At 61.6% G+C, this 41,861-nt stretch carries 36 protein-coding genes and 1 pseudogene; 19 read left to right on the top strand and 18 right to left on the bottom strand.

From position 1 onward, the window contains the following. Positions 1 to 35: 35 nt before the first annotated feature. Positions 36 to 614, top strand: a complete 579-nt coding sequence (locus F7R20_RS25040; RefSeq protein ID WP_028237472.1) for a DUF2780 domain-containing protein — start codon at positions 36 to 38, stop codon at positions 612 to 614. Positions 615 to 654: 40 nt separating this feature from the next. Here F7R20_RS25040 and F7R20_RS25045 read toward each other — a convergent pair whose 3' ends face one another. After that, on the bottom strand, positions 655 to 996 hold the full coding sequence (locus tag F7R20_RS25045; protein WP_003206286.1) for a hypothetical protein: 342 nt from the start codon (positions 994 to 996) through the stop codon (positions 655 to 657). 170 nt (positions 997 to 1,166) lie between these two features. Beyond that, positions 1,167 to 2,060, bottom strand: a complete 894-nt coding sequence (locus tag F7R20_RS25050) for an acyltransferase (protein ID WP_003206284.1) — start codon at positions 2,058 to 2,060, stop codon at positions 1,167 to 1,169. A gap of 179 nt (positions 2,061 to 2,239) precedes the next feature. On the opposite strand from F7R20_RS25050, the gene rloA2 reads away from it, so the two are divergent. From rloA2 to creD, 5 genes are all read left to right on the top strand, one after another. Beyond that, on the top strand, positions 2,240 to 2,746 hold the full coding sequence (gene rloA2, locus F7R20_RS25055; protein WP_003206282.1) for a retropepsin-like aspartic peptidase RloA2: 507 nt from the start codon (positions 2,240 to 2,242) through the stop codon (positions 2,744 to 2,746). Positions 2,747 to 2,815: 69 nt separating this feature from the next. Next, on the top strand, positions 2,816 to 3,496 hold the full coding sequence (gene creB, locus F7R20_RS25060; protein ID WP_003206280.1) for a two-component system response regulator CreB: 681 nt from the start codon (positions 2,816 to 2,818) through the stop codon (positions 3,494 to 3,496). After that, on the top strand, positions 3,496 to 4,914 hold the full coding sequence (gene creC, locus F7R20_RS25065; protein ID WP_003206278.1) for a two-component system sensor histidine kinase CreC: 1,419 nt from the start codon (positions 3,496 to 3,498) through the stop codon (positions 4,912 to 4,914). The genes creB and creC overlap by 1 nt, the downstream gene beginning before the upstream one ends. Before the next feature lie 171 nt (positions 4,915 to 5,085). Then, positions 5,086 to 6,060, top strand: a complete 975-nt coding sequence (locus F7R20_RS25070) for an alpha/beta hydrolase (protein ID WP_170291499.1) — start codon at positions 5,086 to 5,088, stop codon at positions 6,058 to 6,060. 54 nt (positions 6,061 to 6,114) lie between these two features. Beyond that, positions 6,115 to 7,488, top strand: coding sequence for a cell envelope integrity protein CreD (creD, locus tag F7R20_RS25075; protein ID WP_003206274.1), 1,374 nt, complete (start codon positions 6,115 to 6,117; stop codon positions 7,486 to 7,488). A gap of 222 nt (positions 7,489 to 7,710) precedes the next feature. On the opposite strand, the gene F7R20_RS25085 is transcribed toward creD, so the two are convergent. From F7R20_RS25085 to F7R20_RS25125, 9 genes are all read right to left on the bottom strand, one after another. Next, on the bottom strand, positions 7,711 to 8,340 hold the full coding sequence (locus F7R20_RS25085; RefSeq protein ID WP_003206272.1) for a glutathione S-transferase: 630 nt from the start codon (positions 8,338 to 8,340) through the stop codon (positions 7,711 to 7,713). Between the two features lie 83 nt (positions 8,341 to 8,423). Beyond that, the gene (locus F7R20_RS25090) at positions 8,424 to 9,722 is read right to left on the bottom strand and encodes an MFS transporter (RefSeq protein WP_003206270.1); all 1,299 of its coding nucleotides are present in this window, start codon (positions 9,720 to 9,722) and stop codon (positions 8,424 to 8,426) included. Between the two features lie 204 nt (positions 9,723 to 9,926). Further along, positions 9,927 to 10,106 carry a hypothetical protein gene (locus F7R20_RS25095; protein WP_003206269.1) on the bottom strand — a complete coding sequence of 60 codons (180 nt, stop codon included), beginning with the start codon at positions 10,104 to 10,106 and terminating at the stop codon, positions 9,927 to 9,929. After that, positions 10,103 to 11,233, bottom strand: a complete 1,131-nt coding sequence (locus F7R20_RS25100; protein ID WP_003206268.1) for a PepSY-associated TM helix domain-containing protein — start codon at positions 11,231 to 11,233, stop codon at positions 10,103 to 10,105. Before F7R20_RS25100 ends, F7R20_RS25095 begins: the two co-directional genes overlap by 4 nt. A gap of 167 nt (positions 11,234 to 11,400) precedes the next feature. Then, positions 11,401 to 13,839, bottom strand: a complete 2,439-nt coding sequence (locus tag F7R20_RS25105) for a TonB-dependent siderophore receptor (protein WP_003206267.1) — start codon at positions 13,837 to 13,839, stop codon at positions 11,401 to 11,403. Positions 13,840 to 14,070: 231 nt separating this feature from the next. After that, the gene (locus F7R20_RS25110; RefSeq protein ID WP_003206265.1) at positions 14,071 to 15,045 is read right to left on the bottom strand and encodes a FecR domain-containing protein; all 975 of its coding nucleotides are present in this window, start codon (positions 15,043 to 15,045) and stop codon (positions 14,071 to 14,073) included. Continuing rightward, the gene (locus tag F7R20_RS25115) at positions 15,042 to 15,560 is read right to left on the bottom strand and encodes an RNA polymerase sigma factor (protein WP_003206261.1); all 519 of its coding nucleotides are present in this window, start codon (positions 15,558 to 15,560) and stop codon (positions 15,042 to 15,044) included. The genes F7R20_RS25110 and F7R20_RS25115 overlap by 4 nt, the downstream gene beginning before the upstream one ends. A gap of 226 nt (positions 15,561 to 15,786) precedes the next feature. After that, positions 15,787 to 16,494, bottom strand: a complete 708-nt coding sequence (locus F7R20_RS25120; protein ID WP_003206260.1) for a 3'-5' exonuclease — start codon at positions 16,492 to 16,494, stop codon at positions 15,787 to 15,789. After that, entirely contained in the window at positions 16,491 to 18,425 is a 1,935-nt protein-coding gene (locus F7R20_RS25125) for a putative nucleotidyltransferase substrate binding domain-containing protein (protein WP_003206258.1), read from the bottom strand. The genes F7R20_RS25120 and F7R20_RS25125 overlap by 4 nt, the downstream gene beginning before the upstream one ends. A 258-nt stretch (positions 18,426 to 18,683) precedes the next feature. Here F7R20_RS25125 and F7R20_RS25130 point away from each other — a divergent pair, with 258 nt between their 5' ends. Then, positions 18,684 to 19,130, top strand: a complete 447-nt coding sequence (locus F7R20_RS25130) for a response regulator (protein WP_003206256.1) — start codon at positions 18,684 to 18,686, stop codon at positions 19,128 to 19,130. A 206-nt stretch (positions 19,131 to 19,336) separates the two neighbouring features. Here the strand turns inward: F7R20_RS25130 and F7R20_RS25135 are convergent, their stop codons facing one another. Continuing rightward, entirely contained in the window at positions 19,337 to 21,514 is a 2,178-nt protein-coding gene (locus tag F7R20_RS25135) for a malate synthase G (RefSeq protein ID WP_003206253.1), read from the bottom strand. A 451-nt stretch (positions 21,515 to 21,965) separates the two neighbouring features. On the opposite strand from F7R20_RS25135, the gene F7R20_RS25140 reads away from it, so the two are divergent. Further along, positions 21,966 to 22,484: a glycine cleavage system protein R gene (locus tag F7R20_RS25140; protein ID WP_003206251.1), complete on the top strand. Its 519-nt coding sequence runs from the start codon at positions 21,966 to 21,968 to the stop codon at positions 22,482 to 22,484. Positions 22,485 to 22,701: 217 nt separating this feature from the next. Here F7R20_RS25140 and rarD read toward each other — a convergent pair whose 3' ends face one another. The 5 genes from rarD to F7R20_RS25165 form a co-directional block, all read right to left on the bottom strand. Continuing rightward, positions 22,702 to 23,589 carry an EamA family transporter RarD gene (gene rarD, locus F7R20_RS25145; RefSeq protein ID WP_003206249.1) on the bottom strand — a complete coding sequence of 296 codons (888 nt, stop codon included), beginning with the start codon at positions 23,587 to 23,589 and terminating at the stop codon, positions 22,702 to 22,704. Between the two features lie 203 nt (positions 23,590 to 23,792). After that, complete coding sequence (locus tag F7R20_RS25150; protein ID WP_003206247.1) at positions 23,793 to 24,767, bottom strand: serine/threonine protein kinase; 975 nt, start codon at positions 24,765 to 24,767, stop codon at positions 23,793 to 23,795. A gap of 196 nt (positions 24,768 to 24,963) precedes the next feature. Continuing rightward, positions 24,964 to 26,865, bottom strand: coding sequence for a PhoX family protein (locus F7R20_RS25155; protein ID WP_003206246.1), 1,902 nt, complete (start codon positions 26,863 to 26,865; stop codon positions 24,964 to 24,966). 66 nt (positions 26,866 to 26,931) lie between these two features. Continuing rightward, positions 26,932 to 27,696: a TOBE domain-containing protein gene (locus F7R20_RS25160; protein ID WP_003206245.1), complete on the bottom strand. Its 765-nt coding sequence runs from the start codon at positions 27,694 to 27,696 to the stop codon at positions 26,932 to 26,934. Positions 27,697 to 27,754: 58 nt separating this feature from the next. Continuing rightward, positions 27,755 to 28,495, bottom strand: coding sequence for a ComF family protein (locus tag F7R20_RS25165; protein ID WP_003206243.1), 741 nt, complete (start codon positions 28,493 to 28,495; stop codon positions 27,755 to 27,757). A gap of 90 nt (positions 28,496 to 28,585) precedes the next feature. On the opposite strand from F7R20_RS25165, the gene bioB reads away from it, so the two are divergent. The 11 genes from bioB to F7R20_RS25220 all read left to right on the top strand — a co-directional run bounded on the left by bioB (position 28,586) and on the right by F7R20_RS25220 (position 41,714). Then, positions 28,586 to 29,641: a biotin synthase BioB gene (gene bioB / locus F7R20_RS25170; RefSeq protein ID WP_003206240.1), complete on the top strand. Its 1,056-nt coding sequence runs from the start codon at positions 28,586 to 28,588 to the stop codon at positions 29,639 to 29,641. Between the two features lie 162 nt (positions 29,642 to 29,803). Continuing rightward, the gene (bioF, locus tag F7R20_RS25175; protein WP_003206238.1) at positions 29,804 to 30,982 is read left to right on the top strand and encodes an 8-amino-7-oxononanoate synthase; all 1,179 of its coding nucleotides are present in this window, start codon (positions 29,804 to 29,806) and stop codon (positions 30,980 to 30,982) included. Continuing rightward, positions 30,975 to 31,706 carry an alpha/beta fold hydrolase gene (locus tag F7R20_RS25180; RefSeq protein ID WP_003206236.1) on the top strand — a complete coding sequence of 244 codons (732 nt, stop codon included), beginning with the start codon at positions 30,975 to 30,977 and terminating at the stop codon, positions 31,704 to 31,706. The genes bioF and F7R20_RS25180 overlap by 8 nt, the downstream gene beginning before the upstream one ends. Beyond that, complete coding sequence (gene bioC / locus F7R20_RS25185) at positions 31,699 to 32,511, top strand: malonyl-ACP O-methyltransferase BioC (RefSeq protein WP_003206235.1); 813 nt, start codon at positions 31,699 to 31,701, stop codon at positions 32,509 to 32,511. The genes F7R20_RS25180 and bioC overlap by 8 nt, the downstream gene beginning before the upstream one ends. Next, positions 32,508 to 33,188, top strand: a complete 681-nt coding sequence (gene bioD / locus F7R20_RS25190; RefSeq protein WP_003206233.1) for a dethiobiotin synthase — start codon at positions 32,508 to 32,510, stop codon at positions 33,186 to 33,188. The genes bioC and bioD overlap by 4 nt, the downstream gene beginning before the upstream one ends. Before the next feature lie 121 nt (positions 33,189 to 33,309). Then, positions 33,310 to 33,606 (top strand): hypothetical protein, encoded by a 297-nt coding sequence (locus tag F7R20_RS25195; RefSeq protein ID WP_003206231.1) that lies wholly within the window; start codon positions 33,310 to 33,312, stop codon positions 33,604 to 33,606. A 276-nt stretch (positions 33,607 to 33,882) separates the two neighbouring features. After that, positions 33,883 to 35,688, top strand: a complete 1,806-nt coding sequence (locus F7R20_RS25200) for a phenylacyl-CoA dehydrogenase (protein WP_003206230.1) — start codon at positions 33,883 to 33,885, stop codon at positions 35,686 to 35,688. A gap of 346 nt (positions 35,689 to 36,034) precedes the next feature. Continuing rightward, the gene (locus F7R20_RS25205) at positions 36,035 to 37,324 is read left to right on the top strand and encodes a GGDEF domain-containing protein (protein WP_003206228.1); all 1,290 of its coding nucleotides are present in this window, start codon (positions 36,035 to 36,037) and stop codon (positions 37,322 to 37,324) included. Positions 37,325 to 37,415: 91 nt separating this feature from the next. Then, on the top strand, positions 37,416 to 39,212 hold the full coding sequence (locus F7R20_RS25210) for an acyl-CoA dehydrogenase C-terminal domain-containing protein (protein WP_081352590.1): 1,797 nt from the start codon (positions 37,416 to 37,418) through the stop codon (positions 39,210 to 39,212). A 220-nt stretch (positions 39,213 to 39,432) separates the two neighbouring features. Continuing rightward, positions 39,433 to 41,211 carry an acyl-CoA dehydrogenase C-terminal domain-containing protein gene (locus F7R20_RS25215; RefSeq protein WP_003206225.1) on the top strand — a complete coding sequence of 593 codons (1,779 nt, stop codon included), beginning with the start codon at positions 39,433 to 39,435 and terminating at the stop codon, positions 41,209 to 41,211. A gap of 344 nt (positions 41,212 to 41,555) precedes the next feature. Further along, on the top strand, positions 41,556 to 41,714 hold the full coding sequence (locus F7R20_RS25220; protein ID WP_003177654.1) for a YqaE/Pmp3 family membrane protein: 159 nt from the start codon (positions 41,556 to 41,558) through the stop codon (positions 41,712 to 41,714). A 31-nt stretch (positions 41,715 to 41,745) separates the two neighbouring features. Here F7R20_RS25220 and F7R20_RS31995 read toward each other — a convergent pair. Next, positions 41,746 to 41,861 (bottom strand): annotated as a pseudogene (locus F7R20_RS31995) (IS110 family transposase); the annotation flags it as partial.

Genomic DNA, 41,861 nt, shown 5'->3' on the forward strand with positions numbered 1-41,861 from the left:
TGGGCGGCTTTTTAATGGTCGAGAGGAAGTTCCTGATGAAGGTCTCACGCGGTTTTGCTCTGTCTTGCCTGTTGGCGCTGGTTGCCAGCCCGGCCTTCGCGCAGTTCAGCCTCAGTGACGCAGCCAATGTGGTGTCGGCGATGCAGGGCAACCAAGGCGAGCAGGGGGAGGGCGTCGTGGCCGCCGCGCCGAAAGCCGCCGGGCTGCTCAATACCCTGGGATCGGAACTCAAGATCACGCCGGAACAGGCCATCGGCGGTGCCGGTGCGATGCTGGGGCTGGCGAAGAATCGGCTCAGCGAGCCGCAGTTTTCCGAGTTGAGCAACAGTGTGCCGGGCCTGGATCAGATTGCTGGGAACAGCGCCATCGGTGGGCTCAATGGCCTGGGCGGTTTGCTCGGCGGCGGGTCGGACAAAAATGCCTTGCTCGATGGCCTGCTGGGTAACGTCAAGGACACCGGCGACCTGAACAATGCCTTCAGTGCGCTGGGCATGGACAGCGGCATGATCGGCCAGTTTGCTCCGATCATTCTGCAGTATCTCGGCCAACAGGGTGTTGCCGGTTCGCTGCTGCAGAACCTGGGTGGTATTTGGGGAGCGGGTGCAGGTGTCTGATAGATAAAGGTGGCGACATCGAAAATCCGCCACGAAGCCCTTAAAAGCTCAAGCTGAAGCAGTCGGGTGTTGGCGCTTGGGCCTGAAGGTAATGCAGCGTGAGATGGATGCCACCCACATTGCAGGTGAGGGTCACCCTGCTTAATGCTTGTTCCTCTTCGTCGGATTCATGGATCGCGAACTCGGCCTCGTTGAATTGCTCCACCGCTGGGTTGGCGGCCTGTATGAGGCGCGGTTGCTGCCATTCGCGATCATCCTGAATCTCTACCGTTTCATTATTTCCATGGCTGGGTGCCGCACTCGGGTGAGTGACTTCTTCGGCGTGGACATGACCGATTATCAGCAAGAGTATTCCAGAGCCGCCTGTCATGAAGATTCCCATTGGCCTGCCTCCATATTCTGTGTCGGCGACATGTTTGCGGCTGTGCCTGGCCAGGGCTACTGTCAGGGTTGACAGTTTTTTATGTCGATTTGGAATTAAAAGAGGGCAGGTCCAAAAAAGCAGACCTCCCGCTTTAAGGTATTCATCCGCGGCGTTGCCTGTCAGAACGGTCAGGCAGTACTTCCCTCGCTGCGCAGGGCCGCGATGCGCCGGTCCTTTTCAGTCCATAGCTGGTTGACCCAGTCCTGCACGTGCTGGCGAAACACCGGGTCGTTTTCGTAGTCGCCTTGCCATAGCGTCGGGTCCAGTTCGCGGGTCTGGATGTCGATGATGACCCTGGGCACCGCGCCGCTGATCAAGTCCCAGAACCCGGGAATGCGCTCTTGCGGATAGACCACGGTCACGTCCAGCACCGCGTCCAGTTGCTCACCCATGGCTGCCAGCACGAACGCCACGCCCCCGGCCTTGGGCTTGAGCAGGTGGGTGAAAGGCGATTGCTGTTGTTGGCTTTTGGCGGCGGTGAAGCGGGTGCCTTCGAGGTAGTTGACCACGGTGACCGGCTGGCGCTTGAACAGTTCGCAGGCGGCCCTGGTGATTTCCAGGTCCTTGCCGGCCAGTTCCGGGTTCTTTGCCAGGAAAGCCTTGGTGTAGCGCTTCATGAAGGGGTAGTCCAGCGCCCACCAGGCCAACCCCAGGAACGGCACCCAGATCAGCTCTTTCTTGAGGAAGAACTTGAAGAACGGCGTACGCCGGTTGAGGGTCTGGACGAGGGCGGGGATGTCTACCCAGGATTGGTGATTGCTGATCACCAGGTAAGACGTATCGCCTCGCAGGTCCGCGCCGCCGCGGATGTCCCAGCGGGTGGGGATGCACAGGGCGAAGATCAGCTTGTCGATCTCGGCCCAGGTCTCGGCGATCCACATCACCGACCACGAGGCATAGTCGCGAAAGCGCCCGGGCAGGACCAGTTTGAGCACGGCGAACACCATCAACGGCCCGAACAGCACCAGGGTGTTGAGCAATAACAGCAGCGTGACGAAACAGCCGGTGAGCAGGCGGCGCATAGATGACTCTTGCAAACAGGTGGGCGGGCCATGATAAGCAAGCTTCGGGCGGCAGGCCAAATCGGTGTGGACGAAAGTTTCACCTTGGCCGGGGTAGGCTGGGCCACAGGTGCATGACCAACCGAACGAATCCGTCGGTCACGGTCTAAAAAAACCACCCACACAGGAAGCCTTATTGCATGAAGTCCTTTCTCGCCCTGCTTTCCCTGGTGGCCCTTCCAGTGCTGGCCGCCGAGCCAACCCTGTACGGGCGCTACGAATACATCGCGCTGCCGGAAATTGGCGGCGAAGTGCTCAAGGCCAAGATGGACACCGGCGCCCTGACCGCCTCGCTGTCGGCCAAGGACATCGAGACCTTCACCCGCGACGGCGATGACTGGGTGCGGTTCCGCCTGGCGACCAAGGGTGCGAGCAACAAGGTCTACGAGCACAAGATCGCGCGCATCAGCAAGATCAAGACCCGTTCCGAGGAAGATGAAGAAGACGATGAAAAGATCGCGCCCACCAAGCGCCCGGTGGTCGATCTGGAGTTGTGCCTGGGTAACGTCAAGCGCACGGTCGAGGTCAACCTGACGGACCGCAGCAGTTTCAATTACCCGTTGCTGATTGGCGCCAAGGCGTTGCGTGAGTTCGGGGCGGCGGTGAACCCGGCGCGGCGGTTTACGGCGGATAAGCCTGACTGCTGATTTCCCTGATTGACGTACCCCAAGGCTTGCGGCACCGTTCCGGCAACTTTACTGCCGGGCTCGCAAGCCATGCCTCATATCCTGATTGTCGAAGACGAAGCCGCCATCGCCGATACGCTGGTGTTTGCCCTGCAAGGGGAGGGGTTCGACACCACGTGGCTGAGCCTTGGTGCCGCGGCCCTTGAGCACCAGAAAAGCGCTCCGGCGGACCTGATCATTCTCGATGTGGGGCTGCCGGATATCAGCGGATTCGAGACTTGTAAAAATCTCAGACGTTTCAGCGACGTTCCGGTCATCTTTCTTACAGCCCGGGATGGCGAGATCGACCGGGTGGTGGGCCTGGAGATCGGTGCCGACGATTACGTGGTCAAACCCTTCAGCCCCCGCGAGGTGGCGGCCAGGGTCCGGGCGATCCTCAAGCGCGTGGCGCCGCGTCCGGCGGCGGAGTCGAGCACGGCGCTGTTTCAGGTCGATGCCGACCGTGTGCAGATCAACTATCGCGGCAAACCGCTGAATCTCACCCGTCACGAGTTCCGCCTGCTCAATTGTCTGCTGGAGCAACCTGAGCGGGTTTTCAGCCGCGAACAATTGCTCGATGCCCTGGGCGTGGCCAGCGATGCCGGCTACGAGCGCAGCATCGACAGCCACATCAAGAGCGTGCGCGCCAAGCTGCGCCTGGTCCGGGCCGAGGCCGAGCCGATCCAGACGCATCGGGGCCTGGGCTACAGCTACAGTCCGGGGCACAGCTGATGTCGCTGGGGATCCGGATTTTCCTGGTGTATGTGCTGTTTATCGCCTTGACCGGTTATTTCGTGCTCAACACGGTCATGGAGGAAATCCGTCCCGGCGTGCGCCAGTCCACCGAAGAAACCCTGGTGGACACGGCCAACCTGATGGCCGAGATCCTGCGGGACGATTTCAAGGCCGGCACCCTCAACCAGAATCGCTGGCCGCAGTTGCTCAAGGCCTACGGCGAGCGCCAGCCGGCGGCGACGATCTGGGGCTTGCCGAAAAACCAGGTCAGCCATCGCATCTATGTCACCGATGCCAAGGGCATCGTGGTGCTCGACTCCAGTGGCGTGGCGGTGGGCCAGGATTATTCGCGCTGGAACGATGTCTACCTGACCCTGCGCGGCCACTACGGCGCTCGCTCGAGCCGCAGCGTTCCGGATGACCCGACGTCTTCGGTGATGCACGTCGGCGCGCCGATCCGCGACAACGGCCGCATCATCGGGGTCGTCACCGTCGCCAAGCCCAACAGTTCATTGCAGCCTTATGTCGATCGCACCGAGCGGCGACTGCTGGCCTATGGCGCCGGGTTGGTGGCCCTGGGCCTGTTGCTGGGCGGCTTGCTGTCCTGGTGGCTCAGCGCGGCACTGCGACGTTTGACGGCCTATGCCCAGGCGGTCAGCCAGGGGCGGCGGGTGGAGGTACCGCATTATCGCGGTGGCGAGTTCGAGCAACTGGCGGGCGCTGTGGAACACATGCGCACGCAACTGGAAGGCAAGGCTTACGTCGAGCGTTACGTGCATACGCTGACCCACGAACTCAAGAGCCCGCTGGCGGCGATTCGCGGTGCCGCCGAACTGCTGCAAAGCGACATGCCCGCCGCCCAGCACCAGCGCTTCGTCAATAACATCGACAACGAAAGTGTGCGCATGCAGCAGTTGATCGAACGGTTGCTCAACCTGGCCCAGATCGAGCAGCGCCAGGGGTTGGAAGAAGAAGTCGCGGTGCCGCTGGCGACGTTGATGGACGAGCTGCTGGAAGCGCGTGGCGGCTGGATTGAAAGTCGCCTGTTGACAGTTGAACAGCACATCGCTGCCGACCTGACGCTGACCGGTGAGCCGTTCCTGTTGCGCCAGGCCTTGGGCAATCTGCTGGAAAACGCCCTGGACTTCACCCCCGTCAACGGCCGGCTACGTATCAGTGCCGAGCGCAGCGGGGATCGCGTCGAGATCCGCCTGTTCAACCAGGCCGCGCCGATTCCCGACTACGCGCTGCCACGCCTGAGCGAGCGCTTCTACTCCCTGCCGCGTCCAGACAGCGGCCGCAAGAGCACCGGCCTGGGGCTCAACTTCGTGGAGGAAGTGGTGCAGTTGCATGGGGGACAATTTAGTATCGGCAATGTCGAGGGTGGGGTTGAGGTGGTGCTGAGGTTGCCGTGAGGGAATTTGGTTAATCTTGTTATTGATTAATTTACATAACCATTTTTTAGGTTTAATTTCCTCTCAGCACCGGCGAACGATTCAATAAACCTGTCAGCAAGCCATGCCTTACGGCGAGATGACTTTCGGTCGGCTGGTCCTATTCGTGGATACACAACCGGGAGCATGAGCATGGTGAGCCTCTGGCAAAAACTGCAGGCCAAGTTGTTGCGCGCCTTCGCCAAGAGAATGAAGGCGAAGTTTACCTACGACGCAGCGTTGTTTGCGCTGCGCACAGTTGTCGAGCAAACCATCCCGACCCCTTGGGGGCCTGCGCGGGCGCTGTTTTACTGGCCCCATTCGCAGTCCTCGGCGAAGCTGCCGGTGTACCTGAATTTCCATGGCGGTGGCTTTGTCGCCGGGACGCCCGAACACGACGACAGCTATTGCCGTCGACTGGCCCATAACCTGAACTGCCTGGTGGTCAATCTGGACTATGTGCTGGCGCCAGAGCACGCCTTCCCCGCAGGCCCGCGGCAGTGCTTCGCGGTGCTCGAATGGCTGGCCAGCGAAGCCGAAACGCTGGGCATCGATCCTCAGCGTTTCGCAGTTGGCGGCCATAGCGCCGGCGGCAATCTGGCCGCCGCCGTGGCGGGGCTGGCGCGAGGGCATCAAGCGTTGAAGGTGGTGCATCAGTTGATCGACTATGCGGCGTTGGATCTGCACCAGGACCCTGCCTTGAAGACGTCCACCAGTGCCCGGCCGCTGCTCAATGCCGGTCTGATGCGCTTCTTCAACAGCTGCTACCTGAGCGATCCGGCACAAGCTCGCGATCCGTTGGCCTCACCCCTGTTGGCGCCGGTCGAGGCGCTGGCGGGGATGCCGGCTGCCACGGTGATCACGGCGCAATACGATATCCTGCGTGCCGAAGGCGAGGCCTACGCCGAGAAGTTGCGCCAGGCCGGCGTGCCGGTGCGCCAGCGAATGTTTGAAGGCTGCGACCATATGTTCACCCACCTGGGGCCGGACGAATCGGCCGAGGAGGCCTGGCAGATGATGGAGGACTCTCTGCGCGAGGCTTTCCAGACCGTGGACATGGCGGACGCCGACGTTCGTGCTCGACACGACTATGGCAGTCTCCACACAATCTCCACAATCGCTCCATAAGCCCAACACACAGCCATCCCAGACTCTCCCTCATTCGAACAGGGAGAGCCCCACATGAACCGCAGTCTCGCCATAAAACTGGGCATGATCGCCCTATTGATTCTCTTGTTGATGATCCCGTTGTTGATGATCAACGGGCTCATCGATGAGCGCCAGGAACTGCGTGACGGTGTGCTGCAGGACATCGCCCGCAGCTCCAGCTACAGCCAGCAATTGATCGGGCCGATGATCGTGGTGCCGTTTCGCAAGAGCGTGAAGGTCTGGAATACCAACGAGAAGACCGGCGTGCGTTTCCTGGAAACCGTCGAGCGAGCGGGCGAGTTGTATTTTCTACCGGAGCAGTTTGAGCTCGACGGCCAGGTCCGCACCGAAACCCGGGCCCGGGGCATCTACGAAGCGCGCTTGTTCCATGCCGATAACCGGATCGATGGTCGCTTCAAGGTGCCTGAGCGCTACGGTGTAGCCGCCAAGGATTTCGCCGATTACCGCTTCGACGAGCCGTACATGAGTGTCGGCATCAGCGATATTCGCGGCATCGAGAATGCGCTGACCTTGACGCTGAACCAACAGACCGTCGACTTCCTGCCCGGCTCGCGACTCGGCTGGCTGGGGCAGGGTGTGCATGTGCCGCTGCCGATGATCACCGCCCAGGGCGGCCCTGAGCTGACCTTCGGTTTTGACCTGCGTCTGCAAGGCACTGGCGAGTTCCAGATTCTGCCAGTGGGTAAATCCACCAAGGTGCACCTGTCGGCCGACTGGCCGCATCCGAGCTTCATCGGCAACTACCTGCCCACCAATCGTGAGATCAATGAGCAGGGTTTCAGTGCCGACTGGCAGACGTCGTTTTTCTCCACCAACCTTCTGGAAACCCTGCAAGCCTGCGAACCGAGCGATAGTTGTGAAGCGTTCCGCAGTCGGGCCTTCGGGGTGAGCTTCATCGACCCGGTGGACCAGTACCTCAAGAGCGACCGGGCGATCAAATATGCGCTGCTGTTTGTCGCCCTGACCTTCGCCGGCTTCTTCCTCTTCGAGGTACTCAAGAGCCTGGCGGTGCACCCGGTCCAATACGCCTTGGTGGGCGTGGCGCTGGCATTCTTTTACCTGCTGCTGTTGTCGCTGTCGGAGCACATCGGCTTCACCCTGGCGTACCTGGTGTCGGCCAGCGCCTGTGTATTGCTGATCGGGTTCTATGTCTGCCATGTGCTGCGCAGCGTGAGCCACGGCCTGGGATTCTCGGCAGGGCTGGCGGGCTTGTACGGTTTGCTCTACGGCCTGTTGAGCGCCGAGGACTACGCGTTGTTGATGGGCTCGCTGTTGCTGTTCGGCCTGCTGGGCGTGTTCATGGTGCTGACCCGCAAGCTGGACTGGTACGGGGTCGGGGCGAAGCCGGCGGCGGCGATGAACTTCGATTTGGGAGAGGTGAAATGAGCCGGTCGCTGGGGTTGCGTGAGGACCAGCAGGTGCGGGAGGTGCTGGTGATGCAGATTGCTGGGTTGTTTCCTTTGGATCCGGTGCGCTGCCATCGCGGGCAAGCCTTGCTCCCACAGGTTGAGCGGGTCTATGTGGGAGCTAACCTGCTCCCACAGGTTGAGCGAGGTCTATGTGGGAGCAAGGCTTGCCCGCGATGAGGCCGGCACAGCCAACGCAAAGCTAAACCCTGGGCACCGTCTCAATCATCGAAGGCCGCAGACTGACCTCGGCAAACCACGCCGCCAGTTGCGGATTGGCCTTGCGCCATTCCAGATCGGGATGGCGCAGGTCCAGGTAGCCCAAGGCGCAGGCCACGCTGATGGAGGCCACGTCGAAGTGGCAGGCCAGTTCGGCAATCGCTTCGGCTTCGAGCATGCCCAGGGCCCGGCGAATCTTGTCCCGTTGCGCATCGAGCCATTCGTCCCAGTGTTTTTCCACAGGGCGTAGCGCGGTTTCGTAGCGAATCATTACCGCCGCATCCATGATCCCATCGGCCAGGGAGGCCAGGGTCAGGCGCCGCCAGCGGGCCGCGCCGTCCCGGGGGATCAGCGGGTTGCCGACGTGCTGGTGATCGAGGTAATCGAGGATGACGCGGCTGTCGTGGATCACCGTTCCGTTGGCCAGGCGCAGGGCCGGGATCTTGCTCAACGGGTTGTCATCGATCAGCGCCCGGTCCGGCTTGACCGGCGAGAGCTGGCTGAGCTGCAACGCCACGCGGTCCTGCTGGCCGGTTTCGTGCAGCAGCACCAGGACCTTGCGAACGAAGGGCGAAGCGGGATTGTGGAACAGCGTCATGCTGGGGGTGGACATGGCAACGTCTCGATCAGTGGGGCTTGCTGCGCAGCATAGCGCGTTCGTGCGACCGAGCCGAAGGGGCCCGGCCGCAAGGTGCCTCAGACGGCCGGTTGCAGTGCTTGCGGCTCGGACGACGGCGTTGCCGGTTGGTGCTTGAGTTCCCGGGCGACAGTCCAGACGATGAATGCGGCGATGACATCGAAGATTGCCAGCAGCACGAACAGTGGGCTGTAGCCGATCTTGGTCACCATGACGCCGAACAGCAGCGTGAAGGCGGCGGCGCCCAGGTAACCGAACATCCCGCCCATGCCGGTGGCGGTGGCGACTTCATTCTTGCCGAACGAATCGGACGTGATGGCGTACAGCGCGCCGGACAGGGTCTGGTGGGCAAAGCCGCCGACGCACAGCAGGGCGATGGCGGTGTAAGGACTGGCGACCAGGCCGATGCAGGCTGGGCCGATCATGCAGGACGCACCGAACAGCAGGACCATTTTGCGCGAAGTAAACAGCGACACCTTGCAGTATTTATGGAAGAACGGGCTCAGGTAACCGCCCAGCACGCAACCCAGGTCGGCGGCCAGGAACGGCAGCCAGGCGAACATTGCGATCTCCTTGATGTTCATGTGCCGCTCGGTCATCAGGTACAGCGGGATCCAGGCGTTGAACGTTTGCCAGGCCGGCTCGGAGAGGATCCGGGCACTGGCGATGGCGTAGAAGTTGCGGCTGGCGATGATGCGTTTCCAGCTGCCTTTCTTCGGTGTAGGGTCTTGGAAGTGAGCTTCCTGGCCGCTGAGGATGTAATCACGCTCGGTGTCGCCCAGGAGCTTCTGGTCGCGCGGATGTTTGTAAAGGATCATCCAGAGGAACGTCCAGGCCACGCCCAGACCGCCAACGATCAGGAACGCCAGCTCCCAGCCACTGTTCAGGATCGCCCAGACCACGAGCGGCGGAGCCAGCACGGCGCCGATTGAGGAACCGATGTTGAACCAGCCGATGGCCACCGAGCGTTCCTTGGCCGGGAACCATTCGGTAGAGGTCTTTACCGCAGCCGGCAGCCCGGCGGCTTCGGTCAGGCCCAGCAAACCCCGGAAAAACGCCAGGCCCTGCCAGCCCGATGCCATGGCCGCTGCGGCACAGGCGATGGACCAGGCGAACGCGAAAATGGCGAAACCCATCTTGGTGCCGATGGCGTCGATGATGTAGCCGGCCACCGGTTGCATCAACGCGTAGCAGATCTGCCAGGCCACGACGATGTGGGAATACTGCTCGGTGGAGATGTTCATTTCGCTCATCAGGGTGGGAGCGGCCACCGAGAGGGTATTGCGAGCCAGGTAGTTGACCATCAGGCCGGCCGTGACCAGGCCAACCATCCACCAGCGGATGCCTTTGATTTTCATTACTTCACCATCAATTATTTTTGGATTTGGCGTCGCATGTTGTGTTGTAGGTTGTCGTACAACAGGCGCACTTATAGAGGGTCAAGAATTAATTTGTCAATAAATATGTCAAAGACTGTGCGGTTTGAAACAACCTGGCGTACTGCGGTTGTCGTATGAGGAGGAGAGAGGGTGCTCACTCTGGCGAGTGAGCGCCCGGATGACTCAGCGGCGTGGGACCAATCCCCACACCGCCAACACGGAGGGTATGCCCAACCCCAGCCAACTGACGGCGTCCCACAGACCGTCACCCAGCAATGCGCTGAACAACCCCGCCGCGCTGAGCGCACCGATCATCAGGGGAATACCAAACACTTTCCAGAAACTCGACTGCCGAGGCCTCACGAGGCGACCTCCGTGCCGACGGTTGCCCGCTTGGCCGTTTTACGCCGCACCAGCCACAGGTAAACGCCGCTGCCGAGGACGATGATGGTCAGCACATCGAGGGTTGCCCAGAAGATCTGCATCGGCCGGCCACCGTAGTCACCGAAGTGCAGCGGCAGGGATAGGCTCATGACGTCCATGTACCACGGCCGTTCGGCGACGGCGGTGACGTCCAAAGTGGTGGCATCGATCAGCACGGGCGTGAGCAGGTGCGAGGTCAGGTGGGTGTCGCCTTTCATGAAGACGCTGTAGTGGTGCTCGCTGGAGAACAGCGTGCCGGGGAAGGCAATGAAACTCGGCTCCATGCCCGGCGCGACGTCCTTGGCGATGTCCAGCAGTCGGGTGGCCGGTGCCAGTTGGGTCAGTGGTGGGGCGTTGCGGTAGGGTTCGACCATGGCGCTGAGGCTGTCGTTGCGCCAGGCGGCGATGATCAGGTCGGCGCACGCGGCGATCACGCCGGTGACGCCCACGGTCAGCGCCCAGACCAGCGTGACCACGCCGATCAGGTTGTGCAGGTCGAGCCAGCGCAGGCGCGTGGATTTGTCCTGACGCACCGTGGCGAACTTCAAGCGGCGCATGAACGGCAGGTACAGGACCACCCCGGAGACGATGGCGATCACGAACAGCAGGCCCATGAACGCCAGCAGCAACTTGCCCGGCAGCCCGGCGAACAGGTCCACGTGCAGGCGCAGCATGACCATCATGAAACCGCCATTGGCCGAGGGCATTTCCAGGGCCTCGCCGGTACGCCCGTCGAGCATGAAGGTGTGGGACGAGTTGGGTTCGGTGCCCGGTGTCGGCGCCATGATGGTGATGACGCCGTTGGGGTCGTCATCGTCCCAGCCAAAATACTGGACCACTTCACCTGGGCGATGGGCCTTGGCTTTTTCCACCAGTTGTTGCAGGTCCAGCGGCGGTGTGTCGGCCGGCATTTCCCGAAGCTGCGGAGCGTCACCCAGCAGGTGTTCGATTTCATGGTGGAAGATCAACGGCAGCCCGGTGATCGCCAGCATCAGCAGGAACACCGTGCAGATCAGGCTGGTCCAGGTGTGGACGAAGGACCAGCGGCGGATGGTTTTGCTTTTCATGAGCGATCCGGATGTAAAAGGGCACCTTGTGGCGAGGGATATCTGTGGGAGCAAGGCTTGCCCGCGAAACAGGCGATACGGTCCTTCCGAAACCGAGTCGCCTCCATCGCGGGCAAGCCTTGCTCCCACATAGTGCCCGCTAAAGTGGGTATGCAAATGCTAACCGTTTACCATTTGTAATTCACGCTGGCGACGACGTTGCGCTGGTCGCCGTAGTAGCAGTAGAAGCCGTCGCAGGTGGACAGGTAGTCCTTGTTGAAGAGGTTCTTTGCGTCCACCGCCACCGTGACCCCCTTGAGGGTCTTGTTCAGACGGCCCAGGTCGTAATGGGCCGAGGCGTCGTACACGGTGTAGGACCCGACATGTCCCCAGTCGGTGTTGGTGGTGTTGCCGTAGGTGTCGCCGACATAACGCACACCGGCGCCGACGCCAAAGCCATCCAGCGGGCCGTTATGCCAGGTGTAGTCCGCCCAGGCGGTGGCCTGGTTGCGCGGCACCTGGGCCATGCGCTTACCTTTTTCCGCCGCCGTGCCCTTGGTGATTTCACTGTCGTTGTAGGTGTAGGAACCGATCAGTTTCAGGTTGTCGGTCACGTCGCCCGAGGCTTCCAGTTCCAGGCCACGCACCTGGACTTCGCCCACCTGGCGGGTGACGTTGTTTTCGGTGACGGAGTTGTTTTTCTGGGTCAGGTCGAACACCGCAGCGGTCAGCAGGGTCTTGGTGCCGGGTGGCTGGTACTTGATACCCGCTTCGTATTGTTCGCCTTCGGTGGGTTTGAACGCTTCGGTGCTGTTGACGGTTGAACCTGCCGCTGCCTGGAACGACTGGGCGAAGGAAATGTAGGGCGTCACACCGTTATCGAAGACATAGCTCAACGCCGCGTTGCCGCTGAATTTCTTGTCGCGCTGGGTGTTGGTGACGTTGTTCTGGTTGTGGAATTCGGTACCGGTGTGAATCCAGTCCTCACGACCACCGAGGGTCAGGCGCCAGTTGTCCAGGGCGATCTGGTCCTGGACGTATAGGCCGGTCTGGTTGGTTTTCTGGTTGTAGTCGTACATGGTGAAGTACTGGACATTGGAGAAATCCTGTCCGTAGATCGGGTTGTTGATGTTGCTGGTTGGCACGCCGGTCGAGCCCCACAACCAGCGCGAATTGCTGTTGGAGCGCTGGTGGTCCAGGCCCAGCAGCAGGGTGTGGCTGAGGGCGCCGGTCTGGAAGTCGGCCTGGAAGTTGTTGTCCACGGCGAATTGGCTGATGTCTTCGTCGACGACACTGGCACTGCGTTTGACGGTGCCATCGGCGCTCACTGCTTCCTCAGGCCCCGCCGGCCAGAATTGCCCGCCAGCGGAAATGCCTTGGGTCTCCAGGTCGCTCTTGGTGTAGCGCAGGTTCTGGCGGAACTGCCAGGTGTCGTTCAGGCGATGTTCAAAGGCATAACCGAGGGCGTAGTAGGTACGGTCGTAGAATTCCCAGTCCGGGTCGCCGAGGTTCTTGTGGTGGGAAATTTTGCCCGCTGGCGAAGAGAGCTTGGTGCCTTGCAGTGGCAAGAATTGCCCGGTGATGCCGGTGTCGTCGCGGGTGTATTGGGACAGGAAGGTCAGGCGGGTGTCGTCGTTGATGTTCCAGGTCAGGCTCGGCGCGAGGTTGTAGCGCTTGTCCGGGATGTGATCGACCTGGGAGTTGCTGTCGCGCACGGTACCGCTGACTCGATAGAGGAACTGGCCTTCGTCATCGACCTTGCCGGTGCTGTCGAAGTTGATCTGCTTGTGTTCGTAGCTGCCGGCCTGCAGCTCGACTTCATTGCTGCTTTCGGCTTGTGGACGACGGCTGACCATGTCCAGCATGCCGCCAGGGGGTGTCTGGCCGTAGACCGAAGAGGCCGGGCCACGCAGCACGGCAATGCGCTCCAGATTCCAGGGCTCGATTTTCGGCGTGATGTAGTTGCCCTTGGGCAGCGGCAGGCCATCGAGGAACTGGGTCGGTATGAAACCGCGGACCAACAGCCAGTCGTTGCGCGAGTCCGAGCCGTAGCCGCTGCTCTGCACACCGGCGGTGTAGCGCAGGGCGTCATTGAGGTTGAGGACCGAACGGTCTTCCATCTGTTGGCGCGTGACCACGGAGACTGAACGCGGCAGTTCGACAATCGGCGTATCGGTCTTGGTCCCGGCGGCGGTGCGGGTGGCGACGTAGCCCTCGGTCGGGCCCCACGCGGTTTCACTGAGGCCGGCCCCGATCACACTGGTTTCCGGCAAGGCCATGACGCCTTCAGGCACAGCCATCAGGCTGTAGGTGCCGGCGCTGCTTTGTTCCAGTTGCAGGCCGGTACCGCGCAAGGCTTCGCGCAATGCGCCCGTGGCATCGAACTGGCCCTGGACCGGGGCCGAGGTCTTGCCCGAGGCCAGGGACGGATTCAGGCTCAGGGCGAGACCGGCCTGGCCGGCGATCTGGTTCAAGGTGCTGGCCAGTGGCGCGGCGGGCAGGTTGTAGGTGCGCACGCTCGAGGTCTGTTCGGCAGCCAATAGCGGGCCGCTGGCGAAGGGAGTGGCGAAGGCAATGGCGATGGCCAACAGGCTGGGGCGCAACAGGGTGTCTAGCGGGCGGGACATACGGCGGCTCCTGAATGGAAATATTTCTCAATTGCCTGGGTGCCGGATGAAAATTGAAAAGTGATAGGGTTGGATGAAAATAATTTAGATTCGCTTTGCTGGTGGTGGCTTTGTGGTGGGGCGAATGGCCTCATCGCGAGCTGGCTCGCTCCCACAGGATGACTCGTGGGCAACCCGATCAATGTGGGGGCGAGCTTGCTCGCGATGAGGCCATCACTGACACAAAGTCCTTCAGGGCTTGGCTTCAGCCCTCGGCCCCACCACCACCCACCACCGCGTGTGATGCTCGACCTGCACCGGCAAGGTCGGCAGCAGGGCGGTCAAGGCCAGGTCGGTGTCGTGCAGCGGGAAGCTGCCGGTGATGCGCAGGTCCGCCACTTGTGGCGCGACACCCAAGTAGCCATGCCGGTAACGCCCCAGTTCGTGGACCAGATCTTCTAGGCGCGCGTTGTCCACCACCAGCATGCCGCGGGTCCAGGCATCGGCGCCGGGGTTCAAGGCAAGGGTCGGCCCAAGGCCGTCGCGGCGCATCAGCACTTGTTGGCCTTCGCGCAGGATCTGTTCCTTGTCCGTGGCCTGCGGATACGCGGCCACAGCGGATTTCAACACGCTCAGGCGCGTACCTTCGTCTTCACGCTTGACCAGGAACCGTGTGCCCAAGGCGCGCAGGCTGCCTTCGCGGGTTTCGACGATGAACGGCCGCGGGTCGTCGTGGCCGGTTTCCACCAGGATCTCGCCTTCCTGCAGGACGATGCGGCGCTGCTTGTCATCGAAACGCACGTCCAGGGCACTGTGGGTGTTGAGGTTGATCAGCGTGCCATCGGCCAGGCGCAGAGTGCGCTGTTCGCCTGTCGCGGTGCGCTGATCGGCCAGCCAGTAATCCAGCGGCAGGTAACGATCGCCGGCAAACAACGCCAGGCCGATGACCGCGATAACGCTGGCCAGGCCGCTGCCAACCTTGCGTATCCGTCGGCGAATGCTCACCCGCGATTGCAGCAACGCGGCGCGCGCCGGTCCGGTGGCCACACTGAAGCGCTGGTCAAGCATGCCCAGCTGTCGCCAGGCCCGGGCGTGTTCTTCGTCGGCGGCATGCCATTGGGCGAAGGCTTCACGCTGCTGTGCGCTGCTCGAGTCCAGGGACAACTGCCAGGCAATGGCGGCATCCAGCACGTTGGCCGAGACCGGTTTGGCATGGGCCTGGCTCATGTCGGCTCACCATAGAGTGCGATGTAGCACTGTCGGATGCCTTGGGCCAGGTACTGCCGTACGCGCGGCACCGAAACCCCCAGGCGCTCGGCGATTTCGGCGTGGCCGAGGCCGTCGAGGCGGTTATAGAGGAAGGCTGCGCGGGCCTTGCTCGACAGTTTGCCAAGTAGGCGGTCGATGGCCTTGAGGTCTTCGAGGATGATTTGCTGTTCTTCCACCGAGGGCTGTTCGGCCTCGGGGATCAGCATCAGTTCGGTGAGGTAGGCCTGCTCCAATGCCGCTCGACGGAAATAGTCGAACAACAGGCCCTTGGCGATGGCTACCAGAAACGCCCGGGGCTCGCGGGGCGCCTTCAGTTCCTCGCGACCCAGCAAGCGCACAAAAGTGTCCTGGCTCAGGTCTTCGGCCCGTTGCGAACACGCCACGTTGCGTCGCAGCCAGGCCAATAGCCAAGCGCGATGGTCGCGGTACAACGCACCAACCAAATCACTATGAGGACTGGGGACTGACGACACGGAACATCACCGACGTTTTAAGTAACGAGAATTGTTCGCGATTGTGGCAGAGGCGGAGGCGGGAAAGCAATTGGCGCTGATCGGGACTCGATCTGTGGGTCTGAATGAATCTGTGGGAGCAAGGCTTGCCCGCGATGCAGGCGACTCGGTCAGCCTGTCAATCCCAGGCGATGCCCTCGCGGGCAAGCCTTGCTCCCACAGGTGAACCACCCTCGGAGCAGAGGGTTTAGAGCGAAGGCGCCTGCTGCCGTCGTTTCCAGTGGCTCAGGCGTTGTTGCAGGTCAAGCGGGCTCAGGATCTGTTGCTGGCGGGCGCGGCTGAACAGGATCAGCGCCAGTTCCGCCGTGGCCAGGGCGTCGGCACTGGCGTTGTGGCGGTCGAAGACTTGCAGCTTGAACCAGTCGATCCACTCATCCAGGCCTGACTTGCGCAGGTTGGCTTGGGGGCAAAGCATCGGTGCCAGATCCGCCACGTCGAGGAACGAATGCTGCAGGCGATAGCCCAGGTAGTCTTTCAAGGCGCGCCCGAGCATGTGGGAATCGAACGGCGCATGAAAGGCCAGCAGCGGACTGTCGCCAACGAACTCCATGAACGCCAGCAGCGCTTCGGCCGGGTCGCTGCCGGCGGCAATGGCGCTGGGCGCCAGGCCATGGATCAGCACACTCGGCCCGAGTTTCTGCTTATCGCATTGCAGGGTGCGTTCGAACTGCTGGCTGAAGTCGATGGCGCCGTCTTCGATGACCACCGCGCCGATGGACAGCACCTGGTCCTTGTTCAGGTTCAACCCGGTGGTTTCCAGGTCCAGCACGACCCAGCGTTGTTCCCGCAGGTCGCATTCACTCAAGGCTGAAGCCGTCGGCAGGCATTCCAGGCGCCTTTGCATTTCTTCGGACAACATTGGCTGGGCTGGGCGCAACCAGGAAAAAATGCTCACAACTGATACCTCAAGCTCAGGCTGCTTTGCAGGCGTTGGGCCTGGCGCAGGGATTCGCGCAGGATGCGTCGGTCCAGATGGTTGAGGCTGTCGGGGTCGACGCGGTTGGAATAGGGCAGGTTCTCGCGGGTTTGCAATTGATGTTGCTGCATGCGGGTCTGCTGGATGAAGTGATAGGCCTCTTCGTAGGCTGCGCCATCGAGCGGTTCGATCACTTGCTTGTCGACCAATTGCCGCAAGCGCTCCAGGGTATTGTTGGCTTCGATGCCATTGGCCAGCGCCAGCAGACGGGCGCCGTCGACGAAGGGCGTCAGGCCTTGCACTTTCAGGTCGAGGGTGGCTTTTTCGCCGTTCTTGCGACTCAGTACGAAATCCCTGAAGCGGCCCACGGGCGGGCGGTGGCGCAGAGCGTTTTCGGCCATCATGCGCTGGAACAAACGGTTATCGGCCACTTGATCGAGGATCTGCCGGCGCAGTTGCTCGCAGCCTTGCTCATCGCCCCAGACCACCCGCAGGTCGAAATAGATGCTCGAGCCCAGCAGGTTTTCCGGGGTTGCTTCGCGAATGAATGCCGAAAAGCGCCGGGCCCACTCAGCACGGGACAGGCACAGCTCGGGGTTGCCGGCCATGATGTTGCCCTTGCACAAGGTGAAGCCGCACAAGGCCAGGCTCTGGTTGATCTGCTGGGCAATGGGCAGCAGCAGACCGCGGATCTGCGCGGCATGGGCGGCGTCCCGGGCCTCGAACAAAATGCCGTTGTCCTGGTCTGTGTGCAGGGTTTGTTCGCGCCGGCCTTCACTGCCGAAGCACAGCCAACTGAACGGCACGCCTGGGTCACCCTTGTCGATCAGGGTCAGCTCGATGACCCGGCACACGGTGTGGTCGTTGAGCAGGGTGATGATGTGGGTGATCTGGGTTGACGACGCGCCGTGGGCCAGCATGCGCTCCACCAGTTGGCCGATTTCGCCGCGCAGGGCCACGAGGTTTTCCACCCTGGGCGCGTTGCGGATGGTCCGGGCCAGGTGCACCAGGTCGACGCGCTGCAAGGAAAACAGATCGCGCTCCGACACCACGCCACACAGGCGTTGGTCCTTGACCAGGCAGACGTGGGCGATGTGCCGTTCGGTCATGGCGATGGCGGCGTCGAAGGCGCTGTGGTCCGGCGAGAGGAAAAACGGTGCCTGAGTCATGTGTCCTACGATGGCCTGGGAAAAATCCCCGGACCCATCGGCCACCACCTGCCGCAGGTCGCGCAAGGTGAAAATCCCCACCGGGGCTTTCTGTTCGTTCACCACCACGATGCTGCCGACCTGCTGGTCGTGCATCAGCTTCACGGCTTCGCGCAGCGGCGTGTCCGGGCTGCAACTGACCGGATGGCGCATCGCCAATTCGCCCAGCCGCGTGTTGAGGGAGTACTGGGTGCCCAGGGTTTGTGCGGACTTTTGCTGGACCTGTTGGTTGACCTGGTCGAGCAGGCTGCTGACCCCACGCAGGGCGAAGTCGCGAAACGGGCCGGACAGGGCGAAGAGCTTGATGAAGGCCAGTTTGTTCAACTGCAGGCAGAACGTGTCTTCGCCGGCCCGGTGCTCGGTGCGCGTGGCCCGTTCGCCCAGCAGCGCGGCGAGGGGGAAACATTCGCCGGTGGTTATTTCGAAGGTGGTCTCGGTGCCACCCTTGGCCGTATGCGGACGTTCACCCACCACCCGGCCTTGCTTGACGATGTAGAAGTGCTCCACCGGGCCGTCGGCTGGTTTGATGATGGTTTCGCCCGGCGCATAAAAACGCAGCAGGCATTGCTCCACCAGATAGGCCAGGTGGGCGTTTTCCATCTGGTTGAACGGTGGGAAACGCTGGAGAAACTGCAGTGTCCCCTGGATGTTTTGCAACACCGCGGTTTTCCCTGCCTGGGTGAAGGCGTCCGCTTTTTTCATAACCATTACGCAGTCTTTTTTGAATTGTTGTGGTCGATCTGTTCTCCCATGGTCGGCCCCTCAGCGCGGGGTGCCCATTGGACGTAAGTCTAGGTCGCAGCCTAGGGCTAGGCTTACGGAAAAATCCTACGCCAAGCGTCAGAAAAATCTTCATTAAATGTTCTTGGAAAAAAATCCGACGAAGTGCACATTGAAGCGCCGCAGAACGATGTCTGACCACTGTGCCAGGGGATCGATTTAAAGAACGTAGAGAGCACCATGTCCGACCACGATATTTTGAGTGACGCCGAGCGCGAGGCGCTGAGTGCCGTCATGCTGGAACCTGACCTGCCGCCGCAGCGCGTCTTGATCGTCGATGACGACAAGGACGCTCGTGAGCTGCTGTCGGAGATCCTGGCGTTGGACGGGATTCACTGCATGACCGCCGCCAGTGGTGAAACGGCACTCAAGATGCTGGAAACCAAGCCATCGATCGGCCTGTTGATTACCGACCTGCGGATGGGCAATGTCGATGGCCTGGAACTGATTCGCCTGGTGCGCGAGTCGCCGCGGGCGGCGCTGCCGATCATCATCGTGTCGGGCGATGCCGACGTGAAAGACGCCATCGAAGCCATGCACCTGAGCGTGGTGGACTTTCTGCTCAAGCCGATTGATACCGACAAGCTGCTGGGGTTGGTCAAGCATGAGTTGGGGATGGATCTTTAAAATCGTCTGTGGGAGCAAGGCTTGCCCGCGATGCAGGCGCCTCGGTTCACCAAGGACCGCGCTGTCTTCATCGCGGGCAAGCCTTGCTCCCACAGATAAATCCCCTTGCCGCAATGACTCAAGCATCAGCCAGGGCCTGGTGATTTTGCAATGAAAAAGCCCTGATCTTTCGATCAGGGCTTTTTTGTGCCGCGTCTACCGCTCAATCACAACCCATTGGCTGCCTTGAACTCGCGACGACGACGGTGTAGCACCGGCTCGGTGTAGCCGTTGGGCTGCTTCGTGCCTTCGATCACCAGCTCGACCGCCGCCTGGAAGGCGATGTTGCGGTCGAAGTCTGGTGCCAGCGGACGGTACAGCGGGTCGCTGGCGTTCTGGCGGTCGACCACCGGCGCCATGCGCTTGAGGCTTTCCATCACCTGGTCTTGGGTGACGATGCCGTGGCGCAGCCAGTTGGCGATGTGCTGGCTGGAGATACGCAGCGTCGCACGGTCTTCCATCAGGCCGATGTCGTTGATGTCCGGCACCTTGGAACAACCCACGCCCTGGTCGATCCAGCGCACCACGTAGCCAAGGATGCCCTGGGCATTGTTGTCCAGTTCGTTCTTGATCTGCTCCGGTGTCCAGTTCGGATTGACGGCCAGCGGGATGGTCAGGATGTCGTCCACCGATGCACGCGTGCGCTTGGCCAGTTCGGCCTGGCGGGCGAACACGTCGACCTTGTGGTAATGCAGCGCGTGCAGGGCAGCGGCGGTCGGCGAGGGAACCCAGGCGGTGTTGGCGCCGGCCATTGGATGGGCGATTTTCTGTTCGAGCATCGCCGCCATCAGGTCCGGCATCGCCCACATGCCCTTGCCGATTTGTGCGCGACCTTGCAGGCCAGTGCTCAAGCCGATGTCGACGTTCCAGTTTTCATAGGCGCCGATCCACTTCTCGGCTTTCATGTCGGCCTTGCGCACCATCGGGCCGGCTTCCATGGAGGTGTGGATTTCATCGCCCGTACGGTCGAGGAAGCCGGTGTTGATGAACACCACGCGCTCGCTGGCGGCCTTGATGCAGGCCTTGAGGTTGACCGTGGTACGGCGCTCCTCGTCCATGATCCCGACCTTGAGGGTGTTGCGCGGCAGGTTCAGCACGTCCTCGACGCGACCGAACAGCTCGTTGGTGAACGCGGCTTCTTCCGGGCCGTGCATCTTCGGCTTGACGATGTACACCGAGCCGGTGCGGCTGTTGCGACGGCTGGTGTTGCCGTTGAGGCTGTGGATCGCTGCCAGGCTGGTGATCAGGCCGTCGAGAATGCCTTCCGGCACTTCGTTGCCATGCTTGTCCAGGATCGCATCGATGGTCATCAGGTGGCCGACGTTACGCACGAACAACAGCGAGCGGCCGTGCAGGGTCACGCTCGAACCGTCGACGGCGGTGTAGACACGGTCGGGGTTCATGGTGCGGGTGAACGTCTGGCCACCTTTGGCGACTTCTTCAGCCAGGTCGCCTTTCATCAGGCCGAGCCAGTTGCGGTAGATCACCACTTTGTCATCGGCATCGACGGCGGCGACCGAGTCTTCGCAGTCCATGATGGTGGTCAGCGCGGCTTCCATCAGGATGTCTTTAACGCCAGCGGCGTCAGTCTGTCCGACCGGGGTGCTGGCATCGATCTGGATTTCGAAGTGCAGGCCGTTGTGTTTCAACAGCACGGTGGTCGGTGCCGAGGCATCACCCTGGAAGCCGATCAACTGGGCATCGTCACGCAGGCCGCTGTTGCTGCCGCCCTTGAGGGTGACCACCAGTTTGCCGTCGACGATTTTGTAAGCGGTGGAATCGACATGGGAGCCGGCCGCCAGGGGCGCGGCTTCGTCGAGGAAGGCACGGGCGAAGGCGATGACCTTGTCGCCGCGGACCTTGTTGTAGCCTTTGCCTTTTTCCGCGCCATCGGCTTCGCTGATGGCGTCGGTGCCGTACAGCGCGTCATACAGCGAACCCCAGCGGGCGTTTGATGCGTTGAGGGCGAAGCGGGCGTTCATCACCGGCACCACCAGCTGCGGGCCGGCCATGCGGGCGATTTCGTCATCGACGTTTTGGGTCGTAGCCTGGAAATCCGCCGCTTCTGGCAGCAGGTATCCAATGTCTTGCAGGAAGGCTTTGTAAGCCACGGCGTCGTGGGCCTGGCCGGCACGGGCCTGGTGCCAGGCATCGATCCGCGCCTGGAAATCATCGCGTTTGGCGAGTAGGGCTTTGTTCTTCGGGGCCAGGTCGTGGATGACCTTGTCGGCACCGGCCCAGAACGCGTCGGCGGTGAGGCCGGTTCCGGGAATGGCTTCGTTATTCACGAAGTCGAACAGGACTTTGGCGACCTGCAGGCCACCGACTTGAACGTGTTCAGTCATTGCTTGCCTCACTCTGCTCAGCTATTTCGCTTTTCAGCTCTTCGATTTTGACAATGAAGCCTCGGGACATTTAAAGCACAAACCCCGGAACCAGTACATGCCATCGCTGGCGGCTGGGTGGTAAGCCTTGCTGACGGGGCTTTTCAGGGATGCGACTGCGCCTTAAGCAGACATCGGTACAACGTTATGTAGTGCTCGCTGCGGAATACTACATGATCAATTGCGGTTGTGAAAATTAGACTAATTGCGTCGTTCCGCGACCGACTAAAGCAGTACAGTCACGACGAGGCACGGGATGTTCTCAAAAAACAGATGGATTGTTCCAGATAAATCTTGATGTTTGTACACGATGTTTCTGATCTCATTCTGTGGGAGGTATAAATCCCGAGGCCCGCGGTCTGCTTGCGATCACCTGCCTATACTGTCCCTTCCACAACAAGAGGACTGCGCCATGGACCACCTCGTCATCACTGTTTTCGCCCCGGACAAGCCCGGGCAGGTCGAGCGCATTGCCGATTGCATCGCCGAACACGGCGGTAACTGGCTGGAAAGCCGCATGTCGCGCCTGGCCGGGCAGTTTGCCGGGATCCTGCGAATCGGCGCCCCCGCCGAGGCCCATGAAGAACTGATCGAAGCCTTGCAGGGGCTATCGACTCACGACATCCGCGTGTTGATCGCTGAAAGCGCCCTTGAGGAGTCCTGCACCTGGAAACCCATCACCATGGAGCTGGTGGGCAACGATCGTCCCGGCATCGTGCGGGACATCACCCGGCTGTTGAGCGAGCAGGGCGTCAATGTCGAGCGTCTGGTGACCTACGTTCGGCCGGCACCGATGAGCAGCGAGCTGCTGTTCCACGCCGAAGCGATCCTGGGGGTGCCCTTGACCCTGTCGCTGGATACGTTGCAGGAGCGCCTGGAGACGCTGGCCGATGAGTTGATGGTGGAGCTCAAGCTCAGCGACGAAGCGTGACGAAGGTTATCCAAGGAAAAACTGCGCCTGCCTGTGGATAACCTGTAGAGACCCGGCTCCAGCCCAGACCCACCGGGGCTCAGCGGGGAATGGTCAAAAAATCATCACTTTTCAAGGGCTTGTGCACAAAGGGCGGGGATCACGCTGTGGATAACCTTGGGAAGGATAAGCGCAGGCCACGCCAGACGTGGCCTGTAGAGGTTTGTGTGTTTTTTGATCAGCTGCGTCGGCGCATGCTGATCACGGCATCGACGCTGTACACCGCCAGCCCGGCCCAGATAAACAGGAATGCTACCAGTGTGCTGGACGACAGGTGCTCACCGAACAGCGTGACGGCGAGCAGCAGCACCAGCGTCGGCGCGATGTACTGGAGAAAACCGATGGTGGTGTAGGGCAAATGCCGTGTTGCGGCGTTGAAACACACCAACGGCACCAGCGTCACGGGGCCGGCCGCCACCAGCCACCAGGCTTCGGAGGTGGTCCAGAAAGCGGCCTGGGCGCTGGTGGCCGTGGGATTGAACAGCAACCAGGCGATGGCGATCGGCACCAGCATCCAGGTTTCCACCACCAGCCCCGGCAATGCCTTGACCGGCGCCTGCTTGCGGATCAACCCATAGAAACCGAAGGTCAGCGCCAGCACCAGCGACACCCACGGCAGGCTGCCCACTTGCCAGACCTGCTGCGCCACGCCGACCGCCGCCAACCCCACCGCCAGCCATTGCATGCGGCGCAGGCGCTCGCCCAGCAGCAACATGCCCAGCAATACGTTCACCAGCGGGTTGATGTAGTAACCCAGGCTGGCTTCGAGCATACGCTCGTTGTTCACTGCCCAGACGTAGGTCAGCCAGTTGGCTGCGATCAGTGTCCCACTCAGGGCGAGGATCGCCAGGCGCTGTGGGTTGTCCCGTAGTTCGCGCCACCAGCCCGGGTGTTTCCAGACCATCAGCAACACAGCGCCGAACAGGGCCGACCACAGTACCCGGTGGATGATGATCTCCACCGACGGCACGCTGGCGATGGCTTTGAAATAGATCGGGAACAGACCCCAGATGATGTAGGCACTCAGGCCCAGGATGTACCCGCGACGCGGGTTGGCGGCTTGCATGCAGAATCCTTGCTTAGGCAGCTAACAAAGGAGTGATTGTAAGGAGATTTGTCTGGTTGCGCTGTGAGTATTGTGCACAATCACCGTAGATCCCCTGTGGGAGCGGGCTTGCTCGCGATAGCGGTGTGTCAGTCGACAAAGGTGTCGAATGTTCGATCGCCATCGCGAGCAAGCTCGTTCCCACGGGGGGACCAGCAGTAGGGTCAGAATAGTTTCAACGGCTCTTCATTGAGCGCCGCCAGTTGCTCGCGCAACGCCAACACCTGGTCGCCCCAATAACGTTCGCTGCCGAACCACGGGAAGCTGCGCGGGAACGCCGGGTCGTCCCAGCGTCGCGCCAGCCAGGCGCTGTAGTGCATCAGGCGCAGTGCCCGCAGTGGCTCGATCAGCGCCAATTCCCGCGGATCGAAGTCGTGGAACTCACGGTAGCCGTCCATCAATTCCGACAATTGCCCCAGGCATTCCTGGCGATCGCCGGCGAGCATCATCCACAAGTCCTGCACCGCCGGGCCCATGCGACAGTCGTCCAGGTCGACGATGTGGAACACCTCGTCACGGCACATCATGTTGCCCGGATGGCAATCGCCGTGCATGCGGATGTTCTGGTGGGGCGTGGCGGCGTAGACCTCTTCGACGCGCTTGAGCAGGTCCCGGGCGACCGACTCGTAGGCCGGCAGCAAGCTACGCGGGACGAAGCCGCTTGCCAGCACGGTGGCCAGCGAATCGTGGCCGAAGTTCTTCACGCCCAGGGCTTCACGATGTTCGAACGGACGGGTCGCCCCGACCGCGTGCAGGCGCCCGAGCAATTGTCCCAGGCGATAGAGCTGATCGAGGTTGCCCGGCTCCGGTGCACGGCCGCCGCGACGGGGAAACAGGGTGAAACGAAACCCGGCGTGTTCGTGCAGGCTGGTGCCGTTGTGGATCAGCGGCGCGACCACGGGTACTTCGTATTCGGCCAGCTCGAAGGTAAAGCTGTGCTCTTCCAGGATCGCTTCGTTGGTCCAGCGCTGAGGGCGATAGAACTTGGCGATCAGCGGCTCGGAATCTTCGATGCCGACCTGGTAGACGCGGTTCTCATAACTGTTGAGGGCCAACACGCGGGCGTCGCTGAGAAAGCCGATGCTTTCAACGGCATCGAGTACCAGGTCGGGCGTGAGGGTTTCAAACGGATGGGACATGCTGACTCCTGCGCAGCGGCAGGGCTGCCGCGTCCGGCCCAGCATGGTAGCGCAGACAGAGGCAGATAGGTGGTGGCTGTCGGTGATCGTTCCCACGCTCAGCGTGGGAACGCCTCATGTGACGCTCCGCGTTACGCTTTGGGGACGCGGAGCGTCCCTGGCTGCATTCCCACGCAAAGCGTGGGAACGATCAGTGTCAGGCGCCGATGACCCCGCCATCCTCACGGGTAATCACCATCACCGAAGACCGCGGCTTGCCGTTGGGCAAGTGTTCAGGGAAGGTCGAACCGCCGTTTTCCCCAGGATGCTGGATCCCGACGAACAAGGCCTTCTGGTCCGGCGCGAAACTGATCCCGGTCACTTCGCAGCCCACCGGCCCGACCATGAAGCGGCGGATTTCGCCACTGTTGGGGTCGGCGCAGAGCATCTGGTTGTTGCCCATGCCGGCGAAGTCCCCGGCGTTACTGGAGTCGCCGTCGGTGAGGATCCACAACCGGCCGGCCTTGTCGAAGCCCAGGCCATCGGGGCTGTTGAACATGTTCTGCGGGTTGATGTTGGACGATCCGGCTTTCGGCGTGCCGGCGTGTACCGTCGGGTTGCCGGCTACCACGAACAGGTCCCAGTCGAAAGTCTTGGACGCGTGGTCGTCGCGGTCGGTGCGCCAGCGCAGGATCTGCCCGTAGACGTTCTTGGCCCGAGGGTTTGGCCCGTCTACCGGTTGGCCGTCTTCGCCACGCTTGGAGTTGTTGGTCAGGGTGCAATAGACCTGACCGTCTTTCGGGCTGACCACGATCCACTCCGGGCGGTCCATGCGGGTGGCGCCCACGGCACTGGCGGCCAGGCGTGCATGGATCAGCACTTCGGCCTGGTCGGCGAAGCCGCTGCTGGCGTCGAGGCCGTTCTTGCCGTGGGTCAACTCGATCCACTGGCCCTTGCCTTTGGGGTGGTCCGGGTTGCCGTCGCCGGCATCGAAGCGCGCCACGTACAAGGTGCCATGGTCCAGCAGGTTGCGGTTGGCCTGGGCATTGCGCGGATTGATGCGCTCGCGGCTGACGAATTTGTAGATGAACTCACCGCGCTCATCATCGCCCATGTACACCACGGCGCGACCGTCATTGGTCTGCGCCAGGGCGGCGTTTTCGTGTTTGAAGCGGCCCAGGGCGGTGCGTTTCACTGGTGTAGATTGCGGATCGAACGGGTCGATTTCCACTACCCAGCCGTGGCGATTGAGTTCGTTGGGGTTCTTCGCCAGGTCGAAGCGCGGATCGTACAGATGCCAGTTGATCTCGCGGCTGGTGACGGTGGCGCCATAGCGTTTTTGCGCTTCATCGAACTGCAAGTCGGACTTGCTGCTGCCGAAGCAGTCGGTGAAGTTTTCTTCGCAGGTCAGGTAAGTGCCCCATGGCGTCATGCCGTTGGCGCAGTTCTGGAAAGTCCCCAGGACTTTCTTGCCGCTCTTGTCGGCACTGGTTTTCAGCAGGTCGTGGCCGGCGGCCGGGCCGCGCAGGCGGATCGGCGTGTTGCCGTGGATCCTGCGGTTGTAGCGCGATTCCTGGACGAACTGCCACTGGCCGCGACGACGCTGGACCTCGATCACCGACACCCCTTCGCTGGCCTGGGCCTTGCGCACGTCTTCGGCCGACTGCGGCTGGCCACCGTGGGGGAAGAGGTAGCGGTAGTTGGTGTATTCGTTGTTGATCGCCATCAGCGCCCGGTTATTGTCGCCGGGGAACGGGAACAGGCTCATGCCGTCGTTGTTGTCGCCGAACTGCACTTCCTGTGCGCGGGCGGTGCCATTGCCACTGGGGTCGAAGGCCGGTGCATTTTTCTGCAGCGGCTGGCCCCAACTGATCAGCACCGAGGATTTGTAGCCTGGCGGCAACGTGATGGTGTCGGCCGTGGCGGCGGCGATGCTGTTGAAGCCCAGCAGCCGGCTGTTGCCTTCGCTCACGGCGGCGGCCAGGACGCTGCGGCTCAGCAGGTTGCCGCCCAGGAACATCGCCGCGCCGCACAGGGCGCCGGCGCTGATGAAGCTGCGCCGGCTCAGGCCGACGATCTTTTCCAGGTCGGTGGATTGGTTTTCTTCTAATAGGCTCATCTCAGGCTCCCTGCTGGTTTTGGCAGTCACCTTAAAGCGGGCCGATGAAACTATTGTTGCAGCGCGCTACAACGGTGTGCCGAGCAGCACATTTGTCGCTGAAAACGTCACTTGCACCGGTGAGCCGCCTTCCAGATGCTGCTTTTGTAGCTCAAGCGGGTCGGCCAGGGCGCACAGCGTCTGGCCATTGGGCAGGCCGATACGCACTTCGCTGGGGCCGTCTTCGGCGGCGTCGACCTGTTCGATCATGCCGCGCAGCGTATTGATCCCCGGTTTTTCCGCTTGCTCGACAGGGTGCAATTGCAGCCAGCCAGCCTTGATCAACGCCACCACGTCGGTGCCGACATCCAGCTCCAGGCGCAGCGTGCTGTCGTGGGTGATCTGGGCTTCGATGAGCAGGCCCCGGGCCAGCTCCAGGCGTACCCGGTCGTTGTGGCCCTGGGCCTCGATGCCCAGGACCTTGCCATGCAGTTGATTACGGGCGCTGGTGCGCAACATCAGGCGACTGAGCAGGCCCAGGTCGCCGGCATCCTCGCTCGCTTCCAGCAGTTGCGTCTGCAACGCTTGCAGGCGCTGATACAGGCGCAGCACGCGTTGGCCTTCCTCCGACAACTTGGCACCGCCACCGCCCTTGCCGCCAACACTGCGCTCCACCAACGGTTGGTCCGCCAGGTTGTTCAGCTCATCGATGGCATCCCACGCCGCCTTGTAGCTCAGGCCCGCGCTCTTGGCGGCGCGGGTAATCGAGCCTTGTTCGGCGATGTGTTGCAGCAGCGCAATGCGTTGTGGGCGCCGAACGATGTGCTGGGTCAGAAGCGTGGGCAATGACATGACGGAAAACTGCGGGCAATGGCTAATGGACGGACGTTGGCGCCTTGGACGCGGCGCGTCAAGCCGAGTCATCGGGTTTCGGGGTGCGCGCCAGGCAATACACATCGACCCGCGCAGCGCCGGCATCGAGCAGCAGGGCGGCCAATGCCTGGGCGGTGGCGCCCGTGGTGAGCACGTCGTCGACCAACGCCAGGTGACGGTTGAGCAACGCAGCCTGCGGCGCCAGGGCAAAGGCCTGACGCAGGTTTCGCCGCCGGGCCCTGGCATCGAGTGCTTGTTGGGCGGGGGTGTCCTGGGTGCGTCGCAGCAGGTGTTCTTCACAAGGGATCGCCAATGGCCCACTGAGCCAGCGGGCCAGCAGCACTGCCTGGTTGAAACCGCGCTGGCGCAAACGGCGGGTCGCCAGTGGCACCGGTACCAGTGCGTCGGGCCGCTCCAGCCCTTCGTCGAAATGGTGTTGCAGCGACTGCGCCAACAATTCGCCCATCAGCCGGCCCAGGGGCCATTTCGCCTGGTGCTTGAAACGGGTGATCAGGCTGTCCACCGGGAAGTCGTAGGCCCAGGGCGCCAGGACCCGTTCGAAGGCCGGCGGTTGCGAGGCGCATTGTCCGCAACGCAGTCCAGCCATGGGCAGCGGCAAGGCGCAGACGCTGCATTGATCGCCGAGCCAGGGCAACTCGCTTTCACAGGGCGTGCAGATAGGTTGCGGCGTATCGGTGCTTTCGCCGCACAGTAGGCAGGATTGTTTGTTTTTTAACCAGATGTAAACCGGTCCTTTGTATCGTGGTTGACAGCGCATGACTCTTCCTTAAATATGCCGAACATCCGTGTCGCGCCTGTGGGTATTCGATGCCCCAGGCGCCAGCCAAGCATAATCAAGGAAATGCCCATGAGCGCCAGCACCACTGCCAACCTGCGTCATGACTGGTCTTTGGCCGAAGTCAAAGCACTCTTCGTCCAGCCATTCAATGACCTGCTGTTCCAGGCGCAGACCGTGCACCGCGCGCACTTCGACGCCAACCGCGTCCAGGTTTCCACTCTGCTGTCGATCAAGACCGGCGCGTGCCCGGAAGATTGCAAATATTGTCCGCAGTCCGGTCACTACAACACCGGCCTGGATAAAGAGAAATTGCTCGAAGTGCAGAAGGTCCTCGAAGAGGCTGCACGGGCCAAGGCCATCGGTTCGACCCGTTTCTGCATGGGCGCGGCCTGGAAGCATCCGTCGGCCAAGGACATGCCGTATGTGCTGGAAATGGTCAAAGGCGTGAAGGCCATGGGCCTGGAAACCTGCATGACCCTGGGTCGCCTCGACCAGGAACAGACCGAAGCGCTGGCCCAGGCCGGCCTGGACTACTATAACCACAACCTCGATACCTCGCCGGAGTTCTACGGCAGCATCATCACCACCCGCACCTACAGCGAGCGCCTGCAAACCCTGGCCTATGTGCGTGATTCAGGGATGAAGATCTGCTCCGGCGGCATCCTCGGCATGGGCGAATCCCTGGACGACCGCGCCAATCTGCTGATCCAACTGGCGAACCTGCCGGAGCACCCGGAATCGGTGCCGATCAACATGTTGGTCAAAGTTGCCGGCACGCCGCTGGAGAATGCCGAGGACGTCGATCCGTTCGATTTCATCCGCATGCTCGCCGTGGCGCGGATCATGATGCCCCAGTCCCATGTGCGCCTGTCCGCCGGCCGTGAAGCGATGAACGAGCAGATGCAGTCCCTGGCGTTCCTGGCCGGTGCCAACTCGATTTTCTACGGCGACAAGCTGTTGACCACCGCCAACCCGCAAGCCGACAAGGACATGCAGTTGTTCTCACGCCTGGGCATCCAGCCCGAAGCCCGCGAAGAACATGCCGACGAAGTGCACCAGGCGGCGATTGAACAGGCGCTGGTGGAGCAGAAGAGCAGCGAGCAGTTCTACAACGCCGCTGTTTGACCACTCACCGATTCCCGGATTGGAATGCAAGACCCTGTGGGAGCGAGCTTGCTCGCGATGACGGTATAACAGCCGACAGAAATGTTGAATGTAATGGCCTCATCGCGAGCAAGCTCGCTCCCACAAGGGGCTTTGGCCAGTCTTTAAACAGTTGAGGCCTGCATGCCCTTCGATCTCGCCGCACGCCTGGCTGCCCGTCGTGCCGACAACCTCTATCGCCAGCGCCCGCTGCTCGAAAGCCCGCAGGGCCCGGAAGTGGTGGTGGACGGCCAGCCGTTGCTGGCGTTCTGCAACAACGATTACCTGGGCCTGGCCAATCACCCGCAAGTGATCGAAGCCTGGCGCGCCGGGGCGCTCCGTTGGGGTGTCGGTGGTGGCGCCTCTCATTTGGTGATCGGCCACAGCAGTCCGCATCACGCCCTGGAAGAAGCCTTGGCCGACCTGACCGGCCGCCCGCGGGCGTTGCTGTTCACCACCGGCTACATGGCCAACCTCGGCGCGGTCACCGCGCTGGTGGGGCAGGGCGACACGGTGCTGGAAGACCGCCTCAATCATGCTTCGCTGCTCGACGCCGGGCTGTTGTCCGGTGCGCGTTTCAACCGGTACCTGCACAACGATGCCCAAAGCCTGGCCAGCCGTCTGGAGAAAGCCACCGGCAATACCCTGGTGGTCACCGACGGCGTGTTCAGCATGGACGGCGACATTGCCGACCTGCCGGCCCTGGCTCGTGAAGCCAAGGCCAAGGGCGCCTGGCTGATGGTCGACGATGCCCACGGCTTCGGTCCACTGGGGGCCCATGGCGGCGGGATCGTCGAGCATTTTGGCTTGAGCCAGGATGACGTGCCGGTGCTGGTGGGCACCCTGGGCAAGGCCTTTGGCACCGCCGGGGCTTTTGTCGCCGGCAGTGAAGAACTGATCGAAAGCCTGATCCAGTTCGCTCGCCCCTACATCTACACCACCAGCCAACCGCCGGCCCTGGCCTGCGCCACGCTCAAGAGCCTTGAGCTGCTGCGCAGCGAGCATTGGCGGCGCGAGCACTTGCAGGTGCTGATTCGTCAGTTCCGCCAGGGCGCCGAGCAGATCGGCCTGCAATTGATGGACAGTTTCACGCCGATCCAGCCGATCCTGATTGGCGATGCGGGACGGGCCATGCGCTTGTCGCAGATGCTGCGTGAGCGCGGGCTGATGGTCACGGCGATCCGCCCGCCCACTGTACCGGCTGGCAGCGCCCGTTTGCGCGTGACCCTGACCGCCGCCCACAGCGAGGCCCAGGTGCAGCTATTGTTGAATGCACTGGCCGAGTGTTTTGCCCTGTTGGGACCGGAGCCAAGCCATGCGTGATCGACTGATATTGCTGCCCGGCTGGGGCTTGGGCGTTTCACCGCTGGAGCCGCTGGCGGCGGCGTTGCAAGGACTCGACGAACATCTGCGGGTGGAAATCGAGCCGTTGCCGGCATTGGCGTCGAATGATCCCAATGAATGGCTCGAAGAATTGGACGCCACCGTACCTCAGGACGCCTGGCTGGGCGGCTGGTCCCTGGGTGGTATGCTGGCCTCGGCGCTGGCGGCGCGTCGGGGTGAGCGCTGCTGCGGCCTGCTGACCCTGGCGAGCAATCCGTCCTTTGTCGCCCATGAGCAATGGCCGAGCGCGATGGACGGCGAAACCTTCGATGGTTTTCTCGCCGGCTGTGCGGCCGATCCACGCCAGACCCTCAAGCGCTTCAGTTTGCTGTGCGCCCAGGGCTGCAGCGATCCACGCGGGTTGTCGCGGTTGTTATTGGCCGGGGCGCCAAGCACTTCGCCCGAAGTGTTGATGGCCGGGCTCGAACTGTTGGCGCAACTGGACACTCGCGCCGCATTGCAGAGCTTTCGTGGCCCGCAATTGCATCTGTTCGCCGGGCTCGATGCCCTGGTGCCGGCCGAAGCTGCGACTGAGTTGCTGGTCTTGCTGCCGGATGTTGAAATCGGCCTGATCGAACAGGCCGGCCACGGATTCCTTCTGGAGGACCCACACGGCGTCGCGGGGGCGATCCAGGCTTTTTTGCATGAGTCCGGCGATGACTGATTTGTCTCTTCCCAAATTGCCCGGTGCCTTGCCCGACAAGCGCCAGGTGGCGGCTTCGTTTTCCCGGGCGGCAACCAGCTATGACAGCGTGGCCGAACTGCAGCGCGACGTCGGCCAACAGTTGCTCGGGCACTTGCCGTCTTCGTTTATCCCGCAACGTTGGCTGGACCTGGGTTGCGGCACCGGTTATTTCACCCGGGCCCTGGGCGCGCGCTTCGGCGAGGCGACCGGCCTGGCGTTGGACATCGCCGAAGGCATGCTCAACCATGCTCGTCCCCAAGGTGGCGCTGCGCATTTTGTCGCTGGCGACGCTGAGCGGTTGCCTTTGCAAGCGGCGAGCTGCGACTTGGTGTTCTCCAGCCTGGCGGTGCAATGGTGTGCGGATTTTGCCGCGGTGCTGAGCGAGGCCCATCGTGTGTTGAAACCGGGTGGAGTGTTTGCCTTCACGAGTCTCTGTGTGGGCACTTTGTACGAATTGCGCGACAGTTGGCGTCAGGTGGATGGCTTGGTGCACGTCAACCGTTTCCGTGGGTTCGAGACGTATCAACACCTCTGCACGGCCAGCGGGCTGAATGTCGTCAGTGTTGAAAACCGTCCCCATGTGTTGCATTACCCTGACGTGCGCAGCCTGACTCACGAATTGAAAGCCTTGGGCGCCCACAATCTGAACCCCGGTCGCCCCGGCGGCTTGACCGGCAGGGCGCGGATCCTGGCGCTGGTTGAAGCCTATGAGCAGTTTCGTCAGGCGCAGGGACTGCCGGCGACTTACCAGGTGGTCTACGCCGTTTTGGAGAAACCGCTATGAGCCAGGCTTATTTCATTACCGGCACTGACACCGATGTAGGCAAGACCACCGTCGCGGCAGGCCTGTTGCATGCTGCGCGACAGGCTGGCATGAGCACCGCCGCCGGCAAGCCCGTGGCCTCTGGCTGCGACGTGACGCCCAAGGGCCTGCGCAATGCCGATGCCCTGGCGCTGCTGGCCGAGTGTTCGGTGCCGCTTGAGTATGCCCAGGTCAATCCGCTGGCATTCGAGCCGGCCATCGCGCCGCACCTGGCCGCCCGGGAAGCCGGCGTGGCGCTGACGGTGCAATCCTTGCTGGGGCCGATGCGTGAGGTGCTGGCTCTGGAGGCCGATTTCACCTTGATAGAGGGCGCGGGCGGCTGGCGTGTGCCGTTGGCCGATCAGGATAATCTTTCGGACCTGGCAATGGCTCTGGGCCTGCCGGTGATCCTGGTGGTGGGCGTGCGCCTGGGGTGCATCAGCCATGCGTTGCTGACCGCCGAGGCCATCGCCCGGGACGGCCTGCAACTGGCCGGTTGGGTGGCGAATATCATCGATCCCAAGACCTCGCGCCTGGAAGAAAATCTCGCCACCCTGGCCGAACGCCTCCCGGCGCCGTGCCTGGGGCGAGTACCGAGGGTCAAAGGCATCACTGCCGATATCGTGGCGGCGCATCTGCACCTGGATCTGCTGGATTAATCATCCAAGGGAAGGTTTTCACTATGACAAGGCACTGTGCCATTAGTGTTTTTGTCGGGTCTTTTCCTTGGGGTTCTGTTTCAATGACCATTGTCGACCCTTCAAGAAGACGAACTCTGCCATGGAAATCTCAGGAAGTACCGCGTTCTATGCCGGTCTGAGCACGATTCAGACAGGGCAGAACCGTGTCGATCAGGCGGCCGGCCAGATTGCCAACACCACGATCGAGCGTTCGGTCACCAGCCAGTCATCCGACGTCCAAGTTGATCGCCTGCGTTCGGTGGATCGCAGCCAACAGTCGGATCAGGCCACTAACATGGTCGAAATGTCCCAAGGAAAGTTCCAGGTGCAACTGGGCGTGAACGTGGCCAAGGCATCCGACGAAATGCTCGGTACGTTGATCGATACCTTTGCCTGATCCTTCTCTTCAGATTTACGAAAACGCCGCGATTATTCGCGGCGTTCTTGTCTCTAACGTCTTATTGCTCAACTAATCTTTTCCTATGCGCATCGCGGATTCTTCAGCGCGATGGATTTTCCGTGTCCGAGATTTTTCTCAGGCTGATGACGAACGGCAAAAGATCGGCGCTTGACAAGATTTGGGCGTAAACGTATGTTTCAAACAACTGTTTGACCGCTACAACAAATCCACGCGGTCGTTCATTCCCGGTTACATCAGCAGAGGTTTATCGCTATGCCTGACTACAAGGCCCCCTTGCGTGATATTCGCTTCGTTCGTGACGAACTGCTCGGTTACGAAGCGCATTATCAGAGCCTTCCGGCTTGCCAGGACGCAACTCCGGACATGGTTGACGCCATTCTCGAAGAAGGCGCCAAGTTTTGTGAGCAGGTGCTGGCTCCGCTGAACCGCGTGGGCGACATCGAAGGCTGCACCTGGAGCGAGTCCGGCGTGAAGACCCCGACTGGTTTCAAGGAAGCCTACAAGCAATTCGTCGAAGGCGGCTGGCCAAGCCTGGCCCACGACGTCGAGCACGGTGGTCAAGGCCTGCCGGAATCCCTGGGCCTGGCGGTCAGCGAGATGGTCGGTGAAGCCAACTGGTCGTGGGGCATGTACCCGGGCCTGTCCCATGGCGCGATGAACACGATTTCCGAGCACGGTACGCCCGAACAGCAAGAGGCTTACCTGACCAAGCTGGTTTCCGGCGAATGGACCGGCACCATGTGCCTGACCGAACCGCACTGCGGCACGGACCTGGGCATGCTGCGCACCAAGGCCGAGCCTCAGGCCGACGGTTCCTACAAGGTTTCCGGTACGAAGATCTTCATTTCGGCCGGTGAACACGACATGGCCGATAACATCGTCCACATCGTGCTGGCGCGCCTGCCGGACGCACCGGCTGGCACCAAGGGCATTTCGCTGTTCATCGTTCCCAAGTTCCTGCCTAACGCCGACGGCTCCATCGGCCAGCGTAACGCGGTGAGCTGCGGTTCCCTGGAACACAAGATGGGCATCCACGGCAACGCCACCTGCGTGATGAACTTCGACGCGGCCACCGGTTACCTGATCGGCCCGGCGAACAAAGGCCTGAACTGCATGTTCACCTTCATGAACACCGCACGCCTGGGCACCGCGCTGCAAGGCCTGGCCCACGCCGAGATCGGCTTCCAGGGCGGCCTGAAATATGCCCGCGATCGCTTGCAAATGCGTTCCCTGACTGGCCCGAAAGCGCCAGACAAGGCCGCTGACCCGATCATCGTCCACCCTGACGTGCGCCGCATGCTGCTGACCATGAAGGCCTTCGCCGAAGGTAACCGGGCAATGGTCTACTTCACCGCCAAGCAGGTCGACATCGTCAAGTACGGCGTGGATGAAGAAGAGAAGAAAAAGGCCGATGCACTGCTGGCGTTCATGACGCCGATCGCCAAGGCGTTCATGACCGAAGTTGGCTTCGAATCGGCCAACCACGGCGTGCAGATCTATGGCGGCCACGGCTTCATCGCCGAGTGGGGCATGGAGCAGAACGTTCGCGACAGCCGTATCTCGATGCTGTACGAAGGCACCACCGGCATCCAGGCCCTCGACCTGCTGGGCCGTAAAGTGCTGATGACCCAGGGCGAGGCACTCAAGGGCTTCACCAAGATTGTCCACAAGTTCTGCCAGGGCAACGAAGGCAATGAAGCGGTCAAGGAGTTCGTAGAACCCCTGGCTGCGCTGAACAAGGAATGGGGCGAGCTGACCATGAAGGTCGGTATGGCGGCGATGAAGGATCGCGAAGAAGTCGGTGCGGCGTCGGTGGACTACCTGATGTACTCCGGTTATGCCTGCCTGGCCTATTTCTGGGCCGACATGGCGCGCCTGGCGGCGGAAAAACTCGCAGCCGGCACCACTGAAGAAGCTTTCTACACCGCCAAGCTGCAGACCGCGCGCTTCTACTTCCAGCGCATCCTGCCGCGTACTCGTACCCACGTGGCAACCATGCTGTCGGGCGCCAACAACCTGATGGACATGAAGGAAGAGGACTTCGCGCTGGGCTACTAAGCCTCACGCGGTTCTTCCAAAAGCCGCTGCTCCTTCGGGAGCAGCGGCTTTTTCATGTCCGCCGCAAATCTGTATCCACCGCAGGCCCTTGTGGGAGCGAGCTTGCTCGCGATGGCGTTTGTTCAGTCCGCACCGTCATGGCTGACACACCGCTATCGCGAGCAAGCTCGCTCACACAGGGATCAATTGTGATTCTGAAACAATATTCATCCAACTCGACCCTAAGAAAACCGCCCCCTCTGCCGTTACAGCGATGGCAGTGTGACATCTGTCACATCTCGCGTGCCTTACTGCTCCAGTTGCAGGCACAATGCCATCTTTGATCAGCCGGGTTGGAGCTTTACCCTTGCCGCGTTCTTCCGCTGTACGTTTGAGCCATTTCCTACCGTCATTGCTGCTGTTGCTGGCGGGGCTTGCGGCTGCCTACGTCAAGGATCTCAATGTTTTCTTCACCTCGCTGTTCAACGTTCTCCCGACCCTGGTGTTATTGTTGGGCGGGGCGTATTGCGCGGTCTACCGACGTCAACGTGAGCTGTTTCTGATGGTCACGGTGTACATCGCCTACTTCCTCTTGGACACCCAGACTGACTTCTACCGCGATAACGGCAAGGTGCGTGAAGACGCGGCGGTGGTGTTCCATCTCGTTTGCCTGTTGCTGCCGCTGTTGTTCGGGCTGTTCGCCGCGTGGCAGGAGCGTACCCACTTGTTCCAGGACATGGTGGCCCGGTTCGCGGTGTTGCTGGTCTTTGGCAGCGTGGCGCTGGCCCTGGAGCAGAGTTTCCCCCAGGCCTTGCTGTTGTGGCTCTCGGAGATCCGCTGGCCGGCCTTGCACGGCGCCTGGATGAGCTTGATCCAATTGTCTTACCCGATGTTCGCCGCCGCGTTCCTGCTGCTGGCCTGGCAATACTGGCGTAACCCCCGGCCACTGCATGCTGCGCAATTGGTGGGGGTGCTGGGGTTGTTCTGGATGTTGCCGAAAACCTTCATCCTGCCGTTCACCCTGAACATCATGTGCAGCCAGGTGATGTTGATGATCGCCGCGGCGGTCGCCCATGAGGCCTATCAAATGGCCTTCCGTGACGAACTCACGGGCCTGCCGGGCCGTCGCGCACTGAACGAACGCATGCAGCGCCTGGGGCGCAACTATGTGCTGGCGATGAGCGATGTGGACCATTTCAAGAAATTCAACGACACTCACGGCCACGACGTGGGCGATCAGGTGCTGCGCCTGGTGGCCAGCAAATTGTCGAAGATCGGCGGTGGCGGTAGGGCGTATCGCTACGGCGGTGAGGAGTTTGCCCTGGTGTTCGCCGGCAAGACCATCGACGAGTGCATGCCCCATCTGGAGGTCATCCGCCAGTCCATCGAGACGTACGCCATCCAGCTGCGCAACCCCGACAGTCGCCCCCAGGACGATCAACAAGGCCGTCAGCGCCGTTCTGGCGCCGGTGCGTCCAGCGTCTCGGTGACGGTCAGCATCGGCGTCGCGGAACGCCTTGAGCAGCGCACGCCTGAAGAAGTGCTCAAGTCCGCCGACCAGGCGCTCTATAACGCCAAGGGCGCGGGGCGTAACTGTGTGATTGCCTTCGGGCAGAACCGCCGCGGTGCGGTGCGCATGGAGACTGCCGCGGGTTGAGTGATGACGGCGCATTCAGCGTCTGGACTGTGATTGTGGGCCTCGGTGGCCGGCAGTAGGTTGCAACGATCTGCTACCGGAGAAAACCACCATGCCCGAGTACAAAGCCCCCCTGCGCGACATGCGCTTTCTGATCGATCACGTCTTCGATTTCCATGGTCGCTATGCCGAGCTGGGCGCCAGCGATGCCAGCCCGGACATGGTCAGCGCGATCCTCGAGGAAGGCGCCAGGTTCTGCGAGAACGTTCTGGCGCCGCTCAATCGCTCCGGTGACGAAGAGGGTTGCCATTTCGACAACGGCGTAGTCACCACGCCGACAGGCTTCAAGCAGGCTTTCGCACAGTACGTGGAGGGCGGCTGGCATGGGCTGGCGGCGGACCCGGCGTATGGTGGCCAGGGCTTGCCCAGCTCCCTGGGCCTGGTCATCAGCGAGATGATCGGCTCCAGCAACACCTCCTGGGGAATGTACCCAGGCCTGACTCACGGCGCCATGTCGGCGATCCATGCCCACGGCACGTCGGAACAGAAACAGACCTACCTGAGCAAACTCACCGCCGGCCAGTGGACCGGTACCATGTGCCTGACCGAAGCCCACTGCGGCACCGACCTGGGCATCATCAAGACCCGCGCCGTGCCCCAGGCCGACGGCAGCTATGCGATCTCCGGCAGCAAGATTTTCATTTCCGCCGGCGAACACGACATGAGCGATAACATCATCCACCTGGTGCTGGCCAAGTTGCCGGACGCTCCCGCCGGGACCAAGGGCATCTCGCTGTTTATCGTGCCCAAGTTCCTGCCCGACGCCACGGGTGAGGCAGGGCCGCGCAATGGCGTGTCCTGTGGCTCGATCGAGCACAAGATGGGTATCAAGGCCTCGGCCACTTGCGTGCTGAACTTCGATGGGGCCAAGGGGGTCCTGATCGGCGAGCCGAACAAGGGCCTCAATTGCATGTTCACCATGATGAACCACGCCCGTCTCGGCACCGGCATGCAGGGCCTGTGCCTGGGCGAGGCGAGCGTCCAGGGCGCCATCAAGTACGCCAACGACCGTTTGCAGATGCGCTCGCTGACCGGCCCCAAGGCGCCGGAAAAGGTCGCCGACCCGATCATCGTCCATCCCGATGTGCGCAGGATGTTACTGACCATGAAAGCCTTCAACGAAGGCAACCGGGCGCTGACGTATTTCACCGCGCAATTGCTCGATACCGCGCACCTGAGTGCGGACGAAACCGCCCGCCAGGAGGCCGAGGACCTGCTGGCGTTCCTCACCCCGATCTGCAAGGCCTTCATGACCGACACCGGGCTGGAGGTGACCAACCACGGCATGCAAGTGTTTGGCGGTCACGGCTTCATTCGTGAGTGGGGCATGGAGCAGTTGGTGCGAGATTGCCGCATTGCGCCGATCTACGAGGGCACCAATGGCATCCAAGCCCTGGATCTGCTGGGGCGCAAGGTTCTGGGCAGTCAGGGCAAGCTATTGCGTGGTTTTACCCGGATCGTCCATAAATTCTGCGCCGCGAATGCCGGGCATCCGCAGCTCAAGGATTACGTCGAGCAACTCAATGGGCTCAACCAGCAATGGGGCGAACTGACCACCCGGGTCGGCATGGCTGCCATGAAGAATCCCGATGAAGTGGGGGCCGCCTCCGTGGATTACCTGATGTACAGCGGCTACATCATCCTGGCCTACCTGTGGTTGCGGATGGCCTTGGTTGCCCAGGCGCAAGTCGACAGCGGCCAGGGTGATGGGGATTTCTGCCGGGGTAAATTGGCGACGTGTGAGTTTTACTTCAAGCGCCTGCTGCCGCGCACGACCGCCCATCGGGCTGCCGTCGAGGCCGGGAGTGATTGCCTGATGAAGCTGCCGGCGGAGTTGTTTGCGCTTTGATTTAGAGGAAATGCCAACAGATCGCAGGCTTCGCCAGCTCCTACATGGAAATGCGTATTCCCTGTAGGAGCTGGCGAAGCCTGCGATCTTTTCTTGTGACTAAAAATAACAAAACGGTCATGGGTTGACCCTATGTGTCGCAAAAGTTGTTGAGGTACACTCAGGTCATTGCGAAAACCGTCTTTTACGAACCAACTGTTTAGATCCTGCGAGGTTTGCCATGGCTGACTACAAAGCGCCCCTGCGCGATATGCGCTTCGTCCTCAATGAAGTGTTCGAGGTCGCGAAACTCTGGGCCCAATTGCCGGCGCTGGCCGACACCGTGGATGCCGAAACGGTCGAAGCGATCCTTGAAGAAGCCGGCAAAGTCACTAGCAAAAGCATCGCGCCCCTCAGCCGCGCCGCTGACGAAGAAGGTTGCCACTGGGCCGCCGGCGCCGTCACCACGCCGGCAGGTTTCCCACAGGCCTACAAGACTTACGCTGAAGGCGGTTGGGTCGGTGTCGGCGGTGACCCGGTGTACGGCGGCATGGGCATGCCCAAGGCCGTTTCGGCCCAGGTCGAGGAAATGGTCAACTCCGCCAGCTTGTCCTTCGGCTTGTACCCGATGCTGACCGCTGGCGCCTGCCTGTCGATCAATGCCCATGCCAGCGAAGAACTGAAAGCGGCGTACCTGCCGAACATGTACGCCGGCGTCTGGGCCGGTTCCATGTGCCTGACCGAGCCTCATGCCGGTACGGACCTGGGGATCATCCGCACCAAGGCCGAACCCCAGGCCGACGGTTCCTATAAGGTCAGCGGTACGAAAATTTTCATCACTGGCGGTGAACACGATCTCACCGAGAACATCATTCACCTGGTGCTGGCGAAACTGCCGGACGCGCCGGCAGGCCCCAAGGGCATCTCGTTGTTCCTGGTGCCCAAGTTCATGGTCAATGCCGACGGCAGCCTGGGCGCGCGCAACGCGGCCAACTGCGGCTCTATCGAACACAAGATGGGCATCCAGGCATCCGCCACCTGCGTGATGAACTTCGACGAAGCCGTAGGTTATCTGGTAGGCGAGCCGAACAAGGGCCTGGCGGCCATGTTCACCATGATGAACTACGAACGTCTGGGCGTCGGTATCCAAGGCCTGGCCTCCGGTGAGCGTTCCTACCAGAATGCCATCGAATATGCCCGTGACCGGCTGCAAAGCCGTTCGCCAACCGGTGCGCAGAACAAGGACAAGGTCGCTGACCCGATCATCGTCCACCCCGACGTGCGCCGGATGCTGCTGACCATGAAGGCCTCGAACGAGGGTGGCCGGGCATTTTCCACCTACGTGGCGATGCAATTGGACACCGCCAAGTTCAGCGAAGACCCAGTCACGCGCAAGCGCGCCGAAGACCTGGTGGCGTTGCTGACACCGGTGGCGAAGGCCTTCCTGACCGACCTGGGCCTGGAAACCACAGTCCATGGTCAACAGGTGTTCGGCGGCCACGGGTACATTCGTGAATGGGGCCAGGAGCAACTGGTGCGCGATGTGCGTATCACCCAGATCTACGAAGGTACCAACGGTATCCAGGCGCTGGACTTGGTGGGGCGCAAGATCGTCGGCAGCGGCGGTGCGTTCTACAAGTTGTTTGCCGATGAAATCCGTCACTTCACTGCCACCGCGAACAGCGATCTGGCGGAGTTCATCAAGCCGTTGAACAGCGCTGTCGACACGCTGGACGAGTTGACCGACTGGCTGTTGGACCGGGCGAAAAGCAACCCGAACGAAATCGGCGCGGCGTCGGTGGAGTACCTCCAGGCGTTTGGCTACACCGCGTATGCGTACATGTGGGCTCTGATGGCCAGGGCGGCCTTGGGCAAAGAAAGCCAGGATGATTTCTACGCGAGCAAACTGGGTACGGCGCGGTTCTATTTCGCCCGCCTGCTGCCGCGTATTCATTCCTTGAGCGCTTCGGTCAAGGCGGGCAGCGAGTCGCTGTTCCTGCTGGAAGCCGGCCAGTTCTGAAATCATGACGATGTGTAAGCATTATCTTACACGTCGTGCTGGCGTTTTCCCTCTATCGGCGGATTGGATCCAGGGATAATCTAGCTTCCATGGATGTAGCGCAGGACGCGCAAAGTAACAACATGGACACGTAGGATTCTGCCAGGACGGCAGAGTGAAATGGATGTCAGGGAAACAGTCTGCAAAGCCCCGCTTCGGCGGGGTTTTCTTTTGCCTGCGTTTTTTGTTCCTGGCAGGCCCCACCATCGGGGCTGCTTCTGGTTGCGTTTCACTGAACCCTGGCGAGCGGCCTGAGGTCAATGAGCTATATGGCAATTTGGCCATCGTCGATCAGGGAGTCATCCATGGATTTCATTCGCATCATTATCGCCATCCTGCTGCCGCCACTGGGGGTGTTCCTGCAGGTCGGCTTCGGCGGGGCTTTCTGGCTGAATATCCTGCTGACGTTGTTGGGTTATATCCCTGGCATCGTGCATGCGGTGTACATCATCGCCAAGCGCTGAATTCATCGGTTAGGAACTCCTGTGGGAGATTCTATGTTGCAGGGCAACCCTGCAACATAGGCTTCGGCTGGTATTCGCTCTGATTTTTCATCAAGGCAAATGCCACCCGGCAGAGCTTGCGAGCAAGCACCACCAATGCCTGGGTTT

Source organism: Pseudomonas brassicacearum subsp. brassicacearum (genome assembly GCF_008801605.1).
Classification (GTDB): domain Bacteria; phylum Pseudomonadota; class Gammaproteobacteria; order Pseudomonadales; family Pseudomonadaceae; genus Aquipseudomonas; species Aquipseudomonas brassicacearum.

Excerpts from the sequence above, each read along its gene's own strand:
- F7R20_RS25040 (WP_028237472.1), top strand. The coding sequence starts at position 36 with ATGAAGGTCTCACGCGGTTTTGCTCTGTCTTGCCTGTTGGCGCTGGTT.
- F7R20_RS25045 (WP_003206286.1), bottom strand. The coding sequence starts at position 996 with ATGGGAATCTTCATGACAGGCGGCTCTGGAATACTCTTGCTGATAATC.
- F7R20_RS25050 (WP_003206284.1), bottom strand. The coding sequence starts at position 2,060 with ATGCGCCGCCTGCTCACCGGCTGTTTCGTCACGCTGCTGTTATTGCTC.
- rloA2 (WP_003206282.1), top strand. The coding sequence starts at position 2,240 with ATGAAGTCCTTTCTCGCCCTGCTTTCCCTGGTGGCCCTTCCAGTGCTG.
- creB (WP_003206280.1), top strand. The coding sequence starts at position 2,816 with ATGCCTCATATCCTGATTGTCGAAGACGAAGCCGCCATCGCCGATACG.
- creC (WP_003206278.1), top strand. The coding sequence starts at position 3,496 with ATGTCGCTGGGGATCCGGATTTTCCTGGTGTATGTGCTGTTTATCGCC.
- F7R20_RS25070 (WP_170291499.1), top strand. The coding sequence starts at position 5,086 with ATGGTGAGCCTCTGGCAAAAACTGCAGGCCAAGTTGTTGCGCGCCTTC.
- creD (WP_003206274.1), top strand. The coding sequence starts at position 6,115 with ATGAACCGCAGTCTCGCCATAAAACTGGGCATGATCGCCCTATTGATT.
- F7R20_RS25085 (WP_003206272.1), bottom strand. The coding sequence starts at position 8,340 with ATGTCCACCCCCAGCATGACGCTGTTCCACAATCCCGCTTCGCCCTTC.
- F7R20_RS25090 (WP_003206270.1), bottom strand. The coding sequence starts at position 9,722 with ATGAAAATCAAAGGCATCCGCTGGTGGATGGTTGGCCTGGTCACGGCC.
- F7R20_RS25100 (WP_003206268.1), bottom strand. The coding sequence starts at position 11,233 with ATGAAAAGCAAAACCATCCGCCGCTGGTCCTTCGTCCACACCTGGACC.
- F7R20_RS25105 (WP_003206267.1), bottom strand. The coding sequence starts at position 13,839 with ATGTCCCGCCCGCTAGACACCCTGTTGCGCCCCAGCCTGTTGGCCATC.
- F7R20_RS25110 (WP_003206265.1), bottom strand. The coding sequence starts at position 15,045 with ATGAGCCAGGCCCATGCCAAACCGGTCTCGGCCAACGTGCTGGATGCC.
- F7R20_RS25125 (WP_003206258.1), bottom strand. The coding sequence starts at position 18,425 with ATGAAAAAAGCGGACGCCTTCACCCAGGCAGGGAAAACCGCGGTGTTG.
- F7R20_RS25130 (WP_003206256.1), top strand. The coding sequence starts at position 18,684 with ATGTCCGACCACGATATTTTGAGTGACGCCGAGCGCGAGGCGCTGAGT.
- F7R20_RS25135 (WP_003206253.1), bottom strand. The coding sequence starts at position 21,514 with ATGACTGAACACGTTCAAGTCGGTGGCCTGCAGGTCGCCAAAGTCCTG.
- F7R20_RS25140 (WP_003206251.1), top strand. The coding sequence starts at position 21,966 with ATGGACCACCTCGTCATCACTGTTTTCGCCCCGGACAAGCCCGGGCAG.
- rarD (WP_003206249.1), bottom strand. The coding sequence starts at position 23,589 with ATGCAAGCCGCCAACCCGCGTCGCGGGTACATCCTGGGCCTGAGTGCC.
- F7R20_RS25150 (WP_003206247.1), bottom strand. The coding sequence starts at position 24,767 with ATGTCCCATCCGTTTGAAACCCTCACGCCCGACCTGGTACTCGATGCC.
- F7R20_RS25155 (WP_003206246.1), bottom strand. The coding sequence starts at position 26,865 with ATGAGCCTATTAGAAGAAAACCAATCCACCGACCTGGAAAAGATCGTC.
- F7R20_RS25160 (WP_003206245.1), bottom strand. The coding sequence starts at position 27,696 with ATGTCATTGCCCACGCTTCTGACCCAGCACATCGTTCGGCGCCCACAA.
- F7R20_RS25165 (WP_003206243.1), bottom strand. The coding sequence starts at position 28,495 with ATGCGCTGTCAACCACGATACAAAGGACCGGTTTACATCTGGTTAAAA.
- bioB (WP_003206240.1), top strand. The coding sequence starts at position 28,586 with ATGAGCGCCAGCACCACTGCCAACCTGCGTCATGACTGGTCTTTGGCC.
- bioF (WP_003206238.1), top strand. The coding sequence starts at position 29,804 with ATGCCCTTCGATCTCGCCGCACGCCTGGCTGCCCGTCGTGCCGACAAC.
- F7R20_RS25180 (WP_003206236.1), top strand. The coding sequence starts at position 30,975 with ATGCGTGATCGACTGATATTGCTGCCCGGCTGGGGCTTGGGCGTTTCA.
- bioC (WP_003206235.1), top strand. The coding sequence starts at position 31,699 with ATGACTGATTTGTCTCTTCCCAAATTGCCCGGTGCCTTGCCCGACAAG.
- bioD (WP_003206233.1), top strand. The coding sequence starts at position 32,508 with ATGAGCCAGGCTTATTTCATTACCGGCACTGACACCGATGTAGGCAAG.
- F7R20_RS25195 (WP_003206231.1), top strand. The coding sequence starts at position 33,310 with ATGGAAATCTCAGGAAGTACCGCGTTCTATGCCGGTCTGAGCACGATT.
- F7R20_RS25200 (WP_003206230.1), top strand. The coding sequence starts at position 33,883 with ATGCCTGACTACAAGGCCCCCTTGCGTGATATTCGCTTCGTTCGTGAC.
- F7R20_RS25210 (WP_081352590.1), top strand. The coding sequence starts at position 37,416 with ATGCCCGAGTACAAAGCCCCCCTGCGCGACATGCGCTTTCTGATCGAT.
- F7R20_RS25215 (WP_003206225.1), top strand. The coding sequence starts at position 39,433 with ATGGCTGACTACAAAGCGCCCCTGCGCGATATGCGCTTCGTCCTCAAT.
- F7R20_RS25220 (WP_003177654.1), top strand. The coding sequence starts at position 41,556 with ATGGATTTCATTCGCATCATTATCGCCATCCTGCTGCCGCCACTGGGG.